The 55,302-nt window shown below is 73.8% G+C and carries 53 protein-coding genes and 2 pseudogenes (1 of these 55 only partly in view); 27 read left to right on the top strand and 28 right to left on the bottom strand.

Going from position 1 to position 55,302, the window contains the following annotated elements; translation table 11 throughout:
* The 3 genes from hmgA to AB0G32_RS22105 all read left to right on the top strand — a co-directional run.
* On the top strand, positions 1–206 hold the end of the coding sequence (hmgA, locus tag AB0G32_RS22115; protein WP_361165718.1) for a homogentisate 1,2-dioxygenase. 1,114 nt of this gene lie to the left of the window's left edge; only the last 206 of its 1,320 coding nucleotides appear in the window; the start codon falls outside the window, past its left edge; its stop codon occupies positions 204–206.
* Positions 207–322: 116 nt separating this feature from the next.
* The gene (locus tag AB0G32_RS22110) at positions 323–1,072 is read left to right on the top strand and encodes a GntR family transcriptional regulator (RefSeq protein WP_361165715.1); all 750 of its coding nucleotides are present in this window, start codon (positions 323–325) and stop codon (positions 1,070–1,072) included.
* Between the two features lie 22 nt (positions 1,073–1,094).
* Positions 1,095–2,252, top strand: a complete 1,158-nt coding sequence (locus tag AB0G32_RS22105) for a type ISP restriction/modification enzyme (protein WP_361165712.1) — start codon at positions 1,095–1,097, stop codon at positions 2,250–2,252.
* A gap of 58 nt (positions 2,253–2,310) precedes the next feature.
* Here the strand turns inward: AB0G32_RS22105 and AB0G32_RS22100 are convergent, their stop codons facing one another.
* The gene (locus AB0G32_RS22100; protein WP_361165709.1) at positions 2,311–3,015 is read right to left on the bottom strand and encodes a TetR/AcrR family transcriptional regulator; all 705 of its coding nucleotides are present in this window, start codon (positions 3,013–3,015) and stop codon (positions 2,311–2,313) included.
* Positions 3,016–3,078: 63 nt separating this feature from the next.
* Between AB0G32_RS22100 and AB0G32_RS22095 the strand changes: the two genes are divergently transcribed.
* Positions 3,079–4,029, top strand: coding sequence for an ATP-binding cassette domain-containing protein (locus AB0G32_RS22095; RefSeq protein ID WP_361165706.1), 951 nt, complete (start codon positions 3,079–3,081; stop codon positions 4,027–4,029).
* On the top strand, positions 4,026–4,820 hold the full coding sequence (locus tag AB0G32_RS22090) for an ABC transporter permease (RefSeq protein ID WP_361165703.1): 795 nt from the start codon (positions 4,026–4,028) through the stop codon (positions 4,818–4,820). Before AB0G32_RS22095 ends, AB0G32_RS22090 begins: the two co-directional genes overlap by 4 nt.
* Positions 4,821–4,993: 173 nt before the next feature.
* Here the strand turns inward: AB0G32_RS22090 and AB0G32_RS22085 are convergent, their stop codons facing one another.
* The 3 genes and pseudogenes from AB0G32_RS22085 to AB0G32_RS22075 form a co-directional block, all read right to left on the bottom strand.
* Positions 4,994–5,263, bottom strand: coding sequence for a hypothetical protein (locus AB0G32_RS22085; protein WP_361165700.1), 270 nt, complete (start codon positions 5,261–5,263; stop codon positions 4,994–4,996).
* A gap of 116 nt (positions 5,264–5,379) precedes the next feature.
* Positions 5,380–6,264, bottom strand: a complete 885-nt coding sequence (locus tag AB0G32_RS22080; RefSeq protein ID WP_361165697.1) for an anti-sigma factor — start codon at positions 6,262–6,264, stop codon at positions 5,380–5,382.
* A pseudogene (locus tag AB0G32_RS22075) lies at positions 6,261–6,836 on the bottom strand (sigma-70 family RNA polymerase sigma factor); the annotation flags it as partial. The gene AB0G32_RS22080 and the pseudogene AB0G32_RS22075, both read right to left, overlap by 4 nt.
* A gap of 149 nt (positions 6,837–6,985) precedes the next feature.
* On the opposite strand from AB0G32_RS22075, the gene AB0G32_RS22070 reads away from it, so the two are divergent.
* From AB0G32_RS22070 to AB0G32_RS22055, 4 genes are all read left to right on the top strand, one after another.
* Positions 6,986–8,524, top strand: coding sequence for a DUF4331 domain-containing protein (locus AB0G32_RS22070; RefSeq protein ID WP_361165694.1), 1,539 nt, complete (start codon positions 6,986–6,988; stop codon positions 8,522–8,524).
* Positions 8,525–8,570: 46 nt separating this feature from the next.
* On the top strand, positions 8,571–10,040 hold the full coding sequence (locus AB0G32_RS22065) for a tetratricopeptide repeat protein (protein WP_361165691.1): 1,470 nt from the start codon (positions 8,571–8,573) through the stop codon (positions 10,038–10,040).
* Positions 10,037–11,488 (top strand): sulfite exporter TauE/SafE family protein, encoded by a 1,452-nt coding sequence (locus AB0G32_RS22060; protein WP_361165688.1) that lies wholly within the window; start codon positions 10,037–10,039, stop codon positions 11,486–11,488. Before AB0G32_RS22065 ends, AB0G32_RS22060 begins: the two co-directional genes overlap by 4 nt.
* 66 nt (positions 11,489–11,554) lie before the next feature.
* The gene (locus AB0G32_RS22055; protein WP_361165685.1) at positions 11,555–13,192 is read left to right on the top strand and encodes a serine/threonine-protein kinase; all 1,638 of its coding nucleotides are present in this window, start codon (positions 11,555–11,557) and stop codon (positions 13,190–13,192) included.
* Between the two features lie 11 nt (positions 13,193–13,203).
* Here AB0G32_RS22055 and AB0G32_RS22050 read toward each other — a convergent pair whose 3' ends face one another.
* A complete protein-coding gene (locus AB0G32_RS22050; protein WP_361165682.1) occupies positions 13,204–14,010 on the bottom strand; it encodes an SGNH/GDSL hydrolase family protein in 807 nt (268 codons plus the stop codon).
* 530 nt (positions 14,011–14,540) lie between these two features.
* On the opposite strand from AB0G32_RS22050, the gene AB0G32_RS22045 reads away from it, so the two are divergent.
* The 5 genes from AB0G32_RS22045 (at position 14,541) to AB0G32_RS22025 (ending at position 19,141) form a co-directional block, all read left to right on the top strand.
* On the top strand, positions 14,541–15,359 hold the full coding sequence (locus AB0G32_RS22045) for a glycosyltransferase family 2 protein (protein ID WP_361165679.1): 819 nt from the start codon (positions 14,541–14,543) through the stop codon (positions 15,357–15,359).
* Positions 15,356–16,351 (top strand): glycosyltransferase family 2 protein, encoded by a 996-nt coding sequence (locus AB0G32_RS22040; RefSeq protein WP_361165676.1) that lies wholly within the window; start codon positions 15,356–15,358, stop codon positions 16,349–16,351. Before AB0G32_RS22045 ends, AB0G32_RS22040 begins: the two co-directional genes overlap by 4 nt.
* Positions 16,344–17,147, top strand: coding sequence for a polysaccharide deacetylase family protein (locus tag AB0G32_RS22035; protein ID WP_361165673.1), 804 nt, complete (start codon positions 16,344–16,346; stop codon positions 17,145–17,147). The genes AB0G32_RS22040 and AB0G32_RS22035 overlap by 8 nt, the downstream gene beginning before the upstream one ends.
* A gap of 82 nt (positions 17,148–17,229) precedes the next feature.
* Positions 17,230–18,339: a DUF5925 domain-containing protein gene (locus AB0G32_RS22030; RefSeq protein ID WP_361165670.1), complete on the top strand. Its 1,110-nt coding sequence runs from the start codon at positions 17,230–17,232 to the stop codon at positions 18,337–18,339.
* Positions 18,340–18,364: 25 nt separating this feature from the next.
* Positions 18,365–19,141 (top strand): DUF72 domain-containing protein, encoded by a 777-nt coding sequence (locus AB0G32_RS22025; protein ID WP_361165667.1) that lies wholly within the window; start codon positions 18,365–18,367, stop codon positions 19,139–19,141.
* 122 nt (positions 19,142–19,263) lie between these two features.
* Here the strand turns inward: AB0G32_RS22025 and AB0G32_RS22020 are convergent, their stop codons facing one another.
* Positions 19,264–19,632 (bottom strand): GntR family transcriptional regulator, encoded by a 369-nt coding sequence (locus AB0G32_RS22020; protein WP_361165663.1) that lies wholly within the window; start codon positions 19,630–19,632, stop codon positions 19,264–19,266.
* Positions 19,633–19,702: 70 nt separating this feature from the next.
* Here AB0G32_RS22020 and AB0G32_RS22015 point away from each other — a divergent pair, with 70 nt between their 5' ends.
* Both AB0G32_RS22015 and AB0G32_RS22010 read left to right on the top strand, forming a co-directional pair.
* Complete coding sequence (locus tag AB0G32_RS22015) at positions 19,703–20,632, top strand: GNAT family N-acetyltransferase (protein WP_361165659.1); 930 nt, start codon at positions 19,703–19,705, stop codon at positions 20,630–20,632.
* Positions 20,613–21,116 carry a DUF402 domain-containing protein gene (locus AB0G32_RS22010; RefSeq protein ID WP_361165656.1) on the top strand — a complete coding sequence of 168 codons (504 nt, stop codon included), beginning with the start codon at positions 20,613–20,615 and terminating at the stop codon, positions 21,114–21,116. Before AB0G32_RS22015 ends, AB0G32_RS22010 begins: the two co-directional genes overlap by 20 nt.
* Here the strand turns inward: AB0G32_RS22010 and AB0G32_RS22005 are convergent.
* The gene (locus AB0G32_RS22005; RefSeq protein ID WP_361165653.1) at positions 21,113–21,754 is read right to left on the bottom strand and encodes a class I SAM-dependent methyltransferase; all 642 of its coding nucleotides are present in this window, start codon (positions 21,752–21,754) and stop codon (positions 21,113–21,115) included. The genes AB0G32_RS22010 and AB0G32_RS22005 overlap by 4 nt on opposite strands.
* A 139-nt stretch (positions 21,755–21,893) precedes the next feature.
* Between AB0G32_RS22005 and AB0G32_RS22000 the strand changes: the two genes are divergently transcribed.
* A complete protein-coding gene (locus AB0G32_RS22000; RefSeq protein WP_361165650.1) occupies positions 21,894–22,037 on the top strand; it encodes a hypothetical protein in 144 nt (47 codons plus the stop codon).
* 14 nt (positions 22,038–22,051) lie between these two features.
* Here AB0G32_RS22000 and AB0G32_RS21995 read toward each other — a convergent pair whose 3' ends face one another.
* A complete protein-coding gene (locus AB0G32_RS21995) occupies positions 22,052–22,513 on the bottom strand; it encodes a GNAT family N-acetyltransferase (RefSeq protein WP_361165647.1) in 462 nt (153 codons plus the stop codon).
* 171 nt (positions 22,514–22,684) lie between these two features.
* On the opposite strand from AB0G32_RS21995, the gene AB0G32_RS21990 reads away from it, so the two are divergent.
* Positions 22,685–23,701, top strand: coding sequence for a lytic polysaccharide monooxygenase (locus AB0G32_RS21990; RefSeq protein ID WP_361165644.1), 1,017 nt, complete (start codon positions 22,685–22,687; stop codon positions 23,699–23,701).
* 16 nt (positions 23,702–23,717) lie between these two features.
* Here the strand turns inward: AB0G32_RS21990 and AB0G32_RS21985 are convergent, their stop codons facing one another.
* Positions 23,718–24,722 (bottom strand): hypothetical protein, encoded by a 1,005-nt coding sequence (locus AB0G32_RS21985; RefSeq protein WP_361165641.1) that lies wholly within the window; start codon positions 24,720–24,722, stop codon positions 23,718–23,720.
* Complete coding sequence (locus AB0G32_RS21980; RefSeq protein ID WP_361165638.1) at positions 24,719–28,249, bottom strand: DNA polymerase III subunit alpha; 3,531 nt, start codon at positions 28,247–28,249, stop codon at positions 24,719–24,721. The genes AB0G32_RS21985 and AB0G32_RS21980 overlap by 4 nt, the downstream gene beginning before the upstream one ends.
* 152 nt (positions 28,250–28,401) lie before the next feature.
* Between AB0G32_RS21980 and AB0G32_RS21975 the strand changes: the two genes are divergently transcribed.
* Positions 28,402–29,460 carry a DUF3533 domain-containing protein gene (locus AB0G32_RS21975; RefSeq protein ID WP_361165635.1) on the top strand — a complete coding sequence of 353 codons (1,059 nt, stop codon included), beginning with the start codon at positions 28,402–28,404 and terminating at the stop codon, positions 29,458–29,460.
* A gap of 70 nt (positions 29,461–29,530) precedes the next feature.
* Here AB0G32_RS21975 and AB0G32_RS21970 read toward each other — a convergent pair whose 3' ends face one another.
* The 4 genes from AB0G32_RS21970 to AB0G32_RS21955 form a co-directional block, all read right to left on the bottom strand.
* A complete protein-coding gene (locus AB0G32_RS21970) occupies positions 29,531–30,613 on the bottom strand; it encodes a S1 family peptidase (RefSeq protein ID WP_361165632.1) in 1,083 nt (360 codons plus the stop codon).
* Between the two features lie 246 nt (positions 30,614–30,859).
* Positions 30,860–31,711 (bottom strand): slipin family protein, encoded by an 852-nt coding sequence (locus tag AB0G32_RS21965; protein ID WP_361165897.1) that lies wholly within the window; start codon positions 31,709–31,711, stop codon positions 30,860–30,862.
* 182 nt (positions 31,712–31,893) lie between these two features.
* The gene (locus AB0G32_RS21960) at positions 31,894–32,802 is read right to left on the bottom strand and encodes a S1 family peptidase (protein WP_361165629.1); all 909 of its coding nucleotides are present in this window, start codon (positions 32,800–32,802) and stop codon (positions 31,894–31,896) included.
* A gap of 206 nt (positions 32,803–33,008) precedes the next feature.
* Complete coding sequence (locus AB0G32_RS21955; protein WP_361165626.1) at positions 33,009–33,827, bottom strand: DUF1684 domain-containing protein; 819 nt, start codon at positions 33,825–33,827, stop codon at positions 33,009–33,011.
* 573 nt (positions 33,828–34,400) lie between these two features.
* On the opposite strand from AB0G32_RS21955, the gene AB0G32_RS21950 reads away from it, so the two are divergent.
* Positions 34,401–34,838, top strand: a complete 438-nt coding sequence (locus tag AB0G32_RS21950) for a cell division protein SepF (RefSeq protein WP_361165623.1) — start codon at positions 34,401–34,403, stop codon at positions 34,836–34,838.
* 46 nt (positions 34,839–34,884) lie between these two features.
* On the opposite strand, the gene AB0G32_RS21945 is transcribed toward AB0G32_RS21950, so the two are convergent.
* A complete protein-coding gene (locus tag AB0G32_RS21945; RefSeq protein WP_361165620.1) occupies positions 34,885–36,060 on the bottom strand; it encodes an acyl-CoA dehydrogenase family protein in 1,176 nt (391 codons plus the stop codon).
* A 192-nt stretch (positions 36,061–36,252) separates the two neighbouring features.
* A complete protein-coding gene (locus AB0G32_RS21940) occupies positions 36,253–37,866 on the bottom strand; it encodes an MFS transporter (protein WP_361165617.1) in 1,614 nt (537 codons plus the stop codon).
* A 164-nt stretch (positions 37,867–38,030) separates the two neighbouring features.
* On the opposite strand from AB0G32_RS21940, the gene AB0G32_RS21935 reads away from it, so the two are divergent.
* Together AB0G32_RS21935 and AB0G32_RS21930 are read left to right on the top strand one after the other, a co-directional pair.
* Entirely contained in the window at positions 38,031–39,221 is a 1,191-nt protein-coding gene (locus tag AB0G32_RS21935; protein ID WP_361165894.1) for a hypothetical protein, read from the top strand.
* 240 nt (positions 39,222–39,461) lie between these two features.
* Complete coding sequence (locus AB0G32_RS21930) at positions 39,462–40,469, top strand: phosphatase PAP2 family protein (RefSeq protein WP_361165614.1); 1,008 nt, start codon at positions 39,462–39,464, stop codon at positions 40,467–40,469.
* A gap of 80 nt (positions 40,470–40,549) precedes the next feature.
* Here AB0G32_RS21930 and AB0G32_RS21925 read toward each other — a convergent pair whose 3' ends face one another.
* On the bottom strand, positions 40,550–40,765 hold the full coding sequence (locus AB0G32_RS21925; RefSeq protein ID WP_361165611.1) for an I78 family peptidase inhibitor: 216 nt from the start codon (positions 40,763–40,765) through the stop codon (positions 40,550–40,552).
* Between the two features lie 466 nt (positions 40,766–41,231).
* Here AB0G32_RS21925 and ctaD point away from each other — a divergent pair, with 466 nt between their 5' ends.
* From ctaD to AB0G32_RS21910, 3 genes are all read left to right on the top strand, one after another.
* The gene (gene ctaD, locus AB0G32_RS21920) at positions 41,232–42,923 is read left to right on the top strand and encodes a cytochrome c oxidase subunit I (protein ID WP_361165608.1); all 1,692 of its coding nucleotides are present in this window, start codon (positions 41,232–41,234) and stop codon (positions 42,921–42,923) included.
* A gap of 297 nt (positions 42,924–43,220) precedes the next feature.
* A complete protein-coding gene (locus AB0G32_RS21915) occupies positions 43,221–44,012 on the top strand; it encodes a hypothetical protein (RefSeq protein WP_361165605.1) in 792 nt (263 codons plus the stop codon).
* Between the two features lie 103 nt (positions 44,013–44,115).
* Positions 44,116–44,379, top strand: a complete 264-nt coding sequence (locus AB0G32_RS21910) for a hypothetical protein (protein WP_361165601.1) — start codon at positions 44,116–44,118, stop codon at positions 44,377–44,379.
* Between the two features lie 85 nt (positions 44,380–44,464).
* Here AB0G32_RS21910 and der read toward each other — a convergent pair whose 3' ends face one another.
* From der to aroH, 5 genes are all read right to left on the bottom strand, one after another.
* A complete protein-coding gene (gene der, locus AB0G32_RS21905; protein ID WP_361165598.1) occupies positions 44,465–45,943 on the bottom strand; it encodes a ribosome biogenesis GTPase Der in 1,479 nt (492 codons plus the stop codon).
* Between the two features lie 72 nt (positions 45,944–46,015).
* Positions 46,016–46,603, bottom strand: a complete 588-nt coding sequence (locus tag AB0G32_RS21900; RefSeq protein ID WP_361165891.1) for a lysophospholipid acyltransferase family protein — start codon at positions 46,601–46,603, stop codon at positions 46,016–46,018.
* A gap of 53 nt (positions 46,604–46,656) precedes the next feature.
* Positions 46,657–47,352 (bottom strand): (d)CMP kinase, encoded by a 696-nt coding sequence (cmk, locus tag AB0G32_RS21895; protein WP_361165594.1) that lies wholly within the window; start codon positions 47,350–47,352, stop codon positions 46,657–46,659.
* A 124-nt stretch (positions 47,353–47,476) separates the two neighbouring features.
* Positions 47,477–48,562 carry a prephenate dehydrogenase gene (locus AB0G32_RS21890; RefSeq protein ID WP_361165591.1) on the bottom strand — a complete coding sequence of 362 codons (1,086 nt, stop codon included), beginning with the start codon at positions 48,560–48,562 and terminating at the stop codon, positions 47,477–47,479.
* Entirely contained in the window at positions 48,559–48,921 is a 363-nt protein-coding gene (gene aroH, locus AB0G32_RS21885) for a chorismate mutase (protein ID WP_361165588.1), read from the bottom strand. The genes AB0G32_RS21890 and aroH overlap by 4 nt, the downstream gene beginning before the upstream one ends.
* Positions 48,922–49,129: 208 nt before the next feature.
* On the opposite strand from aroH, the gene AB0G32_RS21880 reads away from it, so the two are divergent.
* On the top strand, positions 49,130–49,543 hold the full coding sequence (locus AB0G32_RS21880; RefSeq protein WP_361165585.1) for a Rieske (2Fe-2S) protein: 414 nt from the start codon (positions 49,130–49,132) through the stop codon (positions 49,541–49,543).
* 22 nt (positions 49,544–49,565) lie between these two features.
* Positions 49,566–50,270, top strand: coding sequence for a nucleotidyltransferase domain-containing protein (locus tag AB0G32_RS21875; RefSeq protein WP_361165582.1), 705 nt, complete (start codon positions 49,566–49,568; stop codon positions 50,268–50,270).
* 1 nt (position 50,271) lies between these two features.
* Here the strand turns inward: AB0G32_RS21875 and AB0G32_RS21870 are convergent, their stop codons facing one another.
* From AB0G32_RS21870 to AB0G32_RS21845, 6 genes and pseudogenes are all read right to left on the bottom strand, one after another.
* On the bottom strand, positions 50,272–51,291 hold the full coding sequence (locus AB0G32_RS21870; protein WP_361165579.1) for an ADP-ribosylglycohydrolase family protein: 1,020 nt from the start codon (positions 51,289–51,291) through the stop codon (positions 50,272–50,274).
* Positions 51,288–52,007, bottom strand: a complete 720-nt coding sequence (locus AB0G32_RS21865; protein WP_361165576.1) for an NUDIX domain-containing protein — start codon at positions 52,005–52,007, stop codon at positions 51,288–51,290. The genes AB0G32_RS21870 and AB0G32_RS21865 overlap by 4 nt, the downstream gene beginning before the upstream one ends.
* Positions 52,008–52,069: 62 nt before the next feature.
* On the bottom strand, positions 52,070–53,191 hold the full coding sequence (locus AB0G32_RS21860) for a pseudouridine synthase (protein ID WP_361165572.1): 1,122 nt from the start codon (positions 53,189–53,191) through the stop codon (positions 52,070–52,072).
* Positions 53,191–53,853 carry an SMC-Scp complex subunit ScpB gene (gene scpB / locus AB0G32_RS21855; protein WP_361165569.1) on the bottom strand — a complete coding sequence of 221 codons (663 nt, stop codon included), beginning with the start codon at positions 53,851–53,853 and terminating at the stop codon, positions 53,191–53,193. The genes AB0G32_RS21860 and scpB overlap by 1 nt, the downstream gene beginning before the upstream one ends.
* Positions 53,850–54,986 (bottom strand): segregation/condensation protein A, encoded by a 1,137-nt coding sequence (locus tag AB0G32_RS21850; RefSeq protein ID WP_361165566.1) that lies wholly within the window; start codon positions 54,984–54,986, stop codon positions 53,850–53,852. The genes scpB and AB0G32_RS21850 overlap by 4 nt, the downstream gene beginning before the upstream one ends.
* An 18-nt stretch (positions 54,987–55,004) precedes the next feature.
* Positions 55,005–55,302: pseudogene (locus tag AB0G32_RS21845) on the bottom strand (hypothetical protein); the annotation flags it as partial.

Below are 55,302 nucleotides of genomic sequence, written 5' to 3'. Positions count from 1 at the left end.
TGATGTCGGCGCACGGCCCGGACCGGGAGACCTTCGACCGGGCCAGCGCCGCCGAGCTGCGGCCGCAGAAGGTCGACGACGGGCTGGCGTTCATGTTCGAGACGCGGTGGCCGGTGACCCTGACGCCCGCGGCGGCCGGGGCACCGCAGCTGCAACAGGGCTACGACGACGTGTGGCGGGGCCTCGAACGTCACTTCCGCCCATGACGACACCCGAAACCACACCCGAGGCGTCACCCGAAACCACACCCGGGGCGACACCCGAAACGACTCCCGAGACGGCACCTGAGACGGCTCCCGAAACGACTCCCGAGACAACACCCGTGACCGCCTTCGCCCCGGACTCCCTGGTCCTGAACCGCAAGCTGCCGCTGTGGTACCAGGTGTCGCAGTCGCTGCGCGCCTCCATACTCGGCCGCGCGCCGCACGACCCGCTCCGCCTGCCCACCGAGGAACGGCTCGCCGGGCACTACGGCGTCAGCGTGCTCACCATGCGGCAGGCGCTGAAGGAGCTGGAGGAGGAGGGGCTGATCACCCGGCACCGGCGGCGCGGCACCTTCATCGAGCCGCAGGTGGCGCGGGCCGCTCCGGTGCGGCTGCTCGGCTCGGTGGACGCGATCGTGGCCCAGCAGTCGGGGATGCGCAGCGAGCTGCTGGCACACGGCAGCGGGCCGGTGCCCGCCGGGTTCGGCGACTGGTTCCCGGACCTGACGGAGGTCGCGACGTACCACCGGCTGCGCGGGGACGCGGAGACGGGCGAGCCGACCAACCACGCCCGCAACTGGGTCCGGCCCGAACTCGCCGCCCGGATCGACCCCGACGACCTCACCCGGCTGCCGATGACGAAGGTGCTGCGGGACGTGGTGGGGGTGGCGGTCGGCCGGATCACGGACACGGTGGAGGCGCGGCTCGCGGACCCGGAGACGGCCCGGCTGCTCAACGTCCCGCTGCTCAGCCCGATCCTGCACTACACGGGTATCACCCGGGACCCGGCGGGACGGGTGCTGGACGTGGCGGTCATCCACTACCGGGGCGACCGTTTCTCGTTCGGCGTCACGCTGGACGCCACCTGAGGCCGGGCGGGTCCGTCGTACGATGCCCAGCGTGACGCACGACGACGCTCCGCCGCTGGCGGACCTCATGCCGTGGTCCGTCGCACCGCTCCGGCTCGGCCGGGGGTGGCCGACGGCGCCCGACCCGGCGTCCCTGAAGGCCCGTTGGGACGCGCTGCTGAAGGCCGAGGGGCCGGACCGCGCGGCCCTGTTCGAGCCGACCCGGTCGCGGTCGCCGCGGACGGCGGTCGGGCAGTTGCCGGGGGTCGCGGCGGGCACCGGGCGGCTGGCGCGGGCTTCGGGGCCGTGTCCGGAACCGGTGCGGGTGCTGCGCGCGCCCTTCGACGAGCAGTGGCTGATCCCCGACCACCGGCTGATCGACGCGGCCCGCCCCGAGCTGTGGCGGGTGGCGGACACGCGGCAGGTGTTCGCCGTCGAGTCGCCCGGCACCCCGGGCGGGCTGCTGGCCACCTCGCTGCTCCCGCTGTTCGGCCCCGGCCGGATCCGTCCGCTCTACCGCCGCCCCGGCGGCACCGAACCGAACCTGGCCCCGGGCCTGCTGGACCACCTGACCGCCCGGCTGGGCAGCCGCCCCGCGCCGCTGGACATGCTGGCCTGGATCGTGACGGCGGTCCGCGAGGACGACCTGGCCGTTCCGCTGACCTCGGACCCCGCCCGCTGGCAGCACGGCGTGCGGCTGGGCCGGCGCGCGCTGTGGCTGCTGCGCCGCGACGGCGAGCGGCCCAAACTCCCCGGCGGCCGCCGCCCGTACGTCCGCGCCCCGCTGCCGCCGCGCCCGCTGACCCTGCGCTACGACCGCGACGAGGAGGTCCTGCACCTCGACGAGGGCCGGATCTCCCCGGTGCCGCCGGACGCCTGGGAGTTCACGGCGGGCGGCGAACGGGTGCTGGAGCAGTGGTTCGCGGCGCGCACCGCCGAGGGCGAGCCGGGCACGCTGGCCGCGATCCGCCCGGCCGGCTGGCCGCAGACCTGGACCTCGGAACTGCTCGAACTGATCACGGTCCTGGCGCTGCTGGCCGAAGTCCGCGCGGAACGGGCCGCCTTCACGGTGCCGGACCCGGTCACCGCCGCCGAACTCCGCGAGGCCGGCGTCCTCCCGGTCCCCCGCCCGGCCCGCGCCCCGGCCTCCGTACTGGACCGCCGCGAAGAGGGCCCCGAGGGGCAGTTGGCCCTGCTGTGAGGCGCTGCCCGAACCGGCGGTCGGCGCGCCCGCGCAGAACCGGGCAGAACTGGGCGGCTCACCCGAACCCGTTGAGCACCCGCCGCAGCGCCTCCTCGAACACCGCCTCCAGGTCGATCGGGCCCGCGTCCTCGGTGAAGGCCGCCGCGAGCCGGGGATAGCCGCCGCCGGCGAGTCGCGAGCCGAGGTAGGAGATCCGCGCGTGCTGCTCCTGCGCCGCCGACCAGGGCAGCGAGCGGGTCCGCTCGGCGGTGGCCAGCTCGTTGCTCACATACGTCGTCACCACGCCGTTCACCAGCGCGATCAGCTGCAACTTGGTGCCGTAGGGCGCGTCCAGCGGGTCCAGGCAGGCCAGGCAGTGCTCCAGGTAGCGCAGGGCGTTGGGGCTGAAGCCGTAGACCGGGGACATCAGGCGCGGCAGCCAGGGGTGGGCGTGCATCAGGGCCCGGGTGTCGCGGGCCACGCGGAACATGTCGGCCCGCCAGTCGCCCGTCGGCTCCCACGGCGCGTGCTCGCCGCTGACGGCGTCCACCATCAGCTCGTGGAGGTCCTCCTTGCGGGGGACGTAGTTGTACAGCGACATGGTGCCGCAGCCCAGCTCGGCCGCGACGTGCCGCATGGAGACCGCGTCCACTCCCCCGGCGTCCGCGAGCCGTACCGCGGCGGCCGCGATGTCGGCGCGGGTGAAACCGGGCCGCGGTCCTCGGCCGGTGCGCTCCGGGCGCGCCCAGATCACTTGGGGTTCGGCCGCTCGGCCCGCCATCGATCATCACCTCGGTCACCATCCTAGTTACGTACAGCGTACGTAGTGCGCTATGGTCGGCACATGGCTTCTACGTACGCTGTACTTAGTGAAGATCTGGAGAAGCGCTTCGGCGAGGTGCGCGCGCTGCGCGGGCTGGATCTCGCGGTGGCCGAGGGCACGGTGTGCGGCCTGCTCGGGCCGAACGGGGCGGGGAAGACGACGGCGGTGCGGCTGCTGACCACGCTGCTGCGCCCGGACGCCGGGTCGGCCCGGATCGCCGGCCACGACCTGGTGCGCGAGGCGGCGGCGGTACGGCGCCGGATCGGCGTCACCGGGCAGGACGCGTCGGTCGACGGGGATCTGACCGGGCGGGAGAACCTGCGGCTGTTCGCCCGGCTGCACCGGGTGCGGGACGCGGCCGGCCGGGCCGGTGAGCTGCTGGAGCGGTTCGGGCTGACCGGGGCCGCCGACCGGCCGGTGTCCACCTGGTCGGGCGGTCTGCGCCGCCGCCTCGACCTGGCGGCGAGCCTGGTCCGCCGCCCCGACGTGCTGTTCCTGGACGAGCCGACCACCGGCCTCGACCCGGTCAGCCGCAACCGCATCTGGGAGGCGGTGCGGGCGCTGCGGGCCGAGGGCACGACGGTGCTGCTGACCACGCAGTACCTGGAGGAGGCCGACCGGCTCGCCGACGACATCGTGCTGATGGACCGGGGCCGGGTGGCCCGCACCGGGTCGCCCGCCGAGCTGAAGGCGCTGGTCGGGGCGCGCGCGGCGGCGGTCGTCACGCACCCGGACGCGCTGGCCCCGGCGACCGCCGTCCTCGGCCGCCTCACCGGCGCCGAACCGGTCCTGGACCACGAGCGGCTGGCCGTCGGCGCGGTCAGCACCGACCCGGCGCTGACCCTGCCCCGGCTGGTGCGGGCGCTGGACGCGGCAGGCGTGCCGCTGGCCGACGCGAGCCTCAGCCCGCCCACCCTGGACGACGTCTTCCTGCGCCTGACCGGCGCCACCGACAAGGAGTTCGCGGCATGAGCACCCTGGCGCACGGCCTGGCGCACGACGGCACCGCGCTGCTGGGCCGGCAGCTGCGGCGGGCGCGGAACAACCCCGGGCTGCTGATCCTCACCCAGACGATGCCGGTCTCGATGCTGCTGTTCTTCGGGTACGTCTTCGGCAGCGCGCTGGCGATGCCGGGGGCGCGGTACCGGGCGTTCCTGGTGCCGGGGCTGCTGGTGGCCACGGCGGCGGGCGGGATCATGACCGGCATGTTCCAGGCGGCCCAGGACACCCACCGGGGCGTCACCGACCGGCTGCGGACGCTGCCGGTGAACCGGGCGGCGGTGCCGCTCGCCCAGGCGGTCGCGGACCTGACGCTGACGGCGGCCGGTACGGTGCCGTTCCTGCTGGTGGGGCTCGCGGTGGGCTGGCGGGTGGAGGGCAGCGCGCTCGGCGCGGCGGGGGCGCTGGCGCTGTTGCTGCTGTTCCGGTTCGCGTGCGTGTGGGCCGGGATCTTCCTCGGCCTGCTCACCCGCAGCGAGGAGGCGGCCGGCCAGCTCGGCGGCGCGACCTTCCTGCTGCCGCTGCTGTCCAGCGCCTACATCCCGACCGAGGGGCTGCCGGGCTGGCTGCGCACGGTCGCCGAGTGGAACCCGATCAGCGCGGTGACGACGGCCCTGCGGGACCTGTTCGGCAACGCCCCCGTACCGGCGGGCGCCGCCTGGCCGGTGGCCCACCCGGTGGCGGGGTCGCTGCTCTGGTGCGCGGTCCTGCTGGCGGTCTTCGTCCCGCTCGCCGTACGCCGGTACGCGCACGGCGAGCGCTGAACCGTTCGCGTCGGGCCAGGACCGGCCGGTCCGCTTCAGGAACCAGTGGGTGGGAGGGAAAACGGGAGTGCCCGCGCTCGGGACCGCACCGGGGCGTCACCGCGTGCCGTGGGGATGGCGGACAACGGGTGCGCGGCGTGACGCCGGACGGTGTGGCCTCTTGAGCGCGGGCCTCAGCTGTTGCCGAACAGCGAACGACGCAGTCGGCGCAGTGGCGCGAAGAGCGAGACCCGGCGGACCCGGGCCCGCCTGGCGCTGTGCTCACGCGCGGGCTCCCGCGCGATCAGCTCCCGCATCAGCGAGGTCGCCTCGACCGTCTCGCGCTGGGGCACGGCGGGACCGCCGAGCACCGCGAGATGCCGGTCCAGACGCGAACTGGTCGCGCTGCTCCCGCAGGTGATCGCAGGGACCCTGGCCCTGCTGCGCACTGTTATCTGTTCCATGTCACTCCCCACCCGTAACGAGTCCACCCGGCCCGGGCAGGCTAACCCTATCTCCCCCGCGAGGCTCCCGTGTATCGCGGTCGCAGTAATCACCTACCCCACAAGGGTGTTGACGATTACTCTCCGAATCCAACCGATTCCAGGGCGAGTTGGACAATCGGGTGGCTGGTGGGCCGTTTCGAGCCGCCGTCGGGTTCCACGGTCACCGCCAGTGCCGACGCGGATCGGTCGAGGCCGGAGGCGATCAGTGGCGTGTCGGCGGCGAAGAGGCCCAGGGAGCGTGGTGGTGTGCCGGGGCGCATGAGCCACAACTGATGCACGCGGTCGCCCGGTGGAGCGTCGTATCCGCGCAAGGTCACCACCGCGCGCCCCTCGGCGGCGGAGGCGATCACGCCGATGCCGTGTCCCCGGGCGTCCCGGCCGGTGGCCGCGCGGGCGTCCGGGGCGGCCAGCACCTGGGCGATCCGGCCGGCCCGGTCGCGCTCCGCGGCCAGCTCGCCCCGGGTCCGGTCGGCCTGGACGGCGAACAGGGCGGCGACGACGAGCGCGGCGGCGGCCGTGGCGGTGGCGAGCGGCACGAACAGGGGGCGCCGGGACGGACCGGCGGACGGACCGGCGGCCCCGGGGGTGTCCCGCGCGCGGGGCGCGAACAGCCTTCCCGGGCCGGTCCCGGGCGCCCTGCCGGTGCCGGTCCCGGGCGCCCTTGCGGTGCCGGGCGCGGGCGCCCTTGCGGTGCCGGGCGCGGGCGGTGCCTCCTGCGGCGTCGTACGGACCGCCGCCAGGACCCGGGCGCGCAGTGCCGCCGGGGCCGGGGCGGCCGTTGCGCGGCCGAGGCGGGCGGCGTCCTCGGACAGTTCGCGCACCTCGGCGGCGCACCGGCCGCAGCGCTCCAGGTGCCGTTCGAAGCGCTGCCGTTCGGCGGGCTCCAGCGCGTCGAGGGCGTACGGGGCGGCCAGTGAGTGCGGGCCGCCCCGGCGTCCCGACCGGTTCCGGATCTTCACGCCGCGCCCCCCAGGCAGTCACGCAGCCGGGTCAGCCCGTCGCGCATCCGTGTCTTCACCGTGCCGAGCGGCAGCGAGAGCCGCTCGGCCACCTCACGGTAGGTGTAGCCGTCGTAGTAGGCCAGGGTGACCGACTGGCGCTGGAGGGCGGTGAGGCGGCCCAGGCAACGGCGCACCCATTCGCGTTCGAGGCCCGCCTCGACCTCCTCGGTGACCTGGTCGAAGACGGGGTGGTGGGTCCGCCGCGCCTCCCGTCGCTCGCGTTCGCCGGCCGCGCGGGCGCTGCGCACCCGGTCGACGGCGCGGCGGTGGGCGAGGGTGAGCGCCCAGGACAGGGCGCTGCCCCGGGCCGGGTCGAACCGCCCTGCCGAGCGCCACAGTTCGAGCAGTACCTCCTGGGCCACCTCCTCCGACTGCGCGGGGTCGCGCACCACCCGCCGGACCAGGCCGAAGACCGGCCCCGACACCACTGCGTACAGCTCCTCGAACGCCTTCTGGTCGCCGTCCGCGACGCGTACCAGAAGTTCCTCCGCTTCCATCCGCCCCCCTTGCCTGTCCGTCCGGGTCTGTCCGTCCGGTCCCGTGCCGGCCCGCGGCGGGCCGGGTCTCGGACGGTGTTACGGATCAGCGAGCCGAAAACGCGGGCCGGTCCGACCAATCCGGCCGGGCGGCCGGTCCGAATGCCCGTGCGTCAGGCAAGTCGGCTCTGAGGACGGACGGCATGATCACTCTCTCCAGGAACGGTGCGGGACGCCCGGGCGTCGCCACCCTGATCTGCGGTGCGCTGGCCGCCGGGGGGCTCGCGGCCGCCGGGGTCACCGCGCTGGCACCGGAGGCGGCCACCGCCTCCAGCCACCGGGAGGCCCCGCTGATATCAGGGGCCCCGCAGTACGACAACACGGACGTGTACGCGTTCGTCAGTCCGGACCGGCCGGACACGACGACGATTGTGGCGAACTGGCTGCCGTTCGAGGAACCGGCGGGCGGGCCGAACTTCTATACGTTCGCCGACGACGCCCAGTACGACCTGCACATCGACAACGACGGGGACGCGCAGGGCGAGCTGCTGTTCCGCTACACGTTCGAGACGCACACCAGGAACGGGAAGACGTTCCTGTACAACACGGGCCCGGTCACGTCCCTCGACGACCCGGATCTGAACGTCACCCAGACCTACGACGTCGAGCTGATCAAGCTGCACGACCAGCGGGTGGTGTCGCGGTCGAAGGTCGCCGAGGACGTGCCGGTGGCGCCCTCGCACGTCGGGGAGGCGTCGATGCCGGACTACGGCGCGCTGCGCGAGCAGGCGGTGCGGCCGCTGAAGGGCGGCGGGCAGACCTTCGCCGGGCAGGCCGACGACCCGTTCTTCCTGGACCTGCGGGTCTTCGACCTGCTGTACGGCGGTGACCTCTCCGAGGTCGGCAACGACACCCTCAAGGGGTACAACGTCAACTCCCTGGCGCTCCAGGTGCCCACCGAGATGATCACCGAGTCGAGCGAGCAGCCGGTGGTCGGGATCTGGTCGACCACCCAGCGCGAGAACGCCCAGGGGCACTACCGGCAGGTCTCCCGGCTCGGTATGCCGCTGGTCAACGAGGTGGTCAACCCACTGGAGGACAAGGACCGGTTCAACGCGGACTCGCCGTGGAACGACGCGCAGTTCCTGACCAACGTCACCGAGCCGGAACTGCCGGGACTCCTGGAGTCGCTCTACGGGATCAAGGCTCCGGCGGAGCCGCGCGACGACCTGGTCGACGTCTTCCTCAAGGGGGTGAAGGGCCTCAACCAGCCGCCGGACGTCCGCCCGGCCGAGGAACTGCGCCTGAACACCTCGATCGAGCCGGCCGCCGAACCCGAGCGGCTCGGGGTGCTCGACGGCGACAACGCGGGCTTCCCCAACGGGCGGCGGCTGACCGACGACGTGCTGGACGCCGCGCTCCAGGTCGTCGGGGGCGAACTGGCCGGCGCGGAGAACGACCTGGGGGACGCGGTCGACGCCAACGACAAGGAGTTCGGTACGTCCTTCCCGTACGTGGCGGAGCCGACGGCGGGGTCGCGTGGACCGCGCGCCGAGGGCGTGGACCAGAACGCGGGCAACGACGTGCGCAACCAGTTGGGGGACGCGCTGGAACCGGCCGGTGCCGGCGGTTCGCAGGACACCGCCCTGATCGCCGCGTCGGCGGGGGCCGGGGCGGTGGGTGTCGCGCTGATCGGCGCCGGCCTGCTGTGGTGGCGCCGCATGCGGGACGGAACCCGCTGACCCGCCCCTGCTTCCTTGCAGCGAGCGATCCGATCGAGGAGAGGGCATGAGTCCGCGTCCGAAAGACAGTCCGAAGGACAGCACGACCGGGGAGCGGGCGACCGGCACCCCGCAGACAGCCGCCGCCGCACGGGCCGCCACCACCCGGCGCCGGGCCGGCCGAGCGGTCGGGTGTGCCGTGTCGCTCGCCGTGGCGCTGACCGCCGCCGCGGTCGTCGTCGGGGACCTGCGGGACGGCCGGAACCCGGCCCCGGTGACCGCCGCGCCGTACGGTGCCTCCGGGGCCGGGGCCGGGGCCGGGGCCGGGTCCGGGTCCGGGTCCGGGACCGGGTCCGGGACCGCGGCCGTGGGCGAGGACCTCGGCGCCGGGCTGCGCTCGCTGCGCGCGCACCTGCGGTCCCAGCCCCGGGACCACCAGGGCTGGGCGACGCTCGGCCTGGCCCTGGTCGAACAGGCCCGGACGACGGGCGACCCCTCGCGCTATCCCCCGGCCCAGCGCGCCCTGGCCCGCTCCCTGGAGCTGCGCCCCGGCAACGACCAGGCGCTGGCCGGACAGGCCGCGCTGGCCGCCGCCCGGCACGACTTCGCCGGTGCCCTCGCGTACGCGGACCGCGCCCTGGCCCGGAACCCCTACAGCGAACGCGCCCTGTGCTCCCGTATCGACGCGCTCGTCGAACTCGGCCGGTACGCCGCGGCCGCCCGCGCCGCCGACACCGCCGACGAACGGCGGCCCGGCATACCGGTCTTCACCCGGTACGCGTACGTGCGCGAGCTGCGCGGCGACGTGCGGGCCGCGCGCCGGGTACTGGAACGGGCCCGGTCCGCCGCCCGTACCCCCGGGGACACGGCCTACGTCGCCACCCAGCTCGGCCGGCTCGCCTGGAGCGGCGGCGACCACGCCGCGGCGCTGCGGCACTACGCCCGCGCGCTCGCCGCCGACGACGGCTACCTCCCCGCGCTGGAGGGCCGGGCCCTGGCCCGCGCGGCGGGCGGGGACCGGGCCGGCGCGATCGGGGACCTGGAGCGGGTCGTGGCCCGGGCCCCGCTGCCCGGCCCGCTGGTCGCCCTCGGCGAGCTGTACGAGGAGCGCGGCGAGCGGGCCCGGGCACGTGAGCAGTACGCCCTGGTCGACGCCTGGACGGCGCTGGCCCGCGCGGGCGGTGTCGAGGCCGGCCCGGACACCGCGCTCGCCGCCGCCGACCACGGCGACCGCCGGGCGGCGCTGCGCACGGCCCGCGGCGAGTGGAGCCGCCGCCGCACCGTGCACACCGCGGACGCGCTGGGCTGGGCGCTGTACGTCAACGGCCGCCCCGCGCAGGCGCTCCGGTACGCCCGCCGGGCCACCGCCACCGGCTACCGCGACGCCGCGTTCCAGTACCACCGCGGCATGATCGAACGCGCCGCGGGCGACCCGGCCACCGGCCGCGCCCTGCTGCGGGCGGCGCTGGACCTGAACCCCGGCTTCTCCCCGGCCGGCGCCCGCGCGGCCCGCCAGGCGCTGGCGGGCACCCGATGACCGTCCGCCGACTCCTCGGCCACGGCCTCGCCGCCCTCGCGGCCGGCTGCGGGCTGACGCTGCTGTCCGCGCCCGCCGCGAGCGCGCATCCGCTGGGGAACTTCACCGTCAACCGGTACGACGGTCTGGTCGTCGCCCCCGGTGAGCTGCGCGTCGACCACGTCGAGGACCTCGCCGAGATCCCGGCCGCCCAGGCCGGGCCCGGCATCCGGCGGCTCGGGCTCACCGGCTGGGCCGGGCGGCGCTGCGCACGGGCGGCACGGGACAGCGCGCTCACCGTCGGCGGCCGGGCGGTGCCGCTCACCGTCCGCGCCGCCGCCGCGCGGGTGCGACCGGGTCAGGCGGGCCTCGACACCCTGCGGCTGGAGTGCCGGTTCACCGCGCCGCTGCCGGCCGCCGCGCCGGCGACGCTCGGTTTCCGGCCGGCCGGCGCCGGCTCCGGCCCCGGCTGGCGGGAGATCACCGCGCGCGGCGACCGTACGACGCTCACCGCGTCGGACGTGCCAAAGGCGTCGGTCTCGCGGGAACTGACCCGCTACCCCCGGGAGTCGCTGGCCGCCCCGGCCGGCGCCACCGCCGCGTCGCTGCGGGTCCGGCCCGGCGGACCGGCCCTGTCCCGGGAGCGGCAGCAGGCGCCCGGGGCGGCCGTGCTGCCGGCCGGCGCCGACCGGTTCACCCGGGCCCTGGACTCGCTGGTCGCCCGGCACGACCTGACCGCCGGCCGCGCCGCCCTCGCCCTCGTCGTCGCCGCCGTCCTGGGCGCCGGGCACGCGCTCGCGCCGGGCCACGGCAAGACGCTGATGGCCGCGACGGCGGCGGCCCGGGGCGGCCGGGCCCGGCCGCGGCACGTCCTGCCGCTCGCCGCGTCGGTGACGGTCACCCACACCCTGGGGGTGGTCGCGCTGGGCCTGCTGGTCACGGCCGGTTCGGCGGCGGCGCCCTCGGTGATCGCCTGGCTGGGCGTCGCGAGCGGCATCCTGGTGACCCTGGCGGGCACGGGCCTGCTCCGCCGGGCCCTGCGCAACCGGACCCGGGGGCACCCCCACACGCACCCCCATACGCACCCCCATGCGCATCCCCATAAGCACGCCCACCCCGCCACCCCCACCCTCCGCGGCACCGTCCTGCTCGGGTTCGCCGGTGGACTGGTGCCGAGCCCCTCGGCGGTCGTCGTGCTGGTCGGCGCGGCGGCGCTGGGCAAGGCGTGGTTCGGGCTGCTGCTGGTCGTGGCGTACGGCGCCGGGCTCGCCCTCACCCTGACCGCGGCGGGCGTGGCCGTGGTCCGGTTCGGCGGCGGACTGGCCCGCGCGCTGGACCGGCGTCCGGGCCGGCCACCGGGGCGCGCGGCGGCCCTGCTGCGCGGGAGCGTGCCGCTGGGTTCGGCCTGTGTCGTGGTGGCCCTGGGGGCCGGATTGATACTGAAGGGGGCGGCAACGGCACTTGGCTGAGCTACTTTTGGGGAGATATCACGCGAGACGCACCAGACCCAGCACGAGACTCCCAGGGGGGCGCCGGTGTTCGAGGAACCCGGCGGCGAGCGTGTGATCGCCGGCCGCTACCGTCTGCTGTCCCCGCTCGGCGAGGGCGGGATGGGCACCGTGTGGCGGGCCCGCGACGAGGTGCTGCGCCGCGAGGTGGCCGTCAAGGAGGTGCGCGCCCCGGCCGGTCTGCCCGCCGGTGACGTGCAGCGGATGTACACCCGGCTGGAGCGGGAGGCGTGGGCCGCGGCCCGGGTCGCCCACCCCAACGTGGTCACCGTCTACGACGTGGCCACCGACGACGGCCGGCCGTGGATCGTGATGGAACTGGTCCGCGGCCTGTCCCTGGCCGACCTGCTGGCGGCCGAGGGCCCGCTCGCGCCCCGGCGGGCCGCGGGCATCGGCGCCGAGGTGCTGGCCGCGCTGCGGGCCGCGCACGAGGCCGGGGTGCTGCACCGGGACGTGAAGCCCGGCAACGTGCTGCTGGCGAACGACGGGCGGGTGGTGCTCACCGACTTCGGGATCGCCGTGGTGGAGGGCAGTTCCGCGCTGACGATGACCGGGGAGGTCGTCGGTTCGCCCGAGTTCCTCGCCCCGGAGCGGGCGCTGGGCCGCACCCCGGGCCCCGAGTCCGACCTGTGGTCGCTGGGCGTGCTGCTGTACGCGGCGGTGGAGGGCTCCTCCCCGTTCCGGCAGGACACCCCGCTGAGCACCCTGCGGGCCATCGTGGACGAGGAGTTGCCGCCGCCGCGCCGGGCCGGACCGCTGGCCCCGGTGATCGAGGGGCTGCTGCGCAAGGACCCGGCCGAGCGGCTGCCCGCCGACCGGGCCGAACGGGACCTGCGGCTCGTCGGCGCGGGCGGCGCCCCGGGCACGGAGACGGTGCCCGTCGTGCCGTCGTACTCACCGACGGTCGCGGAACCCGCGACGTTCGGGTCGCCGTCCGCCGCGCCCCCGGCCGGCACGGCGTCCGGTGACGGCGACACCTCGCCGGCCGCCGCCGCGCCCCGCAACCGCCGCGCCGCCGTCGCCCTGATCACCGGGATCGCGGTCCTGGTACTGGCGTTGGCGGGGCTGACGTACGCGCTGCTGAACCGGGACGACGACGGCCGGGGCGGTGGTGACAGCGCGTCGGCGGGGACGGGCGGCGCCACGCCGACGAGCCCGCCGGAGACCTCGGAGAGCGGCGGTGCGGAACCGGCCCCCGGCACGGAGACCGGTGACGGCGGGAACGGCGACGGCGACGACGGCGACGGGACGCAGACCTCGTCCGCGCCGGCGCAGTCGGTCGAGGCCGGGGTGACGGGTTCGCGCACCGAGTACGCGGGGGCCTGTCCGCCGTCCGAGGCCGAGGCGCCGGCGTTCACGGCGACGTTCCGGGTGGCGCGGCTGCCCGCCGAGGTCGTCTACCGCTGGGTGACGCCGGACGGCGCGCTGTCCGGGCAGGGCTGGAAGACGCTGTCGTTCCCGGCGGGCGGCGGCCGGGAGAAGCAGGACACGGTGGTCGTGACGACGTACGACGAGAGCGGCACCGTGGAGAGCGAGATCGGGGTCGAGGTGCGGGAGCCGGTGCGGGTCAGCTCGGACTCGGTGCCGTTCTCGGTGACCTGCGAGGGGGAGACCCCGACGGACGGGACCTCCCCCTCGGCTTCCGATTCTCCGTACTCCCGCTGACCGGGTGCCGGTCAGGCGGCGCTGTTCAGGGCCGCGAGGTAGCCGCCCGACTGGCCGGCGGCCGTCGGGTGGTAGGACTCGCCGACGTTCAGCCAGTTGACGCTGTGCAGCCAGGAGCTGCCGGAGCAGATCTCGTGACCGGTGAAGGGGCCGCGGACGTCGGCGAAGGTGAAGCCGTGGGCGGCGGCCCGCTGGGCGATCACCCGGTTGAGGTGGTCGGAGCCGGCGTTGATCGCCGCCCGTTTGGTCTCGGAGAGGCCGAGGCAGGTGGCGCCGAGCCGGTAGAAGCGCGGGTAGCCGACGACCACCACCCGGGCGCCCGGCGCCTTGGCGCGGATGGCGGAGTAGACGCTGTTCAGGTTGGCGGGCAGGGTGGAGTCGAGGTACGCCTCGGCGGTGGCGATCCGGGACAGACAGGCGCTGTCGGACTGGAGCACACAGGTCGTCATGACGTCGCCGAAACCGGCGTCGTTGCCGCCGACCGTGACCGAGACCAGGCCGGTGCCGGCGCCGAGCGGGGCGAGCTGCCCGGACACCACGTCACTCGTACGGGCGCCGGAGCAGGCGGTGAAGTCGAAGGACGAGGGGGCGTGGGCGGCCGCCCAGAGCTGCGGGTACGCCTTGGTACTGCGCTTGCAGTCGCCGCTGGCGGAGGTGTAGCTGCCGGCGCCCACGCCGGAGGCGTAGGAGTCGCCGAGGGCCACGTAGCCGGTGGCGGCGGCGGATGCGTCCGCCTGCGCGGTGGCGGCCCCGGTCAGGGCGGTGCACACGGCGAGGACGACGGCACTCAGGTATCCGACAAGTCGGGAACGTCTCATGGAACCCTCCTTTAGCAGGTTCTCTGCCACAACCGTGGTAACAGCTACGCGTGTTGACAGGAAGTGCTCATGCCAAAAATGAGTCGAAACAGCGTGCTAACAAAAGGCCGCCTTGACGATTTCCGCTGTTCTGCGCGACATTGAGGCCGCGTCATGACCGGCAAAACAACAAAAACGTGAGGGCTCGTTCCAGGCCTTGCCATACGGGTTCAATCGTCAATATCGTCATACATCTCACTCGCATCGGTACCGTCACTACGCGGCTCTAGGGGAGGGCTCAAGACCGCGACGGTCCCGGGGCGGGGCGCGGTAGGGGGGTGCCGTGCTCGGTGACCGATCCACCAGCCGAGCCGGTCGTGCCGCGCGGTCGGCTGCCGTTTTCCGCAGTCGGCCAGTTTCGCCAGCTCACTGGCGCGCACGGAGCGTTGCCGCTGCCGTGCCGTGAGTGAGACCAACCCCCCTTTCGAACCGGACACACAGCCGGACCGCCCCTGGGGCGGGCGGTCCGCCGGACGAGAGGGACCAGACTCATGAGCTCAGTACTTCAGCCGCCGGCCACCGGCAAGGACCCGTCGGGTGCCGCCAAGTACCGTCCCGTCTCCTCGCATCTGGCCATCGCGCCACCGGTGAGCGTGGTCATACCGGCGATGAACGAGGCGGAGAACCTGCCGTACGTCTTCAAGACACTGCCCGACTGGATACACGAGGTCGTCCTGGTGGACGGCAACTCCACCGACGACACCGTCGCCGTCGCCCGTGCACTGCGGCCGGACGTCAAGGTGGTGGAGCAGCGCGGCAAGGGCAAGGGGGACGCGCTGATCACCGGCTTCCAGGCGTGCAGCGGGGACATCATCGTGATGGTCGACGCCGACGGCTCGGCCGACGGACAGGAGATCGTGTCGTACGTCTCCGCGCTGGTCTCCGGCGCCGACTTCGCCAAGGGGTCGCGCTTCGCCAACGGCGGCGGCACCGACGACATGACCTTCATCCGCAAGATGGGCAACGCCGCCCTGTGCACGGTGGTCAACCGCAAGTTCGGCGCCCGCTACACCGACCTGTGCTACGGCTACAACGCCTTCTGGCGGCACTGCCTGGACAAGATCGAGCTGGACTGCACCGGCTTCGAGGTGGAGACCCTGATGAACATCCGGGTCGTCAAGGCCGGTCTGAAGGTCCAGGAGATACCGAGCCACGAGTACCTGCGCATCCACGGCGTCAGCAACCTGCGGGCGGTGCGGGACGGACTGCGGGTGCTCAGAGTCATCCTCCAGGAGCGCTCCAACCGGCGTGAGCTGCGCGGCAGCCGCGACCGGTCGCCGGTGCTCAGCACTGTCCGGGGGAAGGTGTGAGCGCTCCGGACATCTCCGTGGTGGTCTGCGCCTACACCGAGGACCGCTGGGAGGACATCCTCGCGGCGGTCGCCTCGGTGCGGGCGCAGTCCCGGCCGGCCCTGGAGACGCTGCTGGTCGTCGACCACAACGCGGCGCTGAAGGACCGGCTGGGCAAGGAGTACAGGGCGACGGACGACGTGCGGGTGCTCGCCAACGCGGGCCTCCGCGGGCTGTCGGCCGGCCGCAACACCGGCATCGCGGCGGCCCGCGGCGAGGTGATCGCCTTCCTCGACGACGACGCGGTGGCCGAGCGGGACTGGCTGCTGCACTTCGCCGGGGCCTACGACGACCCGCGCGTCATGGCGGTCGGCGGGCGGACGGTGCCGGTCTGGGCGTCGGGGCGGCGGCCGGTCTGGTTCCCCGAGGAGTTCGACTGGGTGGTGGGCTGCACCTACCGCGGCCTGCCGCCCGGCCGGGTCCGGGTGCGCAACGTGCTCGGCGGCAACGCCTCCTTCCGGCGGACGGCGTTCGACGCGGCGGGCGGTTTCGCCACCGGCATCGGCCGCGACGGCGACAAACGCCCGCTGGGCGGCGAGGAGACGGAACTGTGCATCCGCCTCACCCGGGCCCGCCCGGACGCCGTCCTGCTGATCGACGACCGGGCGGTCATCCACCACCGGGTGCCCGCGCCGCGCGAGCACTTCGGCTACTTCCGCACCCGCACCTACGCCGAGGGCCTGTCCAAGGCACTCGTCGCCCGCAGCGTCGGCACGGACAAGGGCCTGGAGTCCGAGCGCCGGTACGCCTCGCGCGTGCTGCCGGCCGGGGTGGCGCGGGGGCTGCGGGACGCGGTGCTGGCCCGGCCGGGCGGCGCGGGCCGGGCGGGCGCCATCGTCGCCGGGGTGCTCACGGCGGCGGGCGGCTATGTGGTGGGCAGCGTACGGGCCCGGCGGGGCGCGGTGACGTTCTCGTCGGCGCCGGTCCCCGCCCGGGAGGGCACGCATGAGTGACGATCCGCGCGTGCCGATCCTCATGTACCACGCGGTCGCCGCCGAACCGAACGACGCCACCCGGGCGTTGTCGGTGACCCCGGCGGCGTTCGCGCGGCAGATGGCGGTGGTGGCGGACCTCGGGCGGACGCCCGTCACCACGGCCGAGCTGGCCACGGCCTGGCGCACCGGCCGGCCGCTGCCCGCCCGGCCGCTCCTCATCACCTTCGACGACGGCTACGCGGGGGTGCACCGGCACGCCCTGCCGGTGCTGGCCGAGCACGGCTTCCCGGCCACGCTGTTCGTCTCCACCGGCTGGCTGCGCGGCCCGTACGACACCGGGGGCGCGCTGGACACCATGCTCGACTGGGGCCAGGTGCGCGAACTGGCCGCCGCGGGCGTGGAGATCGGCGGGCACAGCCACACCCACCCGCAGCTCGACCAGTTGCACGCCGGGGACCTGCGGCACGAGCTGATCCACTGCAAGGAGATCATCACCGACCAGCTGGGCAGCGCGCCGGTGTCGTTCGCCTACCCCTACGGCTACTCCGACCGCCGGGTGCGTACGGCGGTGCGCGAGACGGGGTACGCGCAGGCGCTGGCGGTGGGCAACGCACTGGCCCGCCGCGCCCAGGGACCGTACGCGCTGCGCCGGGTGACGGTCCGCCGCGCTACCGGCCCGGCGGAATTCGCCCGGCTGGTCGAGGGCCGGGCTCTCGCCCGTACGTTCGCCCGGGACCGGGCGCTCACCAAGGGGTACGCCGTGCTCCGCCGGGCCCGGCGGCTGCGCGGCAGGACGCTGCGGCCCGCGTTCTGACCCGGGGGCCGTACGGGGTCCCGCGCCGCGTGTACCGGGGAAACCGGGTGCACGCGGCGCCGCCGTGGCGGATCATGGCGGCATGTCAGTCAACCCGCACGACGCGCTGCCGATCCGGCTCCACGTCGACGACAGCGACTCCCCGACCGATGTCGTCGACGCGCTGTTCCTCGGCCGCTTCGCGACGGGCGAGCAGCCGTTCTCGCACGCGGCCAACATCGACCGGGTGCGCTCCGCCGCGACGCTGCTGCCGCCCGGCGCGAAGGTGCTGCGCGCCGCCCGGGACGGCGACCGCAGCGCGACACTGGCCGAGGGCGACGGCTGGACGCTGCTGATCTCGCGCTGGAACCGGGGCGCCGACGTCACGGTGACGGCGACCAGCGCCGAGCTGGCCGAGAAGGTCCTCGGCGAGGCCACCGACGGCGCGGCCGACGAACCGGAGCCGCAGCCGGAGAACGTGACGATGGGGTTCTGGTACGTCTCCCCGCGCCGCGGCCCGCACCGCACCACCCGGCAGATCTCCGCCGGTACCTGGGAGGAGGTGCGGCCCAACTACACGGCGCCGGTGGCGGACGCGATGGACCGGCTGATGAAGACCGGCCCCGAGGACATCGCGGGCCGGCTGCTCCTGCTGCACGGCCCGCCCGGCACCGGCAAGACCTCCGCGCTGCGCACGCTGGCCCGGTCCTGGCGGGACTGGTGCCAGGTGGACTGCGTCCTGGACCCGGAGCGGCTGTTCTCCGACGTCGGTTATCTGATGGACATCGCCATCGGCGAGGAGGACGCGGCGGGCAAGGACCGCTGGCGGCTGCTGCTCCTGGAGGACTGCGACGAGCTGATCCGCGGCGAGGCCAAGCACACCGCCGGGCAGGCCCTGTCCCGGCTGCTCAACCTCACCGACGGCCTGCTCGGCCAGGGCCGCAACGTGCTGGTCGGGGTGACCACCAACGAGGACCTGGAGCGGCTGCACCCGGCCGTGGTCCGCCCCGGCCGCTGTCTGGCCCGCATCGAGGTCGGCCCGCTCACCCGGTCGGAGGCGGTGGGCTGGCTCGGCGACGAGGTCGCGGGCCGGGAGGAAGCGGTGGGCCGCGAGGGCGCCACGCTGGCGGAGCTGTACGCGCTGCGCCGGGGGACGTCGCCGACCGCGCTGCCGGAGCCGCGGGACGGCACCTCGGCAGGGCTGTATCTGTAGCTGTAGCTGTGTCTGCAAGGGAGCCATGACTCTGTTCGTCGGCACGTCCGGCTGGCAGTACCGGGATTGGCGGGGCGTGCTGTACCCGGCCGGGCTGCCGGTGCGGCTGTGGCTGGAGGAGTACGCGGCGGGCTTCGCCACCGTCGAGGTCAACAACGCCTTCTACCGGCTGCCGGCCCGGGAGACCTTCGAGGCGTGGCGGGACCGGGTGCCGGCGGACTTCGTGGTCGCGGTGAAGGCCAGCCGGTTCCTGACCCATGTCAAGCGGCTGCGCGAACCGGCGGAACCGGTGCACCGGCTGATGAGCCGCGCCGCCGGACTCGGCGACCGGCTCGGCCCGGTGCTGCTCCAGCTGCCGCCGACCCTGCGCGCCGACCCGGCGCTGCTGGACGCCTGCCTGGCCCGTTTCCCGGCCGGCACCCGGGTGGCCGTGGAACCCCGGCACGCGTCGTGGTGGACACCGGAGGTCCGCGAGGTACTGCGGGCCCGGGGCGCCGCGCTGTGCTGGGCCGACGTCCGCTCCCGCCCGGTGACCCCGCTGTGGCGCACCGCCGACTGGGGCTACGTCCGCTTCCACCAGGGCCGGGCCCGCGCCTGGCCGCGCTACGGCCGCCGGGCCCTGGCCGGCTGGGCCCACCGGATCGCCGACACCTGGCCCCCGGACGCGGACGTGTACGCGTACTTCAACAACGACCCGCACGGGGCGGCCGTCCACGACGCGACGGCGTTCGCCCGGCTGGCAAGGGCGGCGGGCCTGCGGGTCACCCGGGTACCGGAGAAACGGGCATCCCGATCCTCGTGAACGCCGAGCGCGGAAGCGCCTTCAGGGGCGCGGGGCTGTGACAGGTGCGGCTCCGCCGCGTGGGCGCGACAGGCCACGACCCACCGCGGCCGGCCACGCACCGACCCACCGCGGCGCGGCACTCACCCGGTGAACGCCGCCCGCAGGGCGTCCCGCACCGCGGCCACCGCCTCCTCCTCCGAAACCCCCAGCCGCAGAGCCCGCGCGGCGAACCCCTGCGCGGCCGAGGCGAGCTCCCGCACCGCCGCCGAGCCCGCGGCGGCGACGAACGTGCCGTTGCGCCCCCGCGTCTCGATCACCCCGTCCGCCTCCAGCGCCCGGTACGCCTTGGCGACCGTGTTCGGGGCCAGCCCCAGGGACTCGGCCAGCCCGCGCACGGTGGGCAGCCGGTGGCCGACCGGCAGGACACCGGCCCGGGCCTGCTCGGAGATCTGCGCGCGCACCTGCTCGTAGGGCGCCGCTCCATCGTCGATCTGGATCTTCAGGGTCACCCCGCGATTGTCGCGTATCCAGCGGAAAATGAGAGGCGGCCGCCCGCCGCCCGCCGTAACGTGCGCGCGTATGACCGTCTCCCTGCGCGATCTGCGCCTCGACGTCCGGTCGGATGTCGAGGAGTTCGCCCGCGTCCGCCATCTGGCCCTGCCGTTCATCCTCTGGACGCCGGACGCCGTCGTCCACCACCGCACGCACACCCACCCGGACGCCCGGGCCCGCTCCCTCGTCGCGGAGGAGAACGGCGAGGTGATCGGCACGGCCCAGCTCGGCCTGGTCCACGAGAGCCCGGAGCCGGGGCAGGCGTATCTCAACGTCTACGTACGTCCGGACCGGCCGCGGCGCGGCGCCGGCGGGGTGCTGGTGCGGGCGGCCGAGGAGTATCTGGCGGCCCAGGGGGCGGCCAAGGTGTACTCCTGGGTGCTGGACGCGCCGGGCAACCGGGCCTTCGCCGAGCGGTACGGCTACCGTGCCGGACGCTCGGCCCACTTCCTCCGCCTGGACCTGTCCCAGAACTCCCTCCCGCCCCTGCAGTCCCCTCCCCCGGGCGTCGAACTGCGCACCGCCGCCGACTACGCCGACGATCCGCGTCCGCTGTTCGCACTGGACGCCGAGACGACGGCGGACGAACCCAGCGACGTCGACACCACGTTGGCGGACTACCAGGCGTGGTACGCGGAGACCTGGCGCCATCCGATGCTGAACCACGACCTGACCACCGTCGCCGTCGTCGACGGCCGCCCGGTCGCCTTCACCGCGGCCTACCGGGACGGCGGTAACCGGTACTCGACGGCGATGACGGGCACCGCCCGCGCCTTCCGCGGCCGGGGCCTGGCCAAGCTCGTCAAGAACGACTCCCTGCACCGGGCCCGGGCGGCCGGGTGCACGGAGGCGTTCACCGGCAACGACACCGGCAACGACGCGATGCTGGCCGTCAACAAGTGGTTCGGGTACGAGGTCTGCGCGACCGAGGTGCGGTATGTCCGTGAACTCGGCTGAGCCGGTGGCAGGCCCGGTGGACGTGGTCCTGGTCAAGGGCGGCCGCACGAAGATCCGTTACCGGGGCGCGCTGCTGGCCGACGACGGCACCCGGATCACCGTCCGCGCCCCGTGGTCCGGCGCGGGCGTCCGGGACTTCGGCTTCGTACGGTTCGAGCCCGGCGACGTGTTCACCGAGTACTACTGGCGCGACCGCTGGTACGCCGTGAAGGAGGTCCGGGCGGGAACGGGCACCCTGAAGGGCTGGTACTGCGACATCACCCGCCCGGCCGTGCGCACCGGCGCCGAACTGGTGGTCGAGGACCTCGACCTGGACCTGTGGCGCTCCGCGGACGGCACGGACGTACTGCGCCTGGACGAGGACGAGTTCGCCGAGAGCGGCCTGCCGGCCCGGGACCCGGCCGCCGCGGCCGCCGCCGTGGCCGCGCTGGACGACCTGGAAACCCTGGCCCGCACGGGCGGCTTCGGCCCGTTGCTGGCCTAGGAACAGGCCGCCCGGCCGCCGGCCGGGAACCGCGCGACCACCGCGTACCGCTCGTCGTCGACCTCCTTGCCCCACAGCGACGGATCGCCCGACAGCGTCTCGACCCGCGTCCGGCCGCCGAGCGGCACGAGCAGGTCCGTGAGCCGGCCGGCGGACATGCCGACCGGTGTCACGCTCCCCCACACGCCCTCGACCAGGACCAGCCGCCCTCCCGGGCGCAGCAGCCCGCGCCAGTGCCGCAGCACCTGGCCGGGGCCGGGCAGCGTCCACAGGACGTGCCGGACCAGGACGACGTCGAAGCATCGCTCCCCGACCGGCGGCGCCGCGGCGTCACCGGTCAGGAACACGACGTCGCCCCCGGCCGGTTTGGCCCGGGCCCGGGCCAGCATCGCCGGGGACGAGTCGACGCCCGTGACCCGGTGCCCCTGTTCGGCCGCGAGGAGCGCGAGGCTGCCCGTGCCGCAGCCGAGGTCGAGGACGTCGCTCGCCCGTTGCGGCAGCCAGGAGCGCAGCCGCCGGTCCCAGGATTGGCGCACCCGCGGGTCGCGCAGCCCGTGGTCCGGCTCGGCGTCGAAACCGGCGGCCGCCGCCTCCCAGTCGACACGCGCCGTAGCCGTCCCGTCACTCTCGTATGCCATGCCCCAAGGGTGACACCCACCACTGACAATCGAATCGTGACAGTCGCCACTGACAGATCACCCGCCGATGAGGAACTCTCGCGAAAAGGGTCTGCCTCCGTGAGATCGCGGAACCCGGCGGATCCGTGAGGAGGCAGCCATGCGCCGTGTCACCGTGCACAAGCCCCTGAGCTCGAAGAAGGAGACGGCCGCCCGCCGGCTCCGCGAGCGGACCGACGAGCGCCCCGCCGCCCGGCCCGAGATCCGCGCGGACATCGCCCGCACCTGGTGGCCGGACGCCTGAGCCGGCCGGCCCGCTCATGAGACCCCCGGAAGCAGCCGCTTGCGGTAGTGGACGCGGTCGTAGGGTCCGTCCACGCTCCGCTCCACGACCTCGTAGCCGTACCGCGGATAGAGCCGCTGGTTCTCCCGCATCAACGCGTTCGTATACAGCCTGATCTCGGGGAGCCGCAGCGCACGCGCGTGTGCCTCCACGAACGTCAGCAGCCGTCGCCCCACGCCCCCGCCACGGGCGTCGGGGTGGACGGCGACGCTCTCCAGGAACAGGTGGCCGGGGAACACCTCGACCACGACCAGCCCCACCACCGGCTCACCCGTGACGAACACCCGCCCCGCGGCCACGTCCGCCGCGTGATCGGCCGTCATCGGCGCCGGCTCGACGCCGACGCGGGTGCGGTACGGCCGGTAGGCGGCGTCGGTGACGGCCCGTACGGCGGGCACGTCCCGCGCGGCGGCCGGTCTGATCGTCTGGTCCGTCATGCCGTCGACGGTATCTACCTGAGCCCAGCCTGAGCACTCCCTTAACGCGACCATAAGGATCTCCGGCAACCGCCGCCAGCAGGCGTTCTCGCGGTTTTCCGGGGCTAGCGTGCTGGTCACCCCCCACGGGTTCCGGACCGCCTTTCCAGAGACCGTTTCGAGGAGTTCGCCATGCCCGCATCCCTGCCCGCCGGCCCCCGCAGAGCCGTCGCCGCCGTCGCCGCCGCCTGCGCGCTGCCCCTCGCCCTGACCGTGCTGACGGCCGCGCCCGCGGCCGCGCACGGCACGATGGGCGACCCGGTCAGCCGGGTCTCGCAGTGCTACGCCGAAGGCCCGGAGAGCCCCGATTCGGCGGCGTGCAAGGCGGCGGTCGCGGCCGGCGGCACCCAGGCGCTCTACGACTGGAACGGCATCCGCGTCGGCGACGCGGCGGGCCAGCACCAGCAGTTGATCCCGGACGGCAAGCTGTGCAGCGCGAACAGCGAGGAGTTCAAGGGCCTCGACCTGGCCCGCGCCGACTGGCCGGCCACCAGTGTGAGCAGCGGCTCGTACACCTTCAAGTACCGGGTGACGGCCCAGCACAAGGGCACCTTCAACGTGTACATCACCAAGGACGGTTACGACCCGGCCCAGCCGCTGGCCTGGGACGACCTCGACCTGTCCGCCCCGGTGGCGACGACCACCGACCCGGTCGCGGCCGACGGCTTCTACACCTTCTCCGGCAGCCTGCCCGAGCGCACCGGCCAGCACCTGCTGTACGCCGTCTGGCAGCGCTCGGACAGCCCGGAGGCGTTCTACTCCTGCTCGGACGTCACCTTCGGCGGAACCAACACCACCACCGGCACCACCAACACCGCCACCGACACGGACGACACCTCCGCCGCCGCGCCCGCCGCCTCCGCGCCCTCCGACGAGCAGATCGAGGCCGGAGCCGACAAGTCGACGGTCGAGCACCACGGCCACGGCGACCAGGACGCCACCACCACGACCGACCCGACCCCGGCGACCGAGGCCGCCGCGGACGAGGGCAACGATCTCACCGCCGCGGGCGGCACCACGAACCTCGCCGAGACCGGTGGGGACAGCAGCACCCCGTACATCGCGGTCGGCGGCGCCGCCGCCCTGGCGCTCGGCGCGGCCACCCTGTTCGCCTCGGTCCGCCGCCGCGCCGCACACGGCCGCCGCTGACCGGCCCACCGGCCGGCTACGCCGCCAACGCCCCCGGCAGCACCGCCCGCGGGCCGAACCTCGCTCGCGCGCGGTCCGCGGCCTCCTCGATGCGGCGGACCTTCTCGTCCACCGGGTCGAAGGTGAGCTGGTGGGCGGCCTGTTCGGCGGGGGCGAGGCCCTCCGCGCGCAGGGCGATCGCGCGGACCCGGGCGCGCTGGAGGCCGAGCGCCTCGTACATCTCGTACGCGGCGGCGGTGAGCGCCGCCGAGTGGGCGGTCGGTTCGCGCAGGGTGCGGGTGCGGGTGGTGGCGGTGGGGGTCCCCCCGCTCGAGCGGAGCCGAGAGTGGGGGAGGTCGGCGTAGCGCACCGTGAGGGTCAGGGTGCGGCAGATCTTGTCCAGGGCGCGCAGCCGGGTGCCCAGTTCCTCGGTGGCGGAGAGCAGGGCGCGGCGGTGCCGGGCGGGGTCGAGTTCGTCGCGGGGGAAGGAGCGTTCGGCGGCCAGGGACCGGGAGATCCCGTTGGGGACGACCCGGCCGCGGTCGACGCCGTTCGCCTGCTCGTGCAGGTCGCGGCCCGGCTTCGCGCCGACCAGGCGCTGGAGCGTGGCCAGCGGTGCGGCGGCGACCCGGCCGAGGGTGTCGAGGCCGTACTCGCACAGGGTACGGGCGGTGGCCCGGCCGACGCCGGGCAGCGCGGCGACCGGCCGTTCGGCGAGGAACGCCACCGCCTGCGCCGCCGGGACCGCGCGGACCGATCCCGGCCGGGCCTCCCGCAGGGCCATGCGGGCCAGCAGCGGGCCGGGACCGGCGCCGATCGCGCAGTCCACGCCGTACAGCGCCAGGGCGCGGACCCGGATCACCGACGCCAGCTCCACGGCGTCGCGCCCGAAGTACCGTTCGGCGCCGCGCAGATCGGCCAGCGCCCCGTCCGGCGGCAGCGCCTCGACGACCGGCGTGAACTCCTCCAGCAGCCCGAGCAGTTCCGGCAGGGCCGCCTCGTACATGGGCGGCAGGTGGAAACGTACGCAGAGGATGGTCATCCCGCACTCCCCGGACTCTGGTGCCACAGCTTCCTTCCCACCGCGGGCCCTTCGCCCGCGGGGCGCAGATCGGCCCAGGGGTGCATCTCGTACCCCGTGGACATGCGGACGGTCCGCTGCCGTTCCATCGCGTCCTGGGCGGCGGAGCCGGCCGGCGCGGGCTGCCCGTCGGAGCCGGCCAGGCGGCGGCGGGCGGCGCCGTCCTCGGGCGCGCCGCCGCCCCCGGTCCCCCCGGCGAGCCGGGCCGCGACCCCGTCCAGGCCCTCCTCCCGCCGCACCTCCAGCAGTTCGGCCAGGTTCCAGGCGGCGGCGCCCACCACGCTGTAGCTGCGCGGCCCGCGCCGCTGCACCACCCCGCGCACCAGCAGCAGCCAGGAGTGGAAGACGGTGTGCGCGCAGGCGTCGTGCGAGTCGTCGAAGAAGGCCAGGTCGACCAGGCCGGTGCCGTCGTCCAGGGTGGAGAAGATGACCCGGCGGCCGGACCGGACCGGCGGCGTCTGGGTGGCCGCCTTGGCGCCCGCGACCAGTACCGTCTCCCCGTGCCGGGCCTCGCGCAGCCGCCGGGCCGGCACCACGCCCAGTTCGTCCAGGAAGCGGCGGTGGTCGTCCATGAGGTTGCGTGAGGCGTCCATCGACAGGACGCCCAGCTCGGCGCTGAGCTGCTCCGCCGAGGTGAGGTCGGGCAGCCCGGCCTTCGCGGTCTTGCGCCCGCCGGTCAGCGGGAGTTGCTCACCGCGTCCGCCCCGGGCCCCCCGGTGCAGTTCGGTCAGGTGCAGTTGCAGGTCGCGGCGGTTGGCGCCGAACGCGTCCAGCGCGCCGACCTGGGCCAGGCGCCCGGCGAGCGGGCGGCTGGGGCGGGCGCGCTGCCAGAAGTCGAGCAGCGAGGCGTACGGCCGCCCGGCGGCGATCCGCTCCGCCTCGGCCTCGCTGATGCCGTGCACGTCCAGCAGCGCGAGCCGCAGCCCCCAGGTCTCCGGCCCCTTTGAACCGGACACCAGTTCGATCCGGTGTGCGACCCCCGACTTGTTCACGTCCAGCGGCAGGATCGGCACCCCGCGCCGCCGCGCGTCCGCCAGCAGCAGCCGCTTCGGGTACATGCCGGGGTCGTGGGTGAGCAGCCCGGCGTAGAAAGCGGCCGGGTGATGGGCCTTCAGCCAGGCCGACTGGTACGTCGGCACCGCGAAGGCCACCGCGTGCGCCTTGCAGAAGCCGTACGAACCGAACGCCTCGACGATCTCCCAGGTCCGCCCGATGGTCTCCGCGTCGTACCCGTTCGCCGCCGCGTGCTGCGCGAACCACACCCTGATCCGTCCCTGCGACTCGGGGTCGGACAGCCCGCGCCGCACCCGGTCGGCCTCGCCCCGCCCGCAGCCGGTCAGGACCGCGATGATGTCGATGACCTGCTCGTGGAAGACGACCACCCCGTACGTGCTCTCCAGCGCCGCCGTCAGGTCCTCGTGCGGGTAGCGCACCGGCGCGCGCCCGTGCCGGGCCTCGATGAACGGCCGCACCATGTCGGCGGCGACCGGCCCGGGGCGGAACAGGGAGATGTCCACGACCAGGTCGTGGAAGGTCGACGGCTGGAGGCGGCCGACCAGGTCGCGCTGGCCCGGCGACTCGATCTGGAAGCAACCCAGCGTCTCGGTGGAGCGGATCAGCCGGTACGTCGCCGGATCGCCGTCCGGTACGGCGTCCAGGTCGACCCGGGTGCCCGCGGCCCGTTCCACCTCGGCGACCGCGTGCGCCATCGCCGACTGCATCCGCACGCCCAGCACGTCCAGTTTGAGCAGCCCGAGGTCCTCGACGTCGTCCTTGTCGAACTGGGCCATCGGGAACCCCTCGCCGCTGGTCGGCATGACCGGCGTACGGGAGAGCAGGGAGGCGTCGGAGAGGAGTACGCCGCAGGGGTGCATGGCGACGCCGCGCGGGAGGGCGTCGAGCGCCTCGACCAGTTCCCAGAGCCGGCCGTACTCCTCCTGCCGGCCCGCCAGTTCCTTCAGTTCGGGCAGTTCGGCGAGCGCCGCGCGGGCGTCGCGGGCGCGGATGTGCGGGAAGGACTTGGCGACCCGGTCGATCTCGGCGGGGTCCATGGACAGCGCGGCGCCGACGTCCCGGATCGCGTGCCGCACCCGGTACGTCTCCGGCATCGCGACCGTCGCGACCCGCTCGGTGCCGAACCGGCCGATGATCGCCCGGTAGACCTCCAGGCGGCGCGCGGACTCCACGTCGATGTCGATGTCGGGCAGCACGACCCGCTCCTTGGACAGGAAGCGCTCCATCAGCAGCCCGTGCCCGACCGGGTCGGCGTGCGCGATGCCGAGCAGGTGGTTGACCAGGGCCCCGGCGCCGGAGCCCCGGGCGGCGACCCGGATACCCATGTCCCGTACGTCGTCCACCACCTGGGCGACGGTGAGGAAGTACGAGGCGAAGCCGTGGTGGGCGATGATGTCCAGCTCGTGGTGCATCCGCTCCCAGTAGGTCCGGTGGTCGCGCCGCCGGTCGTACCCCTTGCGGATCATCCCCGCCGCCGCCCGGGAGGCCAGCGCCCGCTGGGCGGTGCGGCGGCCCGCGCCGACCAGGTGCGGTTCGGGGAAGTGGACGGTGCCCATGCCGAGGTCGTCCTCGGGGTCGACCAGGCACCCGGCGGCCGTCGCCCGGGTCTGCTCCAGCAGCCGGTGCGCGGTGTTCCGCCCGAAGCCCGCGGCCTCGACGATCCGCTCGGCGGCGTCCGCCATGGCGCCCGGGTCCTTGAGCCACGCCGCCCCGGAGTCCGGTTCCCGGCTCGCGCCGACCGGGACCAGGCGGCGGGCCGCGTCCAGCACGTCGGCGACCGGGCCCTGGCCGGGGTCGGCGTACCGGACGGCGTTGGTCAGCACCGGCCGGACGCCCTGCTCGGCGGCGAAGCCGACGGTACGGGCGGCCAGCCGCAGGGAGCCGGGGCCGGTGCCGGTACGGCCGTGCCAGACGGCCTCCAGGCGCAGGTCGTCGCCGTACACCTCACGCCAGGGGACGAGCAGCCCGGCCGCGCGGTCGGGGCGGCCGGCGGCGAGCGCGCGGCCGACGTCGGAGTCGGGGCCGAGGAGGACGGTGAGGCCGTCGGCGTGGTTGTCGGGCCAGGACAGCAGCGGGGTCCCGGGACTGCGGTGCGCGGCGGAGACCAGCCCGCACAGGCCGGCCCAGCCGCGGGCGCCGTCCCGGGCGAGGAAGGTGACCCGCGGGGCCGACTCGTCGACGAAGGCACCGCCGCGCACGGGGGTGCGGCGCCGGTCCCGGCGTACGGAGGTCTCGCCGCGCTCCGGCGCCGAGGCGGGCGGCGCCACCGCCAGGTCGGCGCCGAACAGCGGGCGGACACCCGCCCGCGCGCACGCCTTGGCGAAGCGGACCGCGCCCGCGAGGGTGTCCCGGTCGGTGAGGGCGAGGGCGTCCATGCCCCGTTCGAAGGCGCGCTCGGCCAGCCGCTCCGGGTGGGAGGCGCCGTACCGCAGGGAGAACCCGGAGACGGTGCGCAGATGCGTGAAACCCGGCACACACACCTCCCGCACTGATGACCTTCCGACGCCCTATCGAACGCCTGTTCCAACTGCACCACCCACCATACCTCCATCCTCGAATGCGTGTACGACATCCGTTCGGCCCCGTCCCACCTGCGCGAAGACCCTCCGACCGGGACCGTGGGGACATGTCACACACCTCGGGCACCGGCAATCGGAACGCTTCGTTCCTCGACGAGGTGAGGGACGCCGTCACCCCGCGGGCCACTCTGCTCGTGCTCGGCGTGATCGCGCTCCAGCTGCTGTTCATCGCCTCCTACGTCGGGGCGCTGCACGACCCCAAGGCGCGGGACGTGCCCTTCGCAGTGGTCGCGCCCGGCGCCGCGGCCGGGCAGACGGTGGCCCGCCTGGAGCGGCTGCCGGGCACCCCGCTGGACCCGCGCGCGGTGGCCGACGAGACGACCGCCCGGCGAAAGATCATGGACCGGGAGCTCGACGGCGCCCTGGTCGTGAGCGCGCGCGGCACCCGGGACACGCTGCTGGTCGCCTCCGGCGGCGGCACCGCCCTCGCCACCACCCTGGAGCGCCTCGTCACCGAACTGGAGGGGACCGAGCGGCGGACCGTGCGGACCGTCGACGTGGCCCCGGCCTCGGGCCACGACTTCGACGGGCTGTCGTCCTTCTACCTGGTCGTCGGCTGGTGCGTCGGCGGCTACCTGTGCGCCTCGATCCTCGCCATCAGCACCGGCGCCCGGCCGGCCAACCCGCGCCGGGCGGCGATCCGGCTGATCGTGATGGCGCTGGTCGCGATCGTCGGCGGACTGGGCGGCGCGCTGATCATCGGGCCGGTCCTGGGGGCGCTGCCCGGCAGTGTGGTCGACCTGTGGGGGCTGGGCGCGCTGATCACCTTCGCGGTCGGCGCCGCCACTCTCGCGCTCCAGGGCGTCTTCGGGATCGTCGGCATCGGCCTGGCGATCCTGCTGGTGGTGATCGCGGGCAACCCGAGCGCGGGCGGCGCCTTCCCGCTGCCGATGCTGCCGCCGTTCTGGAAGGCGATCGGCCCGGCGCTGCCGCCGGGCGCGGGCACCTGGGCGGCCCGCTCGGTCGCCTACTTCAGGAGCAACGACCTGACCTTCTCACTGCTGGTGCTGTGGGCCTGGGCGGTGGCGGGCACGGTGATCACGCTGCTGGCGTCGGTGCTGCGCCGCCGGCGGCACGAGGCGGAACTGCCGACCCAGGCCGGCTGAACCCGGCCCGGAAACGGCGCAGGTCCCGCCCCTCGCGCGCGGGGCGGGACCTCCTTGGCACGTCAGCCGGTCAGCCGATCTCCGTCCCGGTGGCCGACAGTGCCTCCGTCACCGGCTGGAAGAAGGTCTCCCCGCCCGAGGTGCAGTCGCCGCTGCCGCCGGAGGTGAGGCCGACCGCGCTGCTGCCGGAGAAGAGGGAGCCGCCGCTGTCGCCGGGCTCCGCGCAGACGTCGGTCTGGATGAGGCCGTTGACTATGTCGCCGTTGCCGTAGTTCACGGTGGCATCCAGGCCGGTGACCGTGCCGTCGTGCACCTGGGTGGTGGAGCCGCTGCGGGTCACCGCCATGCCGACGGTGGCCTCGGCGGCGTCCGTGATGGACTGCGCCGAGCCGTCGTAGAGGTTGACCTCGCTCGGGTGGTCCACGTCGGCGGTGTACTTGACCAGCCCGTAGTCGTTGTCGGGGAACTCGGAGACCTCGTTCTCCCCGATGACCGTGCCGGACGAGTCCGACCACGAGGTGATGGCCTCGGTGCAGTGGCCGGCGGTCAGGAAGTACGGCTCGCCGCCCTTGGTGACGTTGAAGCCGAGCGAGCACCGCCCGCCGCTGCCGGTGATGGCGTCGCCGCCCGCGACGAAGGGCTGGTACTTCCCCTCGGTGCGCTTCAGTTCGGCCTTGGCGCCGAGTCCGTCGACCACCTCGGTGAGCTTGGCCCACTCGGCCTTGGAGACCGTGCGGTCGGCGGTGACGACGACCTTGTTGGTGGTCGGGTCGGTCGCCCAGGAGGTGCCCGGCACGGTGGCGTCCCGCTTGAGGGCGGTGCGCGCGCTGTTCAGGTCGGCGAGCGAGTTCTCGACGATTCTCGCCGTGGCGCCGGCCTCCTCGACGGTCCGCGCGGCGGCCGCGTCGAGGACGTTGACCACCAGGCTCTTGTCCTGGGCGTCGTAGTAGGTGCCCGCCGCGTCGGCGCCGAGGTCGCCGAGCAGGGTGGAGGCGAGCTTTCCGGCCGCGGTGGCCGACAGGGTCTCGGGGCCGGCGGACGACGGGGTCTCACTGGCGTTCGCGGACTGGAAGGTGACTGCCGTGGCGACCAGCGCGACGATGCCCGCGCCAGCCACGGCCGCCCGCCGCCTGGGTGTGCGTCGGTGCTTCAACTCATGTCCTCCTGTGGGGGGTCGGCCCGCGCGGTGATGGGGACCTCGCGGACCGGAAGGCCGGTTGACAGGCGCTTACTCTTCCGAACGGCACAGCTCGTACACAAGGTCGACTTCGAGACGTGCGCACGACAACTTCGGTGCGCACACACGACCTCCACCGTTTGCTCCCGGGCCAGGGACGATTCGCGGACGATTCGCAGAGCAAACACTCCGGGCCAAGAACCGTTCACCGGAGAGTGAGGTCTACTCCTGTCTGGATTCCACCTCTTGTGCCGCGCCCGGTGGCTGTGCGTCTACGCGCGGTGGCCCGCTCCGGCCGGTCTCCGGCGGCGCCGGCTGCTGGGCCCGCTCCAGGAACCGCAGCAGCTCCACCGGGAAGGGCAGGACGAGCGTGGAGTTCTTCTCGGCGGCGACCGCCACCACCGTCTGGAGCAGCCGCAGTTGCAGCGCGGCGGGCTGCTCGGACATCTCCTTGGCCGCCTCGGCCAGCTTCTTCGACGCCTGGAGCTCGGCGTCGGCGTTGATGACCCGGGCCCGCCGCTCCCGGTCCGCCTCGGCCTGCCGGGCCATCGAGCGCTTCATGGTCTCGGGCAGCGAGACGTCCTTGATCTCGACCCGGTCGATCTGCACGCCCCACCCGATGGCCGGGCTGTCGATCATCAGCTCCAGGCCCTGGTTGAGCTTCTCCCGGTTGGACAGCAAGTCGTCCAGGTCGCTCTTGCCGATGATGGAGCGCAGCGAGGTCTGCGCCATCTGGGAGACCGCGAAGCGGTAGTCCTCGACCTCGACCAGGGCGTCCGCCGCGTCCACCACCTTGAAGTAGACGACCGCGTCGACCCGCACGGTCACGTTGTCCCGGGTGATGCCCTCCTGGGCGGGGACCGGCATGGTCACGATCTGGAGGTTGACCTTGTGCAGCCGGTCCACGAACGGGACCACCAGGGTGAGGCCGGGCTCGCGCACCCGCGGCCGGAGCCGGCCGAGCCGGAACACCACACCGCGCTCGTACTGCTTGACGACCCGCGCCGCGGCCATCGCGCAGACCGCCGCCGCGGCCGCGACCGCCGCTCCCGCCGCCACCAGCTCCTCGACCATCACGGCCCCCCGGGTCCGAAGTGGGCGCATCGAGTGATCCGCGTATGCTCCAAGTGCACGCTTTGACCGCTCTTCGTGCGCTCTTCGACGGTAACGCCGGTTCCGGGCAAAAGGGAGCCCCCGCACGGCGATTGCCGTGCGGGGGCCGGTGGTGCCGCTGGCTGCGACCGCGGGCGGGCGGCTCAGTAGACGCTGACGCCGTAGGCGCTCAGGGCCTCGGTGACCGGCTGGAAGAAGGTCGTGCCACCGGAGGTGCAGTCACCGCTGCCGCCGGAGGTCAGACCGTAGGCGGTGCCGTTGCTGCCGTAGAGCGAACCGCCGGAGTCGCCGGGCTCGGCGCAGACCGTGGTCTGGATCAGCCCGTAGACGATGTCGCCGCTGCCGTAGTTGACGGTGGCGTTCAGGGCGGTGACCCGGCCGCTGTGGGTGCCGGAGGTGGAACCGTCACGGATGACGGTGGCGCCCACGCTCGGGGTGCCGGCGCTGGTGATGTCCACACCGTTGGCGGTACCGGGCTTGGCGACCGACGTGTTGGTGTACCGGACGATGCCGTAGTCGTTGGTCGGGAAGCTGGACCCGGCGGTGGTGCCGAGCGTCGTGGTGTGCGCCGAGTTGGACCACCAGGTGCCCGCGCCGTCGGTGCAGTGCCCGGCGGTCAGGAAGTACTGGACGCCGCTGCTGCTCTGGACGTTGAAGCCGAGGGAGCAGCGCCAGCTGCTCGCGTAGATGGCGTCGCCGCCCTGGATCAGCTTGTTGAACGTGCCGTTGGTGCGCTTGATGGTGAGCGCGCCGGCGTTGTCCCCGGCCTGCTGCTTGATCTTGGCGATCTCGGCCTGGGAGACCGTCTCGTCAATGGTGACCAGGACCTGGCCGGTCTTGCTGTCGACGGCCCAGGCGGTGCCCGGGACGTCGGCCTTCAGCACCGAGGCGCTCGCGCTCTTGAGCTCGGCGGAGCTGAAGGTGGTGGGGGTGTCGGCCGCGGTCGCGCTGGGGACCGCGATCGCGGCGGCGGCGACGAGACCGGTGGAGACGGCGATCAGCCGGGTGCGTCTCGTGATACCGCTGCGGGGGGTGGTGCGCTTGATCCTCACTTTTCGTTCCTCCACGGGGGAAGTAGGGGGCCCATTCGTGGGGTTGCCGGGCCCGTGAGGCGCAGCCAGAGGCCCCCCGGATGTCCGGATTCCGGAAACGGCGTGCCCCTGACAAGCGCTGAGTGGGAGTATTCGGCCGAACGAACGGTCGGCGCAAGGGTGCCTTTCGGCCGTCACCACTAGTACGACCGGCACGGTCGGCTCACTCAGCGCACTCGGGCCAGTCGCCGCTCTCCCGCCTCGACACCGATGTCAAGGGTGTTCCCCGGCGGCGGGAACGGACAGACGAAGTGGTCGGCGAAGGCACACGGCGGCAACTGCGCGCGGTTGAGGTCGACCGTCGTCCGGCCGTCCGGGTCCGGCGCCGGCGGGTACAGGAACCGGAAGCGGTAACTGCCGTGCCCGCTGGTGGCGTCCGCGAACACCGCCCACAGCGAGCCGTCCGCCGTGACCGCCACCTGGAGGGTCAGCTCCCGCCCGGCCAGGGTGAAGGCCAGCTCCCCGCCGAGCCCGAGGCCGCGCTCCCGCCCGTCGGCGTTGGGCACCCGCACCGCGCGTGCTCCGCCGCCGTACGCGACGAAGCGCCCCGGCACCGACCAGCGCGGGTCGTACGGCGTGGCCTCGATGCCCCGGAACGCCCGCCGCGCCTCGGCGGCCGGGTCGAAGTCCCGCACCCCCCAGACGCCCTCCCGGACCAGCACGACCAGCCGCCGCTCCCCGCGGGCCACCCGGGCCGCGCGCACCGGCCCCGCGTCGGCGGTGAGCCGTACCGCGCCGTCCAGGGGCCGGCCGTCCACGGTCAGCCCGTCGGCCGCACCGGCCGTCAGCAGCACCCCGCCGGCCTCCGCGGTCCAGGTCCCCGGGACGCCCGGGAGCCGTCCGCCGGGCCAGTCCTCCAGCCAGTGGGTGCCGGTCAGCGCGAGCGGGCCGTAGGGCGCGCAGACCGTCGCCACGCGGTCCTCGTGCCACCGCCGCCACCGCGCCCGCGGGCCGGCCGCCGCGCCGCCCGGGTCCGTCGTCGTCATGAACCGACCCTTTCACACCGGTTCACCCACCCACGCGCCGGCGAGGCGGGCGTCGGCCAGGATGGCGGTGCCGAAGCCGACGGCGCCACGGAGCCGCTGACCTGAGCCTCCGTCAACACCGATATGCGCAGCCCGTCACAATTGGTCGTGATTCGCGCGAACCATCCGTGGTCCTCGCGGGTCCTCGCGCAAAGCGAGACACAATCCACACAAGTGCGCCATTCACTGGCTCCTGAGGCGCTCCCCGAGCCGATGCCGGCCGGGCCCGACGATCCCGGAACACGGCACTCCCCCGTGCCCCGTACGACGCTGAGCTGCGGCATCGCACCCGCCGCCGGGTTCACCCGGACGCCCCGTCCCTCACCCGTCCGCCCGGAAGAGTCATATTTCACTCACGGTCAGCATCCGTTTGGGGAACGGCCCTTGGGACACAAGGACTCTCGACGGATTCGCTGTGCACCAGTACCGTCACAAACCCCCCGCGCGGCGTCTATCCACTTGGCGCGACGTCCGCATCATGGATGACCATAGGGATGCGGAAGGCACGAAAGACCGCTGAGGAAGGAGGCGTCCATGGGATCGGTACGCAAGGCGAGTGCGTGGCTCGGCCTCGTCGACGACAACGATGACGAGCGCTACTACGACGACGACTACTCCGAGGGCAACGAATCCGGGGACGCCTGGGTCACGGACCCCCGGGTCAAGGTGGCCGCGGACACGGCCGAGGAGCGGGGCCGCCGGATCGGCACGGTCACCCCGGACAGTTTCCGGGACGCCCGCGCCATCGGCGAGCTGTTCCGGGACGGCGTCCCGGTGATCATCAACCTGACGGCCATGGAGGCCGGCGACGCCAAGCGCGTGGTCGACTTCGCGGCCGGCCTGATCTTCGGCCTGCGCGGCTCCATCGAGCGGGTGTCCAGCCGGGTGTTCCTGCTGAGCCCGGCCGACACCCAGGTCATCAACGGCGAACCGGCCGCGCACCGCACGGACGGTTTCTTCAACCAGAGCTGAGGCAGGGCCGCCCCCGCCGGCCCTGCCCGCAGTGTTTCCCGGACTCCTACCGGAACGCGTCGAGTCCGGTGAGCGCCTTGCCCAGCACGAGCTGGTGCATCTCGACGGTGCCCTCGTAGGTGAGCACCGATTCCAGATTGGTCGCGTGCCGCATCACGGGGTACTCCAGGGAGATCCCGTTGGCGCCGAGGACCGTCCGCGCGGTACGGCAGATCTCGATCGCCTCCCGTACGTTGTTCAGCTTGCCGAAGCTGACCTGTTCGGGCCGGAGCCGGCCCGCGTCCATCCGCCGCCCGAGGTGATGGGCGAGCAGGATCCCCTTGTGCAGTTCGACCGCCATGTCGGCGAGCTTGGCCTGGGTGAGCTGGAAGCCGCCGATGGGCCGCCCGAACTGCTCCCGCGTCTTCGCGTACTCCACCGCCGTCTCGAAACAGGCGCGGGCCGCGCCCATCGCGCCCCACACGATCCCGTACCGGGCGTGGCTGAGACAGCTGAGCGGGCCGCGCAGTCCCGTGACCTCCGGCAGCACCGCGTCGGCGGGCAGCCGTACGTCGTCGAGGACGAGTTCGCTGGTGACGCTGGCCCGCAGGGACCACTTGTGCTTGATCTCCGGCGCGCTGAACCCGGGCCGGTCGGTGGGCACCACGAACCCGCGGATGCCGTCGTCGGTGCGCGCCCACACCACCGCCACCCCCGCCACCGACCCGTTGGTGATCCACATCTTCCGCCCGTTCAGCACCCAGTCGGTGCCGTCGCGCTTGGCGTACGTGCGCATCGCCGCGGGGTCGGAGCCGTGGTCGGGCTCGGTCAGCCCGAAGCAGCCGATGACCTCGCCGGCCGCCATCCGGGGCAGCCAGCCGCGCTTCTGTTCCTCGCTGCCGAACCGGTGGATGGCGTACATGGCGAGGGAGCCCTGCACGGAGACCAGGGAGCGGATGCCGGAGTCGGCCGCCTCCAGCTCCAGACAGGCCAGGCCGTACTGGACGGCGCTCGCGCCCGCGCAGCCGTACCCGGTGAGCGACATGCCGAGCGCCCCGATGCCGCCGAGTTCGCGGGCCAGTTCCCGGATGCCGGGCAGTTCACCGCGCTCGTACCAGTCGGCGACGTGCGGCAGTACGCGGTCGGCGGCCCAGGACCGGACCGTGTCGCGGACGGCGATGTCCTCGGGGTCGAGCAGGTCGTCGAGGCCGAGGGGGTCGGCGGGGTTGAAGGACACGGGCATGGACACCCTCCGTGGACTAAAACTAGCACTGCTAGTTACGGCTCCCGGCCGACGTTACGGCGCGTCGTGCCGCACGTCCAGCAACTCTCCCACCCACGCACCGCGAGCCGCCGACGGCGAACGAGCCCCACGAGCGACGTCCACCTGGCAACGGACAGCAAACGGGCGGTGCGCGGTGGGAGAAGGAACCGCTCACACCGAGACCCGCGACTCCACCTCGCCGCGCGGCGAAGGCACCCCCGCCGCCCCCTCGGCCCCCCGCATCCCCCGCGGCAACCGCAACGCCAGCACCGCCCCGAACACGAGCAACCCCGCACTCACCACCAACGTCACATGCAGACCGTGCACGAACGCCCCCGCCGCCGCCGACCGCAGCGCCGCCCCGCCCGGCCCCCCGAGCCGCGCGGCGACCTCGTACGCCTCCCCCAGCGACCGCCCCGCCGCCGCCGACGCCGCCGCCGGCACCCCGGGAACGTCCGCCAGCGCGGGTGCGTACGCCGCGTTCATCACCGTACCGAGCAGCGCGATCCCGATCCCGGCGCCCAACTGGTACGACGTCTCCCCGATCGCCGCCGCCCCGCCCGCCTGCTCCGGCGGCACCTCGCTCAGCATCGACTCGTACGCCCCGAAGAGCGTGGTCTCCAGGCCGAAGCCGAGCAGCACGAACCCGCCCAGCATCAGCCCGCACGCGTCGGTCCGCCCCAGCCCGGTCAGCAGCAGCACCGCCCCGGCCGTCAGGCAGAACCCGGAGCACACCGTCCGGCGCGGTCCGAACCGCCGCAGCAGCCGCGCCCCCGCCAGCCCGGCCGCCATCGCCGCGAAGGTCAGCGGCAGCAGCCGCAGGCCGGTCTGGAGCGGCGACAGCCCGAGCACCAGTTGCAGGTACTGCGCCGCGATCAGCTCCAGACCCACCAGCGCCAGCATCGCCAGCACGATGCACCCCACCGAGGTGCTGAACGCCGGCCGCCGGAACATCCGCAGGTCCACCAGCGGATACGGCCGCCGCCGCTGCCGCCGTACGAACAGGGCCAGCAGCCCGGCGCCCGCCAGCAGCGGGACCACCGTCAGGGCGCTCGCCGCCGGCTCCCCGCCGCCGAGCCGTTTGACGCCCAGCACCAGCCCGAACAGCCCGGCCGCCGCCAGCAGCGCGCCGGCCACGTCCCAGGGCCCCTGCCCCGGGCCCGCCGACCGGGGCTTGGACTCGGGCAGCAGCAGCCGCCCCACCGGCAGGCCGGCCAGCATCAACGGGATGTTGACCAGGAAGACCGACCCCCACCAGAAGTGCTCCAGCAGGAGACCGCCGAGCAGCGGTCCGACCGCCGCGCCCACCGCCGCCACCGCGCTCCACACGCCGATCGCGAGCGCCCGCTCCCGCCGGTCGGGGAAGACCTCGCGCAGCAGCGACAGCGTCGCGGGCATGATCATCGCGCCGCCGACGCCGAGCAGCGCGCGGGCCGCGATCAGCACCGGAGCGCTGCCGGCGCAGGCCGCGAGGGCCGAGGCGACGCCGAACAGCGCGTACCCCAGCAGGAGGATCCGGCGCCGGCCCACCCGGTCGCCGAGCGTGCCGAACAGGATCAGCAGCGAGGCGCAGACCAGCGGGTAGACGTCGACGATCCAGAGCAGTTCGACGGCGCCGGGCCTGAGGTCCTCGGTGACGGCGGGCACCGCCACGTGCAGCACGGTGGCGTCGAGCGCCACCAGCAGCAGGCTGACGCAGAGGACGACCAGGACCACCCAGCGGTTGGCACCGGCACCGGCCGTCCGACGGCGCGGCGTGGCGGCGGCCGCGGTCGTCCCGGACATGTACGTACCTCCAAGAAGTGGCTCGCCAGAGTACGCGAGTGCGCGCCCGCCCCACGTGGCACACCTCTCACCGGCCCCGGTCGCGGGTGTGGCGTGCGCCACTGGCCGCCCGGCCGTCCGGCGGCTCGTGCCCGGCGCCGATAATCGAGCGCGTGACCGTGACCGTGACCGAACTCGAGAAGCGCCCCGCGCCGACCCGCCCCGGCGCCGCGCGCCGGGCCGCCGGGGCGCTCCTCGGCTACGCGGCCGTACGCGCCCTGGGCCTGGTCGCCCTGGCCCTGTGGAGCGCCGCGCGCGACAAGAGCGCGTACCCGCTGCTGACCGCCCGCTGGGACTCCCTGTGGTACGCGCGGGTCGCCGCGAACGGCTACGGCTACCAGGTGCGGCTGCCGAACGGTGACGTCCACTCCGACCTGGCCTTCTTCCCGCTGCTGCCGTGGCTGGAGCGGCTCGGCGCGGCGCTGACGCCGCTGTCGCACGCGGACGCGGGCTTCGTCGTCGGCGCGCTCGCCTCGCTCGCGGCGGCCTGGGGGATCTTCGCGGTCGGTGACCATGTGTACGGCCGCCGCGCCGGGCTCTGCCTGGTGCTGCTGTGGGCGGTGCTGCCGGTCGGGATCGTGCAGTCGATGGCGTACAGCGAGTCGCTGTTCACGGCGCTGGCCGCCTGGTCGCTGTACGCGGTCCTCACCCGCCGCTGGCTGACGGCGGGGACGCTGGCGCTGCTGGCCGGGCTGACCCGGCCGGTGGGGCTGGCGGTCGCGGCGGCGGTGTGGGCGGCCGGCGTTGCGGCATTCGTGCGAACCAGGGGCCCGGCCGCCGCACCTGGCGCGCCTGCCACCGGTCGCGCCCCCGGGGAGGGCGCGCGGTGTGCGCTCGGACTGCTGCTCGCGCCCCTGGGCGCCGCCGGGTACGTGCTGTGGGTCGGGCACCGCACCGGCGGCGGACCGTTCGGCTACCTCGACGTGCAGGCGGGCTGGCGCAACGGGTTCGACGGCGGCTGGGCCTTCGCCCGTTTCGTGGCCGCCATGTTCACGTCGTTCCCGTCGGCCCTGGCGGGCCTGGGCCTGACCGCCGGCGTCGCCCTGGTGATCTGGCTGTACGTCGTCGGCGTACGGCGGCGGCTGCCGCTCCCGCTGCTGGTGTACACGGGGGTCGTCACCGCACTGGCCCTGTGCGCGTCGGGATATTTCGGCTCGAAGCCGCGGCTGCTGCTGCCCGCCTTCCCGCTGCTGCTGCCGCTCGCCGCGGCCCTCGCCCGGCGGCGGACCGCCAGGTCGGCGGCGGTGCTGGGGGTGCTCGCCGTGGCGTCGGCGCTGTACGGGGCGTTCTGGCTGAACGGCTCCGGTCCGCCGTGACCGACGGCGAACACCCTCGGTGAGCACCGGGAGAATTCCACACCAGCATTCGGTGAACGAATTCATAAGCACGATAAAACCGCCGCCTGAAATGATCAAAAGAAATGAAGGCCGCAGTCGGCATGGTCTGCCGAATCCAGGGAATTAGGGCGAGCCCTGAGAGGAATCCCACATCACATCGTCATCACAAAGCCGTTGATTCGGCGGGGACCGGAGCTCACTCGCTGTAACGTCGATTGGGTGCGTACCGAACGGAACCTCACCCGTCTGGACCGGGTGTTCGCGAGACTGGACCGGGAGCCCGAACGGCCGGTCCATCTCGACGTGCCGGCCATGAGCCCGCACAGGATCGCCTTGCTCGCCGGGTTGCTCGCGGTCTACGTCGCGATCGTGTGGGCCGTGGTGATCACCTCCTGGCTGGTCCGGCTGGACTGGCAGGTCATGTTCTTCCGGCCGTACCAGCAGTGGCCGGAGATCCACGCCTTCGTCGACTACTACGTGGTGCTGGGCCAGCGCGGCCCCACCGCGGTGATGGTCGCCGCCTGGCTGGGCTGGCGCTCCTGGCGGCAGCACACGCTGCGGCCGCTGCTCGCGCTGGGCGCCTCGCTGCTGCTGCTGAACATCACCGTGGGCGCCGCCAAGTACGGCATGGGCCGCCTCGGCCCGCACTACGCGGTCACCGTCGGGGCCAACGAGATGTGGTCCGGCGGCGATATATTTCCGAGCGGTCACACCGCGAACGCCGTGGTGACCTGGGGCATCCTGGCCTATCTGGCCTCCACGCCCAGGGCCCGCCGCTGGCTGTCCGCCCTGTCCGCGGTCACCTCGCTGGGCGTCGGGATGTCCACCGTGTACCTCGGTACGCACTGGCTGAGCGATGTGGTCCTCGGCTGGATCGCGGGGCTGCTGGTCCTGCTGGCCCTGCCGTGGTGCGAGCCGCTGATCGCCCGCTGCGAGTCCTGGCTCCTGAGCCTGCGCGACCGGCTCGCGGCCCGCCCCGGCCGGACCGCCGCCGCGTCCCGTCCGGTGGTGCTCGCCCCGGCCGCCGCCGACCAGGACGCCCCGGCCCGCGAGCCGGTCGCCACGGCCCGTTCCGCCCGGGCGGCGCCGGTCTACCTGGCCCCCGGCCCGCACAGCACCCGCGCGGAGCGCTCGCCGGTCACCCCGGCCGGCAGCCGCCGCCCGCCGCACTCCGACCGCCATCCCCGGGGCACCACCTCCCCCGCCCACCCGGTCTCGGGCGGCTGACCACCCGCCCGGTACGCACTCGTCGGCCCCGGCTCCCGTACAGGGAACCGGGGCCGACGCCGTGTCTCAGCAGCCCCGCCTCAGCCCTTCCAGGCCCGTGCCACGCGGCCGTCGCGCACCTCGAAGTTGAGCCGGCCCACCCGGTACTCCATGGTGATGATCGCGCCGGGCGGCAGCGACCGCACGGCCGTCCATCCCCGTTCGCGCGCGCGCTCCTCGGCCGCGTCCGCGGCCAGGCCGAGGTAAGCGTCCGGACTGTCCTGGGGTTCGCCCGAGGGGGTCGGAATCGGTGCCATGCCGCCACGCTATGCCCTGGTTCCCGGCCGGGGAAGCCCGGGCCGGTAACCGGTTCGGCGGCCCGTCCCCGTCACACTTCTGTCACAGATCACGCTGTGCGTTCTGGCGGAACTCCGTCACCCGGACGAGCGGTTCTCACCCACTTTCGCGGGACTGTCGCGGCACTGCCGGGGGAATTCCCGCGCGCACTTCCGCGAGGTCCACGCAAGTCCTCGCGCGAGTCCGCACCGGAAGCGTTCCAGCCCTTCGAATAGCCGAGCGAAAAAGGCCGGACAAGAGCCGGCCAAAAGTCCCCGGGCAACTCCGCATTCCGGCCCCGGTGCTTCCTCGGCGGCCCCCGGAATGCGGCGCCGGACCCGGGCCGCGCGCACATCACCGCCGTACGCCCCCTGTCGGCCGGCCGGTGCCGCGAGCATCATGGCGTGGGCGCGGCGGGACCGGGAGGCGACGACGAAGGGGCGGGCGATGGGAACGCAGACCTTGGGGGCCACGGCGCAGCCGGTGCGCGCCGAGCGGCGGGGACGGGTGGTGGTGGACTGGCTGACCACCACCGACCACAAGAAGATCGGCCACCTCTACCTGATCACGTCGTTCCTGTTCTTTCTGATCGCGGGTGTCATGGCCCTGATGATGCGGGCCGAGCTGGCCCGGCCGGGGCTCCAGCTCGTCGACAACCAGCAGTTCAACCAGCTCTTCACGATGCACGGCACGATCATGCTGCTGCTGTTCGCGACGCCGAGTTTCGCGGGCTTCGCCAATGAGCTGATGCCGCTCCAGATCGGCGCCCCCGACGTCGCCTTCCCACGGCTGAACATGCTGTCGTACTGGCTGTTCCTGTTCGGCGGGCTGATCGTGCTCGGCTCGCTGCTGACGCCGAGCGGGCCGGCCGCCTTCGGCTGGTTCGCCTACGCGCCGCTCAACAGCCAGGTGTACTCCCCCGGCATCGGCGCCGACCTGTGGATCATGGGCCTGGCACTGTCGGGGTTCGGGACGATCCTCGGCGCGGTCAACTTCCTCACCACCATCATCGGGATGCGCGCCCCGGGCATGACCATGTTCCGGATGCCGATCTTCGTCTGGAACACCCTGTTCACGTCGATCCTGATCCTGCTGGCCTTCCCGGTGCTGGCCGCCGCGCTGCTGGTGCTGGAGGCGGACCGGCGGTTCGGCAGCCAGGTGTTCGCCTCGGGCAACGGCGGCGCGCTGCTGTGGCAGCACCTGTTCTGGTTCTTCGGCCATCCCGAGGTCTACATCATCGCGCTGCCGTTCTTCGGGATCATCAGCGAGATCATCCCGGTCTTCGCCCGCAAGCCGCTGTTCGGCTATCTGACGCTGGTGGCGGCGACGATGGCGATCACCGGTCTGTCGGTGGTGGTGTGGGCGCACCACATGTTCGTCACGGGCGCGGTACTGCTGCCGTTCTTCTCCTTCCTGAGCTTCCTCATCGCGGTGCCGACGGGTGTGAAGTTCTTCAACTGGACCGGCACCATGCTCAAGGGCTCGCTCTCCTTCGAGACGCCGATGCTGTGGGCGACGGGCTTTTTGATGTCGTTCCTGTTCGGCGGGCTGACGGGGGTGATCCTGGCGTCGCCGCCGCTGGACTTCCACGTCAGTGACACCTACTTCGTGGTCGCCCACTTCCACTACGTCGTCTTCGGCACCGTCGTCTTCGCGACCTTCGCCGGCTTCTACTTCTGGTGGCCCAAGTTCACCGGGAAGATGCTGGACGAGCGGCTCGGCAAGATCCAGTTCTGGACGCTGTTCGTGGGCTTCCACACCACGTTCCTGGTGCAGCACTGGCTGGGCGCGGAGGGCATGCCCCGCCGGTACGCCGACTATCTGGCCGCCGACGGCTTCACCGCGCTGAACACGCTCTCCACCATCGGCGCGTTCCTGCTCGGCTTCTCCACGCTGCCGTTCCTCTACAACGTGTGGAAGACCGCGAAGTACGGCAGGAAGGTGGACGTCGACGACCCCTGGGGCTTCGGCCGTTCGCTGGAGTGGGCGACCTCCTGCCCGCCGCCCCGGCACAACTTCACCACGCTGCCCCGCATCCGCTCCGAGTCGCCCGCCTTCGACCTGCACCATCCGGCGTACGCGGGACAGGCCCCGCAGCCCGAGCCGAAGCGGCACCAGGCCGGCGCCGAGGAGCCCTGACCGGTCTTTTTCAGCCACCCCATTCATTCCCCGATTTCCTGATTTGTCGACCCGTCGCCGAAGCGACGAACGACCCGCCGAACCGCCTCAACTCCCTTGTCTGATAGCGGACTTGACGCACCGGCCCGGAGGCTGTCCGGCGGGTGCCGGTGCGCGTCGGTCGGTTCGATTCCGTTCGCCGCCGGGCGTGACTCCCGCCACGGATCACCCGTTGTCTTCTGCATGAGCCGGGGACCCACCCGGACCGCGGGCCGGGAAACCCGGCCTCGCCACGTACGCATCCCGAGGGAGCCACCCGTGCCGCGCATGCTCGACGTCAGCGACGAGGTACGCGCCGAGATCGGCGACGAAGAAGCCGACCGCCTGCTCGCCGGAGAGACCGCCCCGGGCAGTTACGACTGCACGTCCTGCCGCACCCCGGGCGACTGCGAGCAGGAGCGCACCAGCACCGTCCTGTTCATCGGGGACGAGACCGCCGTCCTCGCCTTCGCCCACGCCGGCTGTCTGCCCTCCCAGGTCGTGAAGGTGACCGAGGAGCAGCTCCAGGGGGCCGTGAAGTCCATCAGCGGCGGCGGCCCGCTCGGCGGCGAGCCGCAGCCGGAGAAGGCCGTGCCCGAACAGGCGGTGCTCGGCGTGACCAGCGGACTGATCCTGATCGCCGGGGAACTGCACCCGGCCCTGGTCGTGGAGCCGACCGCGCCCGTGGTGCGGCCCGGCACCAACGGCACCTCCGACGAGTTCCTGCCGCTGCTGATCGAGCAGGGGTTCCTGCCGGTCACCGAGCTGTCCACGGTGCCGCCGGTGCTGCACGGCTGGTCGGTACTGCTCGCGGTGGGCCAGCTGCACGCGGTGCTCCAGCCGGGGGCCGGCGACGGCCGGCCGGTGGCCTGGTGGCAGGCGCACCAGCCGCTCCAGGTGACCGAGGGCTGGCGGACGGCCGCCAACAAGCACCAGCAGGTCCTGATGTTCGCCGCGCCGGTCGGCTCGATCGGCCGGCAGCCGCGCGAGGACCTGCTGCGGGACGCGCTGGACAAGGCGGCGGCGGGCGGCCGGCTGGTCGCGGCGGCGCTGCCGCTGGCGGGCACCTGAGCGCCCGGCCCGCCCCCTGCCCGCCCGGCCGTGCCGGCCCCGCGCCCGGCGAAGACGCACTGCTCAGCCGCATCTCTTCGGCCGCGGGGTCGTTTGCACGAATGTGCACACATACGACGCCTTCCACCGCCAGGGCGGCCCCTCGGCCACGCCGATCTACGACGCGCTCTACAACGAGTACGTCCGGTCCTTCCGCGCGCTGCCGGGCGACCGCAGCGGCGAGGAGCAGCTGAGGTTCGTCTCCTTCCGGCACATCCCGCGGGGCAGGGGCTCGTACAGCGCCTACAGCGCGGGCGCGCACAGCGCCCGGCTCGGCATGCACCACGTCCCGGCCGCGCTGCCACCGGCCCCGCGCCGAGGCGCCTGACAGCGGACAGTACGAAGGGGGGCGGGCCCGGTCGCCGGGCCCGCCCCCCTTCGTACTGTCCGTACTGTCCGTACCGCTGTCGCGGTTACTTCTTCTTCGCGCCGCGCTTCTCGCGCACCCGCACCGAGATGTGGATCGGCGTGCCCTCGAAGCTGAACTCCTCGCGCAGTCGGCGCTCGATGAACCGGCGGTAGCCGGCCTCGATGAACCCGGAGGCGAACAGCACGAACCGCGGCGGCCGGGTGCCCGCCTGGGTGCCGAACAGGATGCGCGGCTGCTTGCCGCCCCGCACCGGGTGCGGGTGGGCGGCGACCAGCTCGCCCAGGAAGGCGTTCAGCCGTCCCGTCGGCACCCGGGTCTCCCAGCCCGCCAGGGCCGTCTCGATCGCGGGGACCAGCTTCTCCATGTGCCGCCCGGTGCGCGCCGAGACGTTGACCCGGGGCGCCCAGGCGACCTGGCCGAGCTCGGTCTCGATCTCCCGCTCCAGGTAGTAGCGGCGCTCCTCGTCCAGGGTGTCCCACTTGTTGAAGGCGAGGACGACCGCGCGGCCCGCCTCGACCGCCATGGTGACGATCCGCTGGTCCTGCACGGAGATGGAGTCGCAGGCGTCCAGCAGGATGACCGCCACCTCGGCCTTCTCGACCGCGGCGGCGGTGCGCAGCGAGGCGTAGTAGTCGGCGCCCTGCTGGAGGTGGACCCGCTTGCGGATGCCCGCGGTGTCGACGAACTTCCAGGTCACGCCGCCCAGTTCGATCAGCTCGTCGACCGGGTCGCGGGTGGTGCCGGCCAGCTCGTTGACGACGACGCGCTCCTCGCCGGCCACCTTGTTGAGCAGCGAGGACTTGCCGACGTTGGGGCGGCCGATCAGGGCGATGCGGCGCGGGCCGCCGACCGCCGTGCCGAAGCTCTGCTCCGGGGCCTCGGGCAGCGCCTCCAGGACCTTGTCCAGCATGTCGCCGGTGCCCCGGCCGTGCAGCGCGGAGACCGGCTGCGGCTCGCCGAGCCCGAGCGACCACAGGTACGCCGCGTCGGCCTCGCCGCTCGGGCCGTCCACCTTGTTGGCGCACAGCACGACCGGCTTGCCGGCCTTGCGCAGCAGCCGTACCACCGCCTCGTCGGTGTCGGTGGCGCCGACCTTGGCGTCCACCACGAAGACCACCGCGTCGGCGGCCTCGATGGCGTACTCGGCCTGCGCGGCCACCGAGGCGTCGATGCCGAGGACGTCCTGCTCCCAGCCGCCGGTGTCGACGACCTTGAAGCGGCGGCCGGCCCACTCGGCCTCGTAGGTGACGCGGTCGCGGGTGACGCCCGGCTTGTCCTCGACGACCGCCTCGCGGCGGCCGATGATCCGGTTGACCAGTGTCGACTTGCCGACATTGGGGCGGCCGACGACGGCGAGGACGGGCAGCGGGCCGTGCCCGGCCGCCTCGATGGCGCCCTCGACGTCCTCGACGTCGAAGCCCTCTTCCGCGGCGAGCTCCATGAACCGCTCGTACTCGGCGTCGCCAAGCGCCCCGTGGTCGTGCTCCTCGCCCGAGCCGCCGGAGTGGATGTCGTCGTTCATGAAGTCCGTACCTCGTTCATCGTGGTGATCGGTGGCACCCCTGTACCGGGTGATCCACTACTCAAGTGTTACCTAGCGTCCGGTGAGACGCCTGGCGGTTTCCAGGTGCGCGGTGAGCTGCTTCTGGATGCGCTCGGTCGCCTCGTCCAGCGCCTTGCGGGTGCGCCGCCCACTGCCGTCGCCCGCGTCGAACGGGTCACCGAAGACCACGTCGATCCGCGAGCGCAGCGGGGGCAGCGCCGGTATCAACCGTCCGGGCCGGCCGGAACTTCCCAGCACCGCCACCGGCACGACCGGCGCCCCGCCGCGGACCGCGAAGTACGCCAGGCCGGCGCGCAGCGCGGCGAAGTCGCCCTCGCCCCGGGTGCCCTCCGGGAAGATGCCGAGCGCGCCGCCGGCCGACAGCACGTCCAGCGCCCGGGTGATCGCCGTGCGGTCGGTGCCGGTGCGGTCCACCTTGACCTGGCCGATGCCGGTCAGGAAGGGGTCCAGCGGGCCGACGAACGCCTCCTTCTTGATCAGGAAGTGCGTCGGCCGCGGGGCCACGCCCATGACCATCGGGCCGTCTATGTTGTGCGAGTGGTTGACGGCGAAGATCACCGGGCCGGCGGCGGGCACCTTCCAGGCGCCCAGCACCCGGGGCCGGAACAGCCCGTACATCAGGCCGACGCCGATGCGCCGCCCGACTTCGGCACCCCGCTCGGAGGGCTGTGTCACTTGGCCGCCCGCTTCTCCTCGACGAGGGTGACGACACACTCGATGACCTGCGGGAGGGTGAGGTCGGTGGTGTCCACCTCGAACGCGTCGCCGGCCTTGGCCAGCGGGGAGACCTTGCGGCTGGAGTCGGCGGCGTCGCGCTGGGCCAGCGCCTCCTGGGTCGCCTTGACGTCGGCGTCCTTCAGCTCGCCGCTGCGGCGGGCGGCGCGGGCCTCGGCGGAGGCGGTGAGGAAGATCTTCAGGTCGGCGTCCGGCAGCACGGTGGTGCCGATGTCCCGGCCCTCGACGACGATGCCGGTCACCGCGGAGCCGGCGATCGCCCGCTGCAGCTCGGTGATCCGGGCCCGGATCTCCGGGACCGCGCTGACCGCGCTGACCTTGGCGGTGACCTCCTGGGTGCGGATCGGGCCGGCCACGTCCACGCCGTCGACGGTGATGGTGGGGTTCTGCGGGTCGGTGCCGGAGAGGATCTCGGGCTTCTCGGCCGCCGCCGCGACGGCCCGCGGGTCGGCGGTGTCGATGCCGTTGGTCACCATCCACCAGGTGATCGCCCGGTACTGGGCGCCGGTGTCCAGGTAGCTGAGGCCGAGCTGTGCGGCGACCGCCTTCGACGTGCTCGACTTGCCCGTGCCGGAGGGCCCGTCGATGGCGACAATCACTGCCGGGGCGGTCGGGGCGGCGCCGTTTTCCACGAGGGGACACCTTCCTGGTGCGGTGGGGTGAGGTGGTCACTGGGGTTGCGGGGACGCACCCGCGCCCCCGCACCAGGTTACTGGCTCCCCACCGCGCCTCGGACCGGCCTGTGGACAAGGCCGGTCACTGCCGGATCGCCCAGCCCCGTTCCCGCAGCGCGGCCGTCAGCGCGGTGGCCGCCTTCGGCTCGACCATCAGCTGCACCAGACCGGCCTGCTGGCCGGTGGCGTGCTCGATCCGTACGTCCTCGATGTTGACGCCGGCCTGTCCGGCGTCCGCGAAGATCCGGGCGAGCTGGCCCGGCTGGTCGTCGATGTGGACGGCGACGGTCTCGTAGACCCGGGGGGCGCTGCCGTGCTTGCCGGGGACCCGGACCTGCCCCGCGTTGCCCCGGCGCAGCGCCTCCTCGACACCGGCGGCGCCCGCGCGGCGCTTGTCGTCGTCGGCGGACTGCAGCGCGCGCAGCGCCCGGACCGTCTGCTCCAGGTCGACGGCGACGTCCCCGAGCAGGTCGGCGACCGGACCGGGGTTGGCGGAGAGGATGTCGATCCACATCGCCGGGTCGGAGGCGGCGATCCGGGTCACGTCCCGGATGCCCTGCCCGCACAGCCGTACGGCGGCCTCCTCGGCGTGCTCCAGGCGGGCTGCGACCAGGCCGGAGACCAGGTGCGGCATGTGCGAGACGAGGGCGACGGCGCGGTCGTGGGCGTCGGCGTCCATCACCACCGGGACGGCGCCGCAGAAGGAGACCAGTTCCAGGACCAGGTTCAGTACCTCGGTGTCGGTGTCCCGGGTCGGGGTCAGCACCCAGGGGCGGCCCTCGAACAGGTCGGCGGCGGCGGCCAGCGGGCCGGACTTCTCCCGCCCGGACATGGGGTGCGTACCGAGGTAGGAGGTGAGGTCGAGGCCGAGCGCCTCCAGTTCGCGGCGCGGGCCGCCCTTGACGCTGGCCACGTCGATGTACCCGCGCGCCAGACCGCGCCGCAGCGCGTCGGCGAGCACCGCGGCCACATGGGCGGGCGGCGCCGCCACGATCGCGAGGTCGACGGGTCCGTCCGGGGCCTCGTCGGTGCCGGCGCCGAGCGCGGCGGCGGTGCGGGCCTGCTGCGGGTCGTGGTCGGCGAGGTGCACGGTGACGCCCCGCCGGGTCAGGGCGAGGGCGGCGGAGGTGCCGATCAGCCCGGTGCCGATGACGAGTGCGGACCTCACTGGGCGATGTCCTTGCGCAGGGCCGCCGCGGCACCGAGGTAGACGTGCGCGAGGTCGGCGCGCGGCCGGTCGGACTCGATGTGCGCGAGGACCCGGACGACGCGGGGCATGGCACCCTCGATGTCCAGTTCCTGGGCGCAGATCAGCGGCACGTCGGTGATGCCGAGCTTGCGGGCGGCGGCGGCCGGGAAGTCGCTGTGCAGGTCGGGGGTGGCGGTGAACCAGATGCTGATCAGGTCCTCGGTGGTCAGCCCGTTGCGCTCCAGGACGGCGGTGAGCAGGGCGGACACCTGCTCGTCCATGTGACCGGCCTCGTCCCGCTCCAGCTGGACGGCGCCCCGGACCGCTCGTACCGCCACGTCTCGCTCCTCGTTCGGTGTGCGTATCGGCTCTGTCCGTCCAGCGTAGTCAGCCCGCGCGGAGCCGGTGGACGGCGACCGGTCGCTGAGACGGCGGCGGCGCACCGCGTACGGCGGGGGCGCGTTTTGCCCCGCTGATCCGGGTTGCTTCCTCTTCGGGTGCTTCGGTGCCATGCTCGTGCTCCCCCCCATTTCCCGGAGTGACGACATGCCTCACAGCGCCACGCGCCGCACGATCCTCCTCACCACCGCCGCCACCGCCCTTCCCCTGACGGCGGCCTGCGGCGGCGGGGACGACGACGGCGGCTCCGCCGCGGCCAGCAGTTCCCCGGCCGGCCAGGACCTGGCCAAGGCCGGCGACATCCCGGTCGGCGGCGGCAAGGTCTTCAAGGAGCAGAAGGTGGTGGTGACCCAGCCCGAGAAGGACGACTTCAAAGCGTTCTCGGCGGTCTGCACCCATCAGGGCTGCGTGGTGGCGGACGTGTCCGGCGGCACCATCAACTGTGCCTGCCACGGCAGCAAGTTCGCCATCGCCGACGGCGCGGTCAAGCAGGGGCCGGCCACCGAGCCGCTGCCCGCCGAGCAGATCACGGTGGAGGGAAATTCGGTCCGCCTGGCGTGATCGTCCGCGTAACCTCCCGGGCATGGAATCCCCCGGTCCGGCTGCCGAGACCCTGGTGCGCGACCACACCGTCTACGCCTGTGTGACGGGGTCGCGCGCCTTCGGTCTGGCCACGGCGGACAGCGACACCGACCGCCGGGGCGTGTTCCTCGCCCCCACGCCCCTGTTCTGGCGCTTCGACAAGCCGCCGACGCATGTCGAGGGACCGGCCGAGGAGCAGTTCAGCTGGGAGCTGGAGCGCTTCTGCGAGCTGGCCCTGCGCGCCAACCCCAACATCCTGGAGTGCCTGCACTCCCCGCTGGTGGAACACGCCGACGCCACCGGCCGCGAGCTGCTGGCGCTGCGCGCGGCGTTCCTCTCCCGCCATGTCTACGAATCCTTCACGGGTTACGCCCTCGGCCAGCGCCGCAGGCTGGACGCCGATCTGCGGGTGCACGGCGCCCCGCGCTGGAAGCACGCCATGCACCTGCTGCGGCTGCTGGCGAGCGCCCGCGACCTGCTGCGCACGGGTGTCCTCACGGTCGACGTGGGAGCGGACCGCGAACCGCTGCTCGCGGTGAAGCGCGGCGAGGTGCCGTGGTCCGAGGTGGAGTCCCGGATGACCCGCCTGGCCGAGGAGTGCGAGCGGGCCGCGCGCCGCGGCCCGCTGCCCGCCGAACCGGACCGGCGCCGGATCGAGGACTTCCTGTTCCGCGTCCGCCGCGCCTCCGCCCTCCGCCAGGGCTGAGTCAGGCGTCCCAGAGCGCCCCGAACGCCAGCAGCTCGGACCGGTACTCGATCCGGTCGGCCCAGGCGTCCGGCCACGCGTCGGCGCCCAGGTGGGCCCCCGCGAAGGCGCCCGCGAGGCAGGCTATGGAGTCGGAGTCACCGGAAGTGCAGGCGGCGCGGCGCAGGGCGGTGAGCGGTTCGCCGGGGAAGAGCAGGAAGCACAGCAGCCCGGTGGCGAGGGCCTCCTCCGCGATCCAGCCGGCGCCGGTGGCCAGGCACGGGTCGGTCTCGGGCGAGACCGTGCGCACCGCGTCCCGCAGCCGGTCGAGTACCGCGAGGCATTCGTCCCAGCCCCGGGCGATGAACCGGTCCGGGGCGCCGTCCTCGGCCCGGGTCCACAGGTCACCGAGCCAGCGCTCGTGGTAGCGGACGCGGTTCTCCAGGGCGTAGGACCGCAGCAGCCCGACCAGTCCGGCCGGCTCGGCGCCGTCGGCGAGCAGCCGGACGGCGTGCGCGGTGAGGTCGGCGGCGGCCAGCGCGGTGGGGTGGCCGTGGGTGAGCGCGGCCTGCAACTGGGCGGCACCGGCGCGCTGTTCGTCGCTCAGCCCGGGGAGCAGCCCGAGCGGGGCGACCCGCATGTTGGCGCCGCAGCCCTTGGAGTGGATCTGGCTGGCGTCCTGCCAGGGCCGGTCGGCCCGCTCCAGCAGGGTGCAGGCCCGGATGCAGGTGCCGCCCGGGGCCCGGTTGTTCTCCGGCGACCGGTTCCAGGCGATGAACTCCGCGCGGACCGCCGCGGCCATCGCCGCCGGTGCCGGCACTCCCCGGCCGGCCGCCGTGCGCAGCCCCCGGGCCAGCGCCAGCGTCATCTGGGTGTCGTCGGTGACGTACGCGGGGTCGGGCAGCGCCATCTCCCGCCAGGGGCCGCACTTGGCGAGGATCGACGGCACGTCGTTGAACTCGGTGGGGAAGCCGAGGGCGTCCCCGAGGGCCAGTCCGGTGAGCGTGCCGGAGGCGGCGCGCTTGGTGCGGGTGGTGGTCATGCGGGGTGTCCTTCCCGGGACGGTCGGAGCAGCGGCGGGTGCAGGGCGGTGGCGGGGCCGGCCCGGTACAGGGCGGCGGGTTTGCCCCGGCCGCCGGTCAGCCGGGCGGCGCCCGGCACCGGTTCGACGAAGCCGGGGGTGGCGAGGACCTTGCGGCGGAAGTTGGGCCGGTCCAGGGCCGTGCCCCACACCGTCTCGTAGACCTGCTGGAGCTCGCCGAGGGTGAACTCGGGCGGACAGAAGGCGGTGGCCAGACAGGTGTACTCCAGCTTGGCGCCGACCCGCTCGCGGGCGTCCGCCAGGATCCGGTCGTGGTCGAAGGCGAGGCCGCGCGCTTCGTCGTACGGCGTCCAGCGGGCCTGCGCCGCGTCGCCGCCGCCGCGCGGATCGGGAGGGCCGGGCAGCAGACAGGCGAAGGCGACGGAGACGACCCGCATCCGGGGGTCGCGGCCGGGTTCGCTGTAGGTGCGCAACTGCTCCAGGTGCAGCCCGGTGACGTCCGCGAGGCCGGTCTCCTCGGCCAGTTCGCGCCGGGCCGCCGTCTCCGCCGACTCCGCGGGCAGCAGAAAGCCGCCGGGCAGCGCCCAGCGGCCGGCGTACGGCTCCTGGCCCCGCTCGACGAGCAGCACGTGCAGCGCACCCGCGCGCAGCGTGAGGACCGCGAGGTCGACGGTGACGGCGAAGGGCTCGTAGGCGTGCTTGTCGTAGGCGTGCACGGGCGGCCACCCCCTTAATAGTCACTCCGACTATAAAAGGAGGCGGTCGCCGGTCACAACCCCTACAGGTCGACCTCCTGCATCAGCATCCCGACCTCGGTGTTGGACAGCCGGCGCAGCCAGCCCGACTTCTGGTCGCCCAGGGTGATCGGCCCGAAGGCGACCCGCACCAGCTTGTCGACCGGGAACCCGGCCTCGGCGAGCATCCGCCGCACGATGTGCTTGCGGCCCTCGTGCAGGGTGACCTCGACGAGGTAGTTCTTGCCGGTCTGCTCCACGACCCGGAAGTGGTCCGCCTTGGCGTACCCGTCCTCCAGCTGGATGCCGTCCTTGAGCTGCTTGCCCAGGTCGCGCGGGATCGGGCCGACGATGTGCGCGAGGTAGACCTTCTTCACGCCGTACCGGGGGTGGGTCAGCCGGTGCGCCAGCTCACCGTGGTTGGTGAGCAGGATGACGCCCTCGGTCTCGGTGTCGAGCCGGCCCACGTGGAACAGCCGCGTCTCGCGGTTGGTCACGTAGTCGCCGAGGCACTGCCGGCCCTCGTTGTCCTCCATGGTGGAGACCACGCCGGCGGGCTTGTTCAGCGAGAAGAACTGGTACGACTGGGTGGCGACGGTCAGCCCGTCGACCTTGACCTCGTCCTTCTCCGGGTCGACCCGCTTGCCCTGCTCCAGCACGATCTCGCCGTTGACCTCGACCCGGGCCTGCTCGATCAGCTCCTCGCAGGAACGCCGGGAGCCGTAGCCCGCGCGGGCGAGGACCTTCTGCAGCCGCTCGCCCTCCTGCTCGGCGCCCGGGAAGGTCTTGGGCGGCTTGACGTCCTTCTTGCCGGCGTACCGCTCCCGGTTGCGCTCCTCGGCCCGCGCCTCGTACTCGCGGGAGGTCGCCGGGACGCTGCGACCGCGCTGCTGGGGCTTCTTCGGACCGCCCTTGGCGCCGCCGCGGGCCGCGGGGCCGCGGCCCGACTTCGGACCGTCCTGGGTGGCGCCGGGGCCCACGTCGTAGCGCCGCTCCTCCGGGCGCGGCCGCTTCGGACGGCCGCTGCCGCCCTGCCTGTCGTCACGGTCGTTGCCGGCGCCGCGGTAGTTACCGCGCCCGCCGCCGCTCCCGCCGCGGCCGCCGCTGTTGCCACCACGGCTCCCGCCGTTGTTTCCGCTGCTGTTCCTGCCGCTGCTGCTTCGCATCAAAATTCCGTCTGGTCGTCTGCGTCCTCGGAACCCGGCGCATCGGGTGCGTCCGGATCGAACGACGGAACCCCTTCCAGCGTCTCGGCCTCGATCGCCTCCGCCTCCGGGAGGAAGGGCGCCAGCTCCGGCAGCTCGTCCAGGCCGCGCAGGCCCATCCGCTCCAGGAAGTAGTTCGTCGTCACGTACAGGATCGCACCTGTTTCGGGTTCCGTGCCCGCCTCCTCGACCAGACCGCGCTGGAGGAGGGTGCGCATCACGCCGTCGCAGTTCACGCCGCGTACCGCGGAGACCCGGCTGCGGCTGACCGGCTGGCGGTAGGCGACCACCGCGAGGGTCTCAAGGGCGGCCTGGGTGAGCCGGGCGTGCTGGCCGTCCAGGACGAAGCCCTCGACGGCCGGGGCGTACTCGGGCCGGGTGTAGAACCGCCAGCCGCCGGCCACCAGGCGCAGCTCGAAACCGCGCCGCTGCGCGGTGTACTCGTCGGCCAGCTCGCGCAGGGCGTCCGCGATCCGGCGCCGCGGCCGTTGCAGTATCTTCGCCAGGTGCTCCTCGGTGGCGGGCTCGTCCACGACCATCAGGACCGCCTCCAGAGCGGGTTTGAGGTCGAGCTCCGCGACGCCGGGCGGCCCGGCCGGTACCCCGGTGGCTTCCTCGCTCACGCCTTCTTCTCCTTCGGCTCCTCGGGCGGCCGGTCGAACTCGTCGGTCACCGCCGGCTCGGCGGCCCCGTCCCCGCCGGTCCAGCGCACCAGCAGCTCACCGAGGGCGGTCTCCTGGTCCAGCGCGACGGCCTTCTCCCGGTACAGCTCCAGCAGCGCCAGGAACCGGGCTACGACGGTCAGGGTGTCGTCGGTGTCCGCGACGAGGCTGCGGAAGCTGGCCTCGCCCAGCTCCTTCAGCCGGGCGACCACGATCCCGGCCTGCTCGCGCACGCTGACCAGCGGCGCGTGGATGTGCTCGACGTACACCTGCGGCCTGGGCCTCGGCTGCATCGCCTTGACCGCCAGCCTGGCGAACCCTTCGGCGCCGATGCTGATGACGACGTCCGGCAGCAGTTCGGCGTGGTGCGGCTCCAGACCGACGGTACGGGGGTAGCGGCGGGCCTCGTCGTCCAGGCGCCCGCTGAAGATGTCGGCGATCCGCTTGTAGGCGCGGTACTGGAGGAGGCGGGCGAAGAGCAGGTCGCGGGCCTCCAGGAGGGCCAGGTCGGCCTCGTCCTCGACCTCGGCGACGGGCAGCAGCCGGGCCGCCTTCAGGTCGAGCAGGGTGGCGGCGACGACGAGGAACTCGGTGGTCTGATCCAGGTCCCAGTCCGGCCCGAGCGCCCTGATGTGCGCCATGAACTCGTCGGTCACCTTGGACAGGGCGACCTCGGTGACGTCCATCTTGTGCCGGGAGATCAGCTGGAGCAGCAGATCGAAGGGGCCCTCGAAGTTGGCGAGCCGGACCTTGAAGACCCGGCCGTCGTCATCGCCGTCGGCAGTGTCGTCATCGCGATCGGCCGCCGCGCCGGTGCCGGGGGGCCGCGCCGCCGGTCCGGAGGGCTCCGGGTGCGCGTCCGCGACCCGGCCGTCGCACTCCGCTCCGGGCTCAGCACCCGCCGATCCGCCGACCGCCTCCGGTCCGGGTTCCGGCTCCGCGCGGGAAGCCGGCTCCGGCGCCCGCGTCGGCGGAAGGTCCACCGGGGTCGGTGGGATCGGTGGGGTCGGTGCCGGGGGTCCCCCCGGACCCTGCCCCAGCGCACGGCGCCGACCGCCGAAGGCACCGGCGCGGGGAACGTCGTTGGAGGTCATCGCCTCCGCAGGCTACCGCTACCGCCCGCGCAGCCGTCGTACCAGGATGCTGGCGTCCCCGCGGCTCTCCAGGTCGGCGAGGACCACGGCGACCGCCTCGCGGACGATCCGGCCGCGGTCGACGGCCAGTCCGTGTTCGCCGCGGAGCACCAGCCGGGCGTGCTCCAGGTCCATCAGCTCCTCGGCGGAGACGTACACGGTGATCTTCTCGTCGTGCCGCTCGCGCCCGCTGGGGCGGCGGGCCGCGGCCCGGCCGCGCTTGCCGCGGGGCTGGCCGGCGGCAGCACCTTCCTGCGCCGGGTCCGGGCCCGCCCGC

Source organism: Streptomyces sp. NPDC023723 (assembly GCF_040639815.1).
GTDB lineage: Bacteria > Actinomycetota > Actinomycetes > Streptomycetales > Streptomycetaceae > Streptomyces.
The sequence above is the reverse complement of the archived record's forward strand: the minus strand, read 5'-3'. Positions and strand labels throughout refer to the sequence as shown.

Excerpts from the sequence above, each read along its gene's own strand:
- AB0G32_RS22105 (WP_361165712.1), top strand. The coding sequence starts at position 1,095 with ATGCCCAGCGTGACGCACGACGACGCTCCGCCGCTGGCGGACCTCATG.
- AB0G32_RS22100 (WP_361165709.1), bottom strand. The coding sequence starts at position 3,015 with ATGGCGGGCCGAGCGGCCGAACCCCAAGTGATCTGGGCGCGCCCGGAG.
- AB0G32_RS22095 (WP_361165706.1), top strand. The coding sequence starts at position 3,079 with ATGGCTTCTACGTACGCTGTACTTAGTGAAGATCTGGAGAAGCGCTTC.
- AB0G32_RS22090 (WP_361165703.1), top strand. The coding sequence starts at position 4,026 with ATGAGCACCCTGGCGCACGGCCTGGCGCACGACGGCACCGCGCTGCTG.
- AB0G32_RS22085 (WP_361165700.1), bottom strand. The coding sequence starts at position 5,263 with ATGGAACAGATAACAGTGCGCAGCAGGGCCAGGGTCCCTGCGATCACC.
- AB0G32_RS22070 (WP_361165694.1), top strand. The coding sequence starts at position 6,986 with ATGATCACTCTCTCCAGGAACGGTGCGGGACGCCCGGGCGTCGCCACC.
- AB0G32_RS22065 (WP_361165691.1), top strand. The coding sequence starts at position 8,571 with ATGAGTCCGCGTCCGAAAGACAGTCCGAAGGACAGCACGACCGGGGAG.
- AB0G32_RS22060 (WP_361165688.1), top strand. The coding sequence starts at position 10,037 with ATGACCGTCCGCCGACTCCTCGGCCACGGCCTCGCCGCCCTCGCGGCC.
- AB0G32_RS22050 (WP_361165682.1), bottom strand. The coding sequence starts at position 14,010 with ATGAGACGTTCCCGACTTGTCGGATACCTGAGTGCCGTCGTCCTCGCC.
- AB0G32_RS22045 (WP_361165679.1), top strand. The coding sequence starts at position 14,541 with ATGAGCTCAGTACTTCAGCCGCCGGCCACCGGCAAGGACCCGTCGGGT.
- AB0G32_RS22035 (WP_361165673.1), top strand. The coding sequence starts at position 16,344 with ATGAGTGACGATCCGCGCGTGCCGATCCTCATGTACCACGCGGTCGCC.
- AB0G32_RS22030 (WP_361165670.1), top strand. The coding sequence starts at position 17,230 with ATGTCAGTCAACCCGCACGACGCGCTGCCGATCCGGCTCCACGTCGAC.
- AB0G32_RS22025 (WP_361165667.1), top strand. The coding sequence starts at position 18,365 with ATGACTCTGTTCGTCGGCACGTCCGGCTGGCAGTACCGGGATTGGCGG.
- AB0G32_RS22015 (WP_361165659.1), top strand. The coding sequence starts at position 19,703 with ATGACCGTCTCCCTGCGCGATCTGCGCCTCGACGTCCGGTCGGATGTC.
- AB0G32_RS22010 (WP_361165656.1), top strand. The coding sequence starts at position 20,613 with ATGTCCGTGAACTCGGCTGAGCCGGTGGCAGGCCCGGTGGACGTGGTC.
- AB0G32_RS22005 (WP_361165653.1), bottom strand. The coding sequence starts at position 21,754 with ATGGCATACGAGAGTGACGGGACGGCTACGGCGCGTGTCGACTGGGAG.
- AB0G32_RS22000 (WP_361165650.1), top strand. The coding sequence starts at position 21,894 with ATGCGCCGTGTCACCGTGCACAAGCCCCTGAGCTCGAAGAAGGAGACG.
- AB0G32_RS21995 (WP_361165647.1), bottom strand. The coding sequence starts at position 22,513 with ATGACGGACCAGACGATCAGACCGGCCGCCGCGCGGGACGTGCCCGCC.
- AB0G32_RS21990 (WP_361165644.1), top strand. The coding sequence starts at position 22,685 with ATGCCCGCATCCCTGCCCGCCGGCCCCCGCAGAGCCGTCGCCGCCGTC.
- AB0G32_RS21985 (WP_361165641.1), bottom strand. The coding sequence starts at position 24,722 with ATGACCATCCTCTGCGTACGTTTCCACCTGCCGCCCATGTACGAGGCG.
- AB0G32_RS21975 (WP_361165635.1), top strand. The coding sequence starts at position 28,402 with ATGTCACACACCTCGGGCACCGGCAATCGGAACGCTTCGTTCCTCGAC.
- AB0G32_RS21965 (WP_361165897.1), bottom strand. The coding sequence starts at position 31,711 with ATGGTCGAGGAGCTGGTGGCGGCGGGAGCGGCGGTCGCGGCCGCGGCG.
- AB0G32_RS21955 (WP_361165626.1), bottom strand. The coding sequence starts at position 33,827 with ATGACGACGACGGACCCGGGCGGCGCGGCGGCCGGCCCGCGGGCGCGG.
- AB0G32_RS21950 (WP_361165623.1), top strand. The coding sequence starts at position 34,401 with ATGGGATCGGTACGCAAGGCGAGTGCGTGGCTCGGCCTCGTCGACGAC.
- AB0G32_RS21945 (WP_361165620.1), bottom strand. The coding sequence starts at position 36,060 with ATGCCCGTGTCCTTCAACCCCGCCGACCCCCTCGGCCTCGACGACCTG.
- AB0G32_RS21940 (WP_361165617.1), bottom strand. The coding sequence starts at position 37,866 with ATGTCCGGGACGACCGCGGCCGCCGCCACGCCGCGCCGTCGGACGGCC.
- AB0G32_RS21925 (WP_361165611.1), bottom strand. The coding sequence starts at position 40,765 with ATGGCACCGATTCCGACCCCCTCGGGCGAACCCCAGGACAGTCCGGAC.
- ctaD (WP_361165608.1), top strand. The coding sequence starts at position 41,232 with ATGGGAACGCAGACCTTGGGGGCCACGGCGCAGCCGGTGCGCGCCGAG.
- der (WP_361165598.1), bottom strand. The coding sequence starts at position 45,943 with ATGAACGACGACATCCACTCCGGCGGCTCGGGCGAGGAGCACGACCAC.
- AB0G32_RS21900 (WP_361165891.1), bottom strand. The coding sequence starts at position 46,603 with ATGTACGGGCTGTTCCGGCCCCGGGTGCTGGGCGCCTGGAAGGTGCCC.
- AB0G32_RS21880 (WP_361165585.1), top strand. The coding sequence starts at position 49,130 with ATGCCTCACAGCGCCACGCGCCGCACGATCCTCCTCACCACCGCCGCC.
- AB0G32_RS21875 (WP_361165582.1), top strand. The coding sequence starts at position 49,566 with ATGGAATCCCCCGGTCCGGCTGCCGAGACCCTGGTGCGCGACCACACC.
- AB0G32_RS21870 (WP_361165579.1), bottom strand. The coding sequence starts at position 51,291 with ATGACCACCACCCGCACCAAGCGCGCCGCCTCCGGCACGCTCACCGGA.
- AB0G32_RS21860 (WP_361165572.1), bottom strand. The coding sequence starts at position 53,191 with ATGCGAAGCAGCAGCGGCAGGAACAGCAGCGGAAACAACGGCGGGAGC.
- AB0G32_RS21850 (WP_361165566.1), bottom strand. The coding sequence starts at position 54,986 with ATGACCTCCAACGACGTTCCCCGCGCCGGTGCCTTCGGCGGTCGGCGC.